The sequence below is a fragment of the Ruminococcus sp. genome (assembly GCF_024684275.1).
Genome location: NZ_JAIKXF010000091.1, coordinates 57,672 through 115,342 on the forward strand (window position 1 = coordinate 57,672; position 57,671 = coordinate 115,342).

Here is a 57,671-nt window from a genome sequence, read left to right on the forward strand (position 1 = left end):
TATCAGCGCAGTGTGAAGTCCTGACCATTTCACAGCCGAATATGCTCTTGCAGAGCTGCGCTAAGTTCTTGCCGCTGATACTTTCTTTAAGCTCGATTATCCAGCCCAGCGTGTTTCCGCCGCCAAGCTCCTCAAAGGGCTGAGGCTCACCTGCAAGCTCCAGCTTATCTGTGAGCTTTTGCAGTATAACACCGTTTGTACCGCCTGCTGCTATATCAAGATTGGTGTGCATACACACAGCACCTATCTCATACTTTATAAGCTTGTAAACAGGATCGGTGCAGGAAATTTTCTTTCTTGGCTCAAATATCACAGGGTGATGCGAGATAATAAGGTCTGCATACTTTGAATTAGCCTCATTTACTGCATCATCGCTAATATCCAGTGAGAGAAGTATCCTGCTGCACTCATCGGAAGACGTTTCCACAAGGTACCCTGAGTTATCCCATTTCTCCTGTGCTGCAAATGGGTACCGCTCATCAAGAAAGACTAATAAATCACTGATCTTTTCGGTCCCTATGCCATTTGCAGCCTTTTCAGCCAGTGCGGCATAGTGCTGTGCCTCTGCTTTTCTCCCTGCCTTGCTAAGATTTTCAGCGACCTTTTCAAGGCGCTCAGCCTCTCGCTTCAGATATTTTCCGGCGGTCTCGTCGTTTTCATCAAAGTATCCGCATATGGACATCGCTTCGGTAAGCTTGCAGTCAAAGGAACTGTACTCGGCGCAGATGATAACGTACATCTTATCGCCGTCCTCAACGACATATTCATTTGTAATAAACAAATTCAGCTCTGTCAGTCTTTTCCGCAAAATCTCAGGCTTTGTCATCGGCTGGAGTATCCACTGTATATTCTCGTTTTCCTCGCTGCCCACTTCTATGCGCTCGATTATTGCGGCGATGGTCTCTCCGCCCATACCGGCAATAACTATATCGGTAACGCCCTTCAGGTCAACGTTATCAAGTCCGTCAGAGAGAACAAGCTCCACCTTATCCTGTATGCCGTATTTTTCAACGGTACTTCTTGCAGCGTCAAGTGGTCCCTCTTTCACGTCAGAAGCGATGACCTTGCTGCATTTTCCGCTGTTTATAAGCTCCGCGGCGAGATAAGCGTGGTCAGTACCCACATCACAGGCAATGCCCTCTCCGCTTACCAGCTCAGCTACTTTTTTCAGTCTGTTATCAAGCATCATTGTACCTCATTATACTCAAAAATAGCGCACTGACTTGCAGTACGCATAAACAAAACCAAGCACAGCCGTTTCCGACTGTGCTTTCGGTCTCATTAATTATGCCTCGTTCATCTTGGCAAAGCACTCGCTGCAATATACAGCTCTACCTTCCTTTGGCTCAAAAGGAACCTTTGCTTCGCCGCCGCATGAAGCGCAAACTGCTGTGTACATCGTGCGCTCAGCCTTGCCTGCGTTCTTTCTTGCATCACGACATGATTTGCATCTCTGGGGCTCGTTCACGAAGCCTTTCTCTGCATAAAATTCCTGTTCGCCTGCGGAGAAAATGAACTCGTTTCCGCACTCCTTGCAAACTAATGTCTTGTCTTCGTACATAGTACAATACCTCGCTTAAATATTTTCGACCACGGTTGGATTTACACCCACATCTTTGTAAAACAACGCTCTTCTGGGTTGAGCTACACGGTCATATTTCAATTTGTATCATGCATGAGCGCACGTATTTTTCTTCTTGCGCGCTGCATGGCGTTATCCACAGATTTTTCTGTCATCTCCAGCTTTTCAGCGGCATCTCTGTAGCTCATGCCCTGTACGCAAAGTGTAAGCACATTGAGCTCTGTAAGAGAAAGCACCGAACAGATGTCCTTCCACAACTCGGAAAAAAATTCTTTATAAAAATAAATGCTTTCGGGAGTTTCCTCATCAGACAGCACATCGGCTGCATCCTCGTCGTCTATCCTTTCGGCAAATGAGAAATCCCTGACTGATTTTTTAGACACAGTTCTCATACGATTGACGATACAAACCTCGGCGAAGGTAGAGAACTTGACGCCTTTTTTCGGATTGAAGGCTTCAATAGCCTTTAAAAGGCTTATCATGCCCTCCTGGTACAGGTCATCACTGTCGGTCTCTGAGTTTGCATAAATTTCCGATTTAATAAAAATAAGCTTAGAAAAGCGCGAGATGAGTACAGCTGAAGCTGATTTATCTGTCTTACCGAGCACAGCCAGCTCTTCATCTGTTTTGCTGTTCAATTCATTCAAATTGAAATCCGATTCAAGCAAGATATCCACCCAACAATCTGCATTTCCCATACAAGTCGAAGCTATCCCTGTCCCTCGGGAATAAACCCGAGGGAGACAGGAAATAACTGTTATTGATTATTCTGATTCCTTAGCAGCCTCTTCCTCAGCAGCCTTTAAGAGCTCTGCCATATCAAAGTTGAAATTAGCGCTCTTATTGCCCTGAGCAGGCTTGTTCTGCTGGTTCTGAGCTGCGTTCTGAACATTGTTGTTCTGTGCAGGCTTGTTGTTATTGTTATTGTTGTTGTTATTGAAGCTGTTATTGTTATTATTATTGTTGTTGTTATTGTTATTCTTATTGAAGTTGCCTACGCCTGCGAACGGATCAGGAGTCTTGATCTCGGCTGCTGTCTTAGCGTAAGTATCAGCGTCAGCCTTTGGAGCCTTTGAAGGTGTGAATTCAGCCTTTGGAGGATCCATCTTCTTGACTGAAGGCTCATTCTTGTGAACATCGATAGTCTTGCGAGCCTCACCGATAATGTTCTGAGCGTCGTTCATTCTGCCTGAGCACTGGTTTGTAAGATTATTGAGAACAGAAGCAATATCTGTGAACTTGCTGTTGATGCTCTCAATCTCTGTAAGGAGCATTTCACGAACTGTCTTGGACATTTCGTTTACCTTATCAGCGTGAGCGTTAGCCTCATTTACAGTATTGCGAGCCTGATCGTTAGCCTCCTTGATACAGTTCTCAGCAGCACGGTTAGCGTTAGCAACAGCCTTTTCAGCCTCTGCATTAGCCTCCTTAACTACCTGAGCAGCCTTGTCATTAGCTTCCTTAGTTACCTTAGCAGCGTTATCGTTAGCCTCCTTAGTAACGAGAGCAGCCTTTTCGTCAGCCTCCTTAGTTACCTGAGCAGCCTTGTCGTTAGCTTCCTTAGTAACAGCCTCAGCCTCCTGCTTAGCCTTGTTCTGGATCTGAACAACGTTCTTCTGAGCCTCTGTAAAGAGTGCGCCCATATCAAATGTAGGAGCAGCGTTCTCCTTGAGATCAGCGATCTCGTCGTTGAGCTTTGAGATCTCTGTATTCTTGTCGTTTACTTCACGAGTCTTAGCCTCAAGCTTAGCATTGATGTCAGCGATCTGCTTTGTCTTTGCAGCAAGCTCTTCTGTGATCTTAGCGATCTCCTGCTTAGCCTTTGCAAGCTCAGCGTCAGCAGCTCCGCCTGCGGCAGGTGCAGCAGCGCCCTGAACAGCCTTCTGCTCAGCAGCTCTGAGTCTGTTTCTGAGATCCTCGATCTCCTTCTTGGCAGCTTCAAGAGCAGCAGTAGTCTGTGCGTTAGCCTGCGGATTAGCAGCGCCCTGTGCAGCCTTCTGCTCAGCATTCTTGAGCTGTTCTTTAAGTGCGTCTATTTCCTTCTTAGCAGCCTCTAAAGCAGCAGTAGCCTGTGCATTTCCTGCACCGCCGCCCTGTGCCTTGAGCTGATTTATAGTTTTCTGGAGCTCTTCATTTTCCTTCTTTGCAGCTCTGAGAGCATTGTTGGAGGTATTGAGCTTCTCCTGAAGGTTCTCAACTTGATTTTTATACTTAGTTATCTCCTCAGGATCAGCAGATGAACTGCTTTCCTTAGACGCTTTAAGCTCGTCCTCAAGGGCAACTATCTTAGAATTAAGCTCATCGAGGTATGTAATAACGTCCTCTTTGATAAATCCCTTCTGACCGATCTTGGTTTCTCTTAATACGGTTGGTGTTGGTTCGCTCATGGTACTCTCCATTCCCCTCGATCGTTACCGAGGTAAAAAATTAAGGAATAAGAACCCATACTCAGTTTCTGTGAAGGAACATTTGGTGATATTGCATATAAAAAAGCCTTCACAGTCCATGAATACAGGTTCTGATGATTTTGCCTTAACTAAATTATAACATATTAATTATATTATTTCAACTATTGAAATGTAGAAAATTTGGATTGATTTTAGTGCAAATTACTATAAAATTGCCTTGAAATATACTACGCGTTAAATTTACAGTCAATTCCTTTAGCTTAATACGTTATATTAATGTAAATAGTTACAGTTTGTAAATACAAATGCTATACGAAATATGTATTTGTGCAATTTTATAAAAGTAAAAAAGCCCGAGGAAAAACCTCGGGCTCAGAGCATATCCATGCTCAAACAAAAAGCGGCTCATGTGAGCCGCTCATTATACTTTAATTAGTTGCCAAGCATCTTGAAGATGTCATCAAGATCGTAATCCTGATTTGAAGCAGCTGGCTTTGCAGGAGCACTTGGTGCGCCGAAGCCAAGACCGTCAATGAGAGGATTGTCGATAGGTATTATATCCTCCTCAGGATTCTCGATTGCTGCGCCCTCAACTGCTGCATCATTAGCAGCGTCCATATCGTCGAAGCCGGCAGCGATAACTGTGATAGTCATCTCGTCCTGCATATCTTCCTTGAATGCTGTACCGAAGATGAACTCAACACCGTCAGCAGCTGTATCTGTGATCATCTTTGTAGCTGCATCAACATCGGAAGAAAGAATATCCTCTGACATTGCGATATTGATAAGGAGTCTCTTAGCACCCGAGATAGATGTTTCGAGAAGCGGGCTGGAGATAACTGCATTTGCAGCGTCTCTTGCCTTGTCCTTGCCTGTACCGTGGCCGATAGCCATGTGAGCGTAACCTGCGTTTCTCATAATTGTTGAAACGTCTGCAAAGTCGAGGTTTATGTAGCCCTCTTCTACGATAAGATCAGAAATGCTCTTTACACCTGTCTTGAGCACATCATCTGAAAGTGCAAATGACTGGAGCATTGTAAGCGGCTTATCAAGACCAACGAGAAGTCTCTCATTAGGGATAACGATAAGAGAATCAACATACTTTCTGAGTTCTGCGATACCTCTTTCAGCCTGTGCCATTTTCTGCTCTCTCTCGAAGAGGAAAGGCTTTGTAACAACAGCAACTGTAAGAATATCCATTTCCTTAGCGATCTTTGCAACAACAGGAGCAGCACCTGTTCCTGTACCGCCGCCCATACCGGCAGTGATAAAGATCATATCAGCACCCTTGAGATGTGTTTCAATCTCGTCGCGGTTCTCCTCAGCACTGCGCTGACCGATCTCAGGCTTGTTTCCTGCGCCTCTGCCCTTTGTAAGCTTAGCGCCGATCGGTATCCTTGTAGTAGCCTTAGACTTGTTAAGTGCCTTAGCATCTGTGTTTATAGCGATATATTCTATATTATTGACACCCGAATCCACCATGCAGTTTACAGCGTTTCCGCCGCCGCCGCCAACACCAATGACCTTAATATTAACATCGGGTTCGAGTGTTTCCTCATAATTGAAATCTGACATTTGAACTCCTCCTACTATTTATTATCCTTAATTTATCAAATATATATATTAGCCTATAAATACACTTTATATTTTAGCATAATGGCATGATTTTTTCAAGTCCTAATAAAACATTTTTTATTTTCAGCGAAATAAACAATAACGGGCAGTAAATTTATATCATTTTTTACACCCTTTAAAGAGGTTTACCACTGTCCGCCGGAATTATTGTCATAATTTACCGTATCTCCGCTATTATCAGACCACTGTGTGCTCTGGTCAGTCCAGCTGTTATCGGCAGTTCCCTGCCCGCTGTCACCGCTCCACTGGCTATTGTCTGTCCACTGGTTATCCTGCTGATAGCTGTTATCGCTCCACTGACTTCCGTCGTCATAGCCGCTGTAGTCCGTCCACTGCTGTGCGGCAGTTGTAGGCTCGGTAGTACCGCGGTTATTATTGAAATCGTTGAGCACTTCCTCCTGCTTTGGATCGTGCTCACTCTTTATAACAGGGTAGCCGTATTCATCGGTCATCGGCTGTGTCGTTGGTTCTTCAGCTCCCGGGACCGCAACAGGTCCGTCGCTCGTTCTGAAGCTGCACTGCTTGGTGCCGATCATGGTAAGATAGCCCTTTTTGCCCTTGACTGTCTCGTCCTGCATTACGGTCTCGGCAAGGTTAAGCTTATATTCTACATCGTTCCAGTTGCCCATTTTGAATATCATGCCGTTCTTGTAATTCACAATGATAGCGTGTTCGTCGCTCATATCAACAGTCATGATACTGTCATCATTCTTTGCAGCCATAGTTGATATAAGCTCATGGAAAGCATCATTCTTGTGCTCGTTTTCCGAAGCAGCAGGCTTACCCGGATTATGATCCGCAGGATCAAAGCCGTATATGATAGGAAGTCCTTCGGTTATGAAGCCGTTATCCGCAAGTATCTTACCCTTTTTGCTGACGAGAAGCGTACCGTCGCCATAGTTCACATTAAAAGCAGGTATACACTTTGTCACTGTGATATCAAGCGATGACGGAAAGTCTCTGTCAACCTTTGCAGTCTCAACATAAAGAAGGCTATCAAGTATCATCTGCTCGCTTTTTTCGCAGTCAAGCCTCAGCAGATTGTCTCCCTTGTTTATGCCGGAAGCCGCCACTATCTCTTCAGCGGAGTACATATCCGACTGACCTGCCACACGTATTTCATTAATATTGAATAAGAACGTATAGCTTATGGTAATGCCGGCAGTAAGCACCAACAGAAGCACCACAAGACCGTAAACGTTCATCATTCGTTTGCGTCGTCTGATACGCTTGCGGCTGTTTTGTCTTTCGACATTTGTTTTTTCGACGTCTTTCATATTTTCTCCTGATTCCTTCCGCCTCAGACGCGGCGCATATCTCCGCCGAGAAGTCCTACGGCTTCTTCCATTTTTTCATAGCCTCTGTCAATGTGGCAGATACGGCTTATCTCCGAGCGCCCCTCTGCACAGAGAGCCGCAATGACCATAGCTGCACCGCCCCGCAGGTCGGTAGCCTCAGTATTTGCCCCGTTAAGTCCTTCCCTGCCCTTTATGACAGCGACCTTGCCCAGCACCTGTATATCCGCACCCATTTTTACAAGAGCGTCGGTATGACGATAGCGGCAGTCGAAGATATTCTCCTCGAAAACACTGGTGCCGTCGGCAACACAAAGCGCAGCCATTAACACAGCCTGAGCGTCAGTCGGGAACCCCGGGTGAGGCATTGTCCTTATCCTGTCTCTGACGGCTCTCAGACGCGAACCGCTGCGAAGGTATATTTTGTTTTCAGATGTATAAATACTGCACCCCGTCTGCTCCAGCACCGATAAAAACGGCTCTGTTTCGGGAACGCAGGCATTTGTAAGTATCAGCTCGCCCTTAGCCGCCGCCACCATTGAAAGGTAGGTCGCACAGACTATCCTGTCGGGCATTATTGTATATTCACAGCCGTGAAGCTGTTGTTTTCCGTTAATTATGATACGGCTTTCACCGTCGCCTGCTATATCCGCACCGCAGCTTCGCAGGAAACCGCACAGATCGCATATCTCAGGTTCGCGAGCCGCATTGTTTATGACTGTCTCACCATCTGCCGTAACCGCACAGAGTATGATATTTTCAGTTGCACCCACTGAAGGGAATGCAAGGGAGATCTTAGCGCCCTTTGCTCTGCCTGAGGAAGCCTTGCAGATGATACTTCCGCCGTTTTCACGTATCTCCACTCCCATTTTCCTGAGAGCAGCAAGGTGCATATCTATGGGACGCGGTCCCAGCTCGCAGCCCCCCGGTACACTGACAGTACACTCACCTGCCCTGCCCAGCATAGCACCCATGAATATGATAGATGAGCGCATTTCGCGCATAAGCTCCTCGGATATCTCTGTACTTGCAACAGTCTCTGAGTTTATGACTGCGGTATTGCCCTCAAACCTGCATTTACAGCCCACACAGTTCAATATCCTTGCGGCTGCATAAACGTCGGTAAGCTTGGGACAGCTGTGCAGCGTACAATCGCCGCAGCACAGGAGCGCCGCCGCCATTATTGGCAGGGAGCTGTTTTTGCTGCCCTGTAAGGCAAGCTCACCGCAAAGGCGTCTGCCGCCTGTAATAACAAATTTCTGCATCATACCACCTCACAGCATTTTTATGTATTGTATGCTGTAAGAGGTTTTTCTGTTACTTCTGTGATATATTATGCTTTATGAGAAATCTGTCAAATGTCTCAGACATCTCATCAGGAATAACGGCATACATAAAGTGTCCCTTGTCGGATAGGTGCACCTCTCCGCTGCATTTCTCAGCGTATTCAGTTCCCGCCTGCCGCCATGAGATATTTTTGGCAAGGGTTTTCATGTCGCTTATGAAAAAACAGCATGGACATTTCAAAATGCCAGTACTCTGCGCTTTACGCGCATTTTCTGTCATCTGGATCCCTTCGTCGGCATACTCGCCGTGCGCGATGTTTTTATAAAACAATTCACGGTATATCTTCTTTTCATCATCGGTAAGCTCACTGCCGCTGAGAAGTCCCGATACATTTTCAAGCCTGTTTTTCAGCAGCTTCGTTATAAATCCGCCTTTTGCTACCTTTTCCATGAGCTTAGCCTGTTTTTTCACCATACCGCAGCGCTTTTCCTCACCGACTTCTTCAGCCTGCTTAACAGCCATATCAGGTATGCCCATATCCATACTGAGCACGGCTTTCACCTCATCGGGATATGTATTCGCCCAGTATACAGCCTCAAATCCTGAGTAAGAATGCGCAGCAAGCACGTATGGCGGTTCAAGACCTGCCTTACGCAGTGCTTCTCTGTCCTCAGAAACGAGATTTTCAATAGTGCGCGGAGTTTTTGCACTGCCGCTGAAACCATAGCCTGCCTTCTCAATAACCGCAATGCGGTATTTCGCTGACATTCTTCTATATATCGGCTTATACTCAAGCACTGGACAGGTTACGCCGTTGCCTGCCATAAATACTATGGTAACTTCGCCACCGCCCTCTGTATAGACATTTAGAGCGGTATCGCCGACCTTTACTTTGTTTTCGTAGTTCATTTTTTTCTCTTTTCAATAAGCTTATCAATTACTGCCAATATTCTCTCATTTGTATCTGTAAGGTGGAGCTTTGCCGCACTTGCGGACATTTCCTTTACCTTTGCCGAGTCATTGTATAGCTTTTCTATCTCGGCTATCATTTTCTCGTTGGTAACATCCTTCTGCTCGATAACTACAGCAGATCCTGCATTTCCGAGCACCATAGCATTATGATACTGGTGATTTCCTGCAACGATAGGAGACGGAATAAGTATTGAAGCCTTTCCTGCGGCTTCAAGCTCAGCAAGGGTAGAAGCTCCCGAGCGGCAGATAACAAGGTCAGCCGCCGCAAGACATACGTCCATATCGTTTATGTACTCGGTTATACGCAGACGGTCGCTTTTCAGCGGTATACCAGCGGCTTTCATAGCCTGATGGAAGGTCTCCTTCCCCATGCCGCCGTAGCCGTGAATGTGGTTTATAGCCAGCTTTTTGCCTGTGTGCCACTTGATGACCTCGGTCATGGTATCGTTGATACAGCCTGCACCGAGACTTCCGCCGAATGAGAGTATTGTAAAGCTGTCGTCGAAGCCCAGCTTCTTTCTTGCCTCATCGCGGCTCATGGTATTGATATTGCTTCTTACGGGGAGCCCCGTAACGCTGTACTCGAACTTGCTACTGTCCATGAATTTCAGAGCTTCCTCAACGGTCAGCATAACGTAGTCAACCTCTTTCGAGAGGAGCTTGTTTGTCACGCCCGGGTAGGCATTCTGTTCATGGATAGCAGTAGGGATACCCATTCTTGCTGCCTTGCGGATAACGGGACCTGCCGCATAGCCGCCTGTGCCGATAGCTATATCGGGCTTGAAGCCCTCGATTATCTGCTTTGCCCTCTTTCCGGAGGTCACAAGATAGGCAAGTGCCTTAGCATTCCTGCCGATATTTTCAAGGGATATTTTTCTCTGAAAGCCTGCCACCTTGATAGTTTCAAGCTTATAGCCTGCCTTCGGTACAAGCTTTGACTCCATACCCTTTGGAGTACCTGCAAACAGGAACTCTGCATCGGGATATTTGCTTTTTATTATATCAGCAATGGCAAGACCTGGATTTATATGACCGCCTGTGCCTCCGCAGGCAATTAGAACTCTCATGCTTATGCTCCTTTCGGCTCAGCCTTTGGACTGGTCTGTGCCGGTTTCTTAGTCTTTTTCTGCTTAGGCTTTTCATCGGGATAATATCTGTGCTGAGATATATTCAGCATGATACCCATTTCAGCCAGCTGCATTATAAGTGCCGTACCTCCGTAGCTGAAAAACGGAAGGCTGATACCTGTATTCGGTATGAGATTGCTTACAACAGCAAGGTTGAGGACAGTCTGTATGCCTATCTGAGTAGTGATACCAACTGCAATGAGCATACCAAAGCGGTCCTTGCAGCGGACTGCGATAGAATAGCCTTCAACTATAAGAAGGAAGAATACGATTATTATCGCAAGAGCGCCTGCGAAGCCAAGCTCCTCGCAGACAATTGGGAAAACAAAGTCGTTCTTTGTCTCGGGGAGGTAGAGATACTTCTGACGGGAGTTGCCCAGTCCGAGACCGAAAAGTCCGCCCGAGCCAATAGCGATAAGTGAGTTTGCAGTCTGCCATGTATCGCCCAGCTTATCAGCAAATGGGTTCTGCCATGACTTTATACGAACAGCAACATAGCTTCCCGGGACCTGTGCCTGCCATGAGATATAGGCAATCGCCAGTCCAAGAACTGCTGCACCGAGACCAATGAAGTATTTCTTGTTTACTCCGCCGCAGAGTATCAAAGCTACGGCGATAGTGCTGATAAGAATGATACCCGAGATGTGCTTCTCAAGACCTATGAGCAGCACATACAAGCCCAGGATCACCGAATACTTGATGATACCGGTCTTGAAGGTATTCATCTTCTTACCGTCGCGCTCCATGCTGTAGGCAAAGAATATGATGAGTGCCAGCTTCGCCACCTCAGACGGCTGAAGATTGAGAGGACCAATATCTATCCAGCGCCGTGCGCCCATTGAACCGCCCTCATCGTTACCTATAAAAAGAACGGCTATCAGCAGTGCTGCGCCGATTATATACATAAGACTTGCGATATTGAGCTTTTTAAGTATCGGAAGCTTCAGGTTCTTGAAGTTATGATAGTCCATTTTCATAAAAAAAAGCATAGCGACAAAGCCGATAATGGCATTTTTCGCTTGTTTTTTTGCATAAAACAGACCGTCGCCGCCGTGCTCGCTGTATGCCCACGCATAGCTTGCCGAGGACATCATTACGATACCCACTACAAGCAGTATCATAACATAAGCGAAGAACGAAAGGCTCAGGTCTCCCCGCTTGCCGCCCGAAAATGGATTATACTTGGCAAAGCGGCTTTTTGTCTGTGAATTGCTTGACGCCATTTTTTCTCCTTAAATATATGGGATTCAGAAAACTAACAGTGTAATTATGCCCAGAACTCCGAAAATAATGCCGCAGAGCGAGAAAGTTATCACTATTTTGTACTCGCTGAAGCCGCTCATCTCAAAGTGGTGGTGGATAGGTGTCATCTTGAAGATACGCTTGCCCTCTCCGTACTTCTTCTTTGTGTACTTGAAATAGCTGACCTGTATAACAACAGAAAGCGCCTCGATGATGTACACGAGAGCAACAAGAAGAAGCAGCAGGTGCTTGTGAAGTATAAGTCCTATGCCTGTTACGGCTGCACCGAGAAACATCGAACCGGTATCACCCATGAAGCACTTTGCCGGATTGAGATTCCAGAGCAGGAAACCAAGACAGCCGCCTGCAAGTGCCATAGTGAAGCAGGTCATCTCGTTCTGTTTAAGGATAGAGCAGCATACGGTGAATATCAGCATAGCTACAAATGTCACCGAGCCGCAGAGTCCGTCTACTCCGTCTGTGAGGTTTACCGCGTTTGTAAGGTAAATTATCACAGGTATCATCAATATATAATAGAATATTCCCAGTGAGGGGCTTTTCCAGAAGCCCAGGTCGATACTTGCAGCACCGTCACCGAAGAAGTGTACCGCAGCAAGAAAGCCCACGGATACAACTAACTGTAAGGCTATTTTCTGCCATGCTGTAAGTCCGTCGTTGTTCTTTCTGGCAACCTTTGTATAGTCATCGATAAAGCCGATAACGCCGAATGCTGCGGAGAAAAGCAATACCGCCAGCAGCAGATAAAACGGCTTGAAGCTCGCCTTATCCGTTGTGTCAACTCCTGTTTTCCACCTGTATATCCAATATCCTGCAATAGAAGTTATCACAGTTGAGATTATGAACATGAATCCGCCCATTGTGGGAGTTCCCTGTTTTTTCTCATGCCACTTAGGGCCGTCAACGGTCTTTATGGGCTGACCGAATTTTATCTTATGCAAGAAGGGTACAAGGAATATACCCGAAACTCCTGCAATAACGAATGATAAAAGTGCAGTTACAAGATTTATGATCCAGAAAGACATTTAAAATAACAACTCCAGTTTTATTTATTGAGGAGCTTCAGACCTTCAGCGACTATCTCACGCTCGTCGAAGTGTATGTGCTCCATGCCTGCAAGTATCTGATAATCCTCATGCCCCTTGCCGGCAAGTACTATTATATCACCTTTCTCAGCAATTTTCAAGGCATGAAAAATCGCTTCTTTTCTGTCAACTACAACATCATAGTTCACATCTGAACCTTCAAGCCCTGCAAGAATATCCTTGATGATAGCCTCAGGCTCCTCATTTCGGGGATTATCCGATGTAACAATGAGCTTATCGGCATATTTTGCAGCAGCTCTTGCCATTTTCGGGCGCTTAGCCGCGTCGCGGTTACCTCCGCAGCCGAAAAGGCAGATAAGGTCGTTTTCCGTGTATTCCCTGACGCTTCTGAGAATATTTTCAAGAGCATCGGGAGTATGTGCATAGTCGCAGATAACAGTAAAGTCACGGCCTGTAGGTATTACCTCACAGCGTCCCTTTACTCCATTATATTCCTCAACAGCAGGGATAATATTCTCAATAGTGAGACCTGCTTCGAGACAGGCAGCAATTGCCGCCGTAATATTCGATACATTGAAAAGTCCCGGCATTCTCGTCTTTACAAGATGAGACTTATCACCGTTGCAGAACCAGAAGCTTGAACCAGTGGACTTTATTTTTATTCCGTCGGCATAAAAATCCGCATTTTCTCTGACGCTGAATCCCAATCTCTTGCAGTTCACCTCGCCGAACAGCCTTCTGCCGTAGTCGTCGTCCGCATTGATAACAGCGCAGTCACATATGTCAAAGAGCATTTTCTTTGCCTGATAGTACTCCTCCATATCCTTGTGGTAATCAAGATGATCCTGCGTAAGATTAGTGAACACAGCCACATCAAAGTATGACGAGCCTATCCTGTACTGACACAGACCGAAGGAGGAGACCTCCATGACAACATACTCACATCCCGCATCTGCCATTTTTGCCAGCAGCCCCATGAAATCATACGCCATCGGAGTTGTGTTGTCGGTGTGGAGTATCTCATCTCCTATTTCGTTCTGTATCGTACCTACGAGCCCCGTTTTATGCCCGTTCCTCATAAGGATATGCTTTATTACATTAGTGATAGTAGTTTTTCCGTTAGTTCCCGTAACACCTATCATTTTCAGTCTGCGCTCAGGATGGCCGAACCATGCAGAACAAATCTGACCGTAGAGCTTTCTGGAGTTTTCAGTGATTATCTGTCTGTCTCCGAGCCCGAGATCGCGCTCACACACTACAGCTGCTGCGCCTTTTTCCAGCATTTCCGCTGCCGCTGTGTGTCCGTCGAAGCTGCCGCCCTTTACGCATACAAAGAGGCTTCCCTCGGTGACCTTGCGTGTATCGTCCGTGACAGAGCTTATCTCGGTATCGCCTATAGCAGTAACGGCGTTGTTTTCGATAAGATCGCGTAATTTCATTATGTCTGCCTCCTGTTCTTTTTTTGTTAAATATTAATTATTTCTATCTGTTTCAACGTATATGCATTGAAAAATATGACTTTTGGGAGCATATATAGAGAGTATTTTTAGTCGCTGATCTCATTGACCATAAATTCAAGCTCTATTGTAGTACCTCTCGGCACCTGTTTTCCCTCCTGAATGGACTGACTGTTTACCGTAGCGCCGTCACGCTCGACAGAAGCGCCCTTTGTGGTATAGTTCAGACCGCTGTCGTTGATTATCTGATTTGCAACGCTGGGTGAGCAGCCGTAGAGATAAGGCACTGTTACAAGAGTATCAGCGTAACTCACCTTTTCAGTGTAAAGGTAAACACAGCCGTCCTTAGCGATAGCCTTACCCGTCATCGGAGACTGATCAACTACCTCGATACCGTTGCCTATCTTTTCGTACTTAACGCCCATGCCGTCAAGAGTCTTTATAGCGTCATCAATGCTTGCGCCCTTGAGGAGCGGGACCTTTACATCGAGATTTTTGAGCTCCTGCTCGTTATACTCAGGGCTCTTGCCAAGATAAGGCAGGACCTCTGTGAGAATATCTCGTGCAGTAGGCACAGCGCACTTGCTTCCGTAATATCCGTCATTGGACTTGTCAGGCATATCTGCCAGTACAAAGAGTATCAGCTCGGGATCATCCGCAGGTGTAAAGCACACATATGAAGCACCGTATTCCTGTAGAGTAGCGTCCTCCTGCTCCTTTATCTCCTCGTAACGTGAGGTCTCGCTGAGTCGCTGAGATGTACCTGATTTACCGCCGATAGCGTAGCCCTTGATATTAACATTGCCTGCGCCGTTGCCGACAACAACGTTATAAAGAGCATTTCTCATCTTAGCCGAGGTATCCTCGGAAATTACCTGTCTTCTTACGGTGCGCTCGTTTTTGAGAACGATATTGCCGTCGCTGTCCACAACCTTATCAACTACATAAGGCTTTAGCAGATAACCGCCGTTTATAGATGCACAGCAGGCTGTTATCATTTCCATAGGAGTAATAGTCTCGCACTGTCCGAAAGAGCTAACTGCAAGATCGACAGGCGACATTTTATCCGCCTGGATATTGTTTCCGCCTACCTCAACAGGCAGATCAATACCTGTAGGCTCTCTGAAACCGAATGCGTCAAAGTAATAGCAAAATTTCTCCTTGCCCAGCTTTGCACCTATATCCATGAATGCAGGGTTACAGGAGTTTGTAAGAGCCTCCTGGAAGGTCTGCATTCCGTGACCGGGAGCAAGCTTCCAGCAGTCGATGTTAGCCTTATGACCTTCAAATTTCTTGAAGCCCTCGCAGTAGAAGCTGTCATGCTCAATATCTATTACATTTTCCTCAATAGCCGCAGAGCTTGTTATGACCTTGTATACAGAACCGGGCTCATAGGTCTCGGTTATGCACTTATTCTTCCACATACGCTCTCTGGCTTCGGTATAATAATCGTCAAAATCCTTTTTCGTTGGTTCGACGATATTCTTTTCAGCGAATATCTTATCGTATATAGTCTGATCCGTTACCGTAAAGGGATCATTGAGGTCAAAGGACGGATATGTAGCCATACCGTAGATAGCGCCTGTTTTAGGATTCATAAGAATAGCGCAGGCACGGTTCTTGACGTAATGCGTCCTTACCATTTCCTCTAAGTTCTTTTCCAGTATATACTGTATCTCTCTGTCGATAGTCAGGTATACGTCGTTGCCCTCCTTAGGCTCAAAGGTCTTGGAATACCTGTAAGGGAGAGCGTTTCCATTTGAATCAACAGCAGAAATGGTCCTGCCGTCAACTCCCGAGAGATACTCGTCATATGATGACTCAACACCATATGATATATTTCCGTTAGTAAAGCCGATAACAGAAGCGGCAAGGTCCTTCTGAGGATAATAGCGCTTTGTATCCTCCTCGTTTCTGACCGAAACGAAGCCCCACTCGTTGAAATAATCATCTATCTCGTCAGCAACAGGCTTTTCCACCTGTTCTTTAAGCACTATATACTGGGTGTCCTGATCGATAGCCTTTATTACCTCATCAACAGATATGCCAAGCTTTGTCGCCAGAAAGCTTACTGCTTCGTGCTTGAATTCCTCGATGGAAGACGGAAGCTGGTTCTTGTCAACCCCATTCTCATCAAGAACCGGAGTATACACACCGTTGGCTATATCTATCTTACGTTTTTCTATAAGCTTTCCAAGACTTTCAAGGTCCTCCTTGAAGCTCTTAGGGTCAATGAAAATCTTATAAACGGTAGCACTTTTGGCAAAAGCGATACCATTTGTATCATAAATCGAGCCTCTGTGGGCTGATATGCTTACCGAGCCAAAATGCTGATCGTTAGCCATATTCTGATACTTTTTATTGTCGAGAACTGATATTTTGAAAAAATTGCCTGCTACAGCCGCAAAAAGCACACTGAAGGCGGCAGTCATTACTATCTTTGATCTGAACCTCATTGCATTTGAGGGATTTGTATTTATCACCGAGAAACTTCCTTTCCGTGACAATCTATAGCAAACGGTAAAACATTCGGCGTTTGCTGTTTGCCGTCCGCACTCAGCAAGCTTTAGTTTGCAGATGCGTAAGGCACTTTAAATCATTAATATATTGAACGTCAGTTTATTGATGTCATTATTTATATAAATAAAAAGGGCAGGGTTGTAATGTGCCCCGCCTCTGAACATCTTATTTATCTTTTCAGGATGTCCTTTTGTTTTGATACGACGAAGGATTTATCGCTATTCAAGCGTGGACATACCGTCCCCGAGCTCTATCGCCCGGAGCCCGGGAACTGCATATCCGATATTCCGATCACCCGCTGTATCTCCGTGTTCTACATATAACCTCGGCATTTATATATTTTTTCGTCGCCGATAGTATTCATTAATTATGCGGGCAGCCCTTTTGTTATATATATATTGGTACTACCCTCTGAAATATTCCACGCATTCATCAAAAAAGGACTTAATTTTCGCCATAATTCCTTTTTCCTGCTCTGGAATAGTAACGACATCACCTGTCTGAATCTGGATATATTTTATCTGTGTGGAATCTATCTTTTCCATTCCAAGCGACTTGGCATATTCTTCTATGCTCTTAGCCGACATTTTCCCGTCAAGTTCAGACTGGAGTCTTACGTTTTCGGCTGCTACGCTATCAAGCTTCTCCTGAAGAGCTGACACCTTGTTGTATGCCGTATTTCTCTTATCAAGAGAGTAGATAACCGAGCCCAGCAGTGCGGCAGCCAGCAATGATACACAAATTATCTTGAATACCGAACCAGTTCTTGCCTCGGTCTTTCTCATCTGTATCTCGGGCTTCTGCTCAGAGTCGTTATGCATAGCATCACCTGCTTCGGTCATCTCGTCCGAATCGGCATCGTCATAGCTTTCATCCATATAATAGCGTACAGTGTTTTCAGCCATTGCTTTCCGCACTCCTTTCTATTATTCTGAGCTTTGCGCTTCTGCTTCTGTTGTTTCTTTCGAGTTCCTTTTCTTTAGCCTCTAATGGCTTTCTGTTTACAAGTTTCCCCTGCGGCTTATGTCCGCATACACACTGGGGAAAATCCGGTGGACAAATACAGCCTTTGCACCATTCCGCAAATTTTTTCTTTACTATTCTGTCTTCAAGGGAATGGAAGGTAATAACCGCAAGGCGTCCGCCTGCCCTCAGACTGTGGAATGCGTCATCGAGCCCCTTTTCAAGGTGCTCAAATTCTCCGTTGACTGCTATTCTTATTGCCTGAAAGGTCTTTTTGCATGGGTTTTTTTCTCGTCTCGCCTTCTGTGGAACGCTTTCTCTTATTATGTCAGCCAGCTGCAACGTAGTCTTTATCGGCGAGCTTTCTCTTGCACGGATTATATTTGAGGCAATTTTCCGGGAGAATTTTTCTTCCCCGTACTCAAATATTATCCTTGCCAGTTCCTGCTCGGAATAAGTATTGACAACATCGGCAGCGCTCATTCCCTCCTTACTCATTCGCATATCGAGCGGAGCATCGGAGTGATACGAGAAGCCTCTGCTTCCCTCATCGAGCTGAAAAGACGAAACACCCAGATCCATAAGGATACCGTCGGCATAGTCTATATCAAGTTCATCGAGGACCGCTCTTATCTCTGAATAGTTCCTGTGAACCACCATAGCATTTTTGTAGACCGACAAGCGCTCAGTTGCTATTGCAACAGCGTCGGGATCTCTGTCAAGAGCGATCAGCCTTCCATTTTCATTCAAATGAGAGGCTATTGCAGAGGAGTGACCTGCACCGCCCGCAGTACCGTCAACATAGATACCGTCGGGACGAATGTTCAGTCCTTCAATACATTCCTCAAGCATTACAGGTATATGGGTAAATTCCATCAAACAAAACTCTCCTTATTTCCGACAAGCATCGGTAACAAAGATAAAAACATCTGTATCACAGAACAAGATCTGACAGAACGTCGTTGATCTCTTCCTGAGAGATACTGCTGTTGAATTCTTCCCACTTTGACTTATTCCATATTTCAGCTCTGTGATTAGCACCGATAACCACGACTTCGTCGGTTATGCCTGCGTGATCTCTGAGCTGCTGTGTGATAAAGATACGTCCCTGTTTGTCAGGGTTCTGCTTATCAGCGCCGGCAAGAAGCTTACGTCTGATGTCAGCACCGTTCTTACCAGGTATGGAATTGAGCTTTTCGCAGTATTCCTGGAATGCTTCCGGCGAGTAAACGGCGATATAGGAGTCATCATGTCCCTGACAGAGGTAGAATTCAGCTCCAAGTACTTCGCGGAGCTTAGTCGGGAAACTCATACGGCCCTTCTGATCTATACTTGGGTAATAGGTACCGCATAACAGATCTGCCATAGAATTTCGCCTCACTTTCTCTCTGACCTTAGGATTGATTCACCCTAATTTGGAAAATTTCACATCCAATCACCTTTTTTCACCCTAAACATATTTTACCATTATTCAGAGTGAAAATCAATATGGAGTTTGTGACAATATTATCCCAAAAAAATCGGCGTTTTTTGTGGATTTTGTTTAATCATTAACCATTGGTCAGAAAGAAACGAAACAAACGTTTTTATCTTTGTTAAAATATTTTTAGTTTTTTCACCTTTCTTCACCTTTCAGGATCAAAATCAGGTTTTTTTCACCTCTCGGCTCCACCTTTTTTCACCCAAAAGGAGAAATAAGCCTTCGGATATAATGAGACTGTGCCTCACTATCCAAAGACTTATTCCTTTTGTTCCATGTAATTTTGGCTTTAAGCCAGATCAATCATATGTATATGTCAGATTGAATTTCGATGATTTAAGTCCCATCATCAACGAGAAGGGATAGCCCTTTGCGGTGGTCTGTCCGTCAATGTTTACAGAGACTACATAACCTGTCTCTTCTGAGTAAACAGGCTGTATCCAGTTTGCGGGATCGTCCGAAAGAGTGATCTTGTAAGCTGTTTCAAGCTTTTTCTTCACCGTTTCGGCAGTCATATATGTAACCGTTCCCCAGTGCGGGTCATAAGCGGCGTCATAGTCGCTCGGAACGCTTCTGAGGTACGGACGATCCTCATAGAATACGTCGCTGCAATTTGCAGAGCAGCCGCCGCTTGAAGCGGAGAATACTGTCAGTGCATAATCGCCGTCGTAGTAAAGAGCCTCACCGAGTACATCATTGCAGGCGTCGATGACTACCTGCGGAGGATCAGGCTTGCCTCTCAGGTCCTTTGAATCGTCGCCGTTATACTTTAGATAAGTATATACTGCAACTGCCTGAGCCTTGATAGCTTCGTAAGCGAAGCTTCCGCCCACCTCTCGGTTGACTATCTCAGATACGACCTTGAGAGTATCGCCTGCCGGCTCATGAGCAATGGTAAGCTCCTCCTCATCGGTCATTCCTGTATTCATAAGGTATGTTCCCGGGTAATAATGGAACAGTATATCCTGATATGTCCAGCCGGCGCAGCTTGCATAGAAGTTTGCACCATTCTGGCTCATACCGACTCCGTGTCCCCAGCCGTATGTCACAAACGCAAATTCACCGGGTTTGGCTTCAACGCTCTGACCTTCCTGAGACGGCGGAATGTCACCTACTGCTGCACCCGATGTTTTAAGATCGACGGCTGTAGGCTCCTTGCTGCGGCTTTTAGCCGCATTCTTTGATAATGTAGGCGTTGCTTTTTTCAACGCGCTCTTTTTCTTGGCAATTGTTTCCTCAAGAGCCTTGCGCTCTTCTTCGGAAAGCCCTGCATATGGATCAACAGCTTCGCCCACCTTCGCCATTTCAGGCGTTGCGAGCTCATAGCTTATAAGAGTGAGGCTGGAATCATAGTCGCATATATCAGCTTTCTCCCAATCCTCAGGCATTTTTGGCTCTTCCTCTGCGTTTTCCGAAGCCAGCTCAGAGGCTGTCTCGGTTTCCGCAGCTGTTTCACTTTCAGTTGCAGCAGTTTCCGCAGCCGCAGTTTCCTCGGCTGAAGAAGAGCTGTCCGCAGTTTTCATGCTAACAGACGCCGAGAGCACAAGTACTCCCGAAGCCACAGCTGCCGCTCGTTTAAGCATTGTCTGTACCTTCATAACGCTCTCCTTTATATCAAAATATAAGAGTTCGCTTACTGCTGAGCCTGTTCCTCAGCTGCCTTTTCGGCTTCTTTAGCTTTCTGAGCCTGTAACCAGGACTCTGTACGCTGGATAGAATTGGTATCCCCTGCGACCTCGCCTTCCCTCAGGCGTCTGCCCACAACGAGGAAACGTGAATTATCCACGTCCGAATAGCAGGTAGACAGGGTAACGAGTTTATCGCCGTACTTTACATCGACTCCTGTATCATACAGCCAGCGGCTTTTGCAGTTGTCGATATAGAAATTGAAATCCTCCTCAGAGCTCAGGTCTTCCATATTCCAGTAGCGGAAGTCTGTAGCGTCATAGGTTCCGCTGGTAACAAGAACAGCAAAAATAACGTAATCGTAATCCTTGTAATTTGAGCTCAGGTGGATAAAAGGATTCTTCCAGTAGAAATCGGAATTCAGACGGTACTCTCTTGTGCAGCCCAGCATTTCGCCGTTCCACCATGCATGACCGTATATTACCTGATTCTCTGACTGTTCGCTTTCAACAGCGCCGAAATTATCGCGGTAATCGAGGAACATCGAACCTCTCTCGTCATACTTTCTGTAAAGATCGTTGTCGAGGTAGTATGAGTTCGCCATATATTCCTTTCCGCCGTAAAAAGCCATATCAGGAGTAACATCTCCCGGATCCCTGACTATAGGATAGTCGATCTGAAGACCGTCCACCTTTATCCAGCCTACTACATCCCTATTGACATGAGTGAGAGAATTCGCTCTGTCCGTCATGCCGAGTTGTGACGGCACATAGCCGTACTTATCAGCAAGATCATCGGGAAGTGCCTTTGTAGTTGCCTCCTCAGCTATAGTAGTCTCGACTATGTCGCTGTATATCGGGACATCTTTCTTGTCCTTGCTTATGACCACAGCGTAGATGCCAAGTCCTACAGCCGCTGCACAGGCAGCACAGGCTGAAATTATTTTTACAGGTTTGTTCATTGTTTATTCTTCGCCTCCGCAGGTCCGTATGGCTCAAAAGGAGCATTCGGATCATATCTTGCATCCGAATGGTTCTCATAATAGAGATTAGGCCATTTAATATTTGGATTGCGCACACTGTCCTGAGTACCCGCAATGGGATCCTCGCCCTCGCGCACACGTCTTGCCATTATGATGATACGGCCTCTTTCCTCATCTGCAAGAGTAGTGTTGCAGGTAGAAAGAGTAAGCAGCTGATCGCCGTACTTAACGTCCACATTGTTCAGGCGGATCGTTCTTCTCTTAGCCTCGTTTACGAAGTCGTAGAATTCCTCTTCGCTGTTGAAGTCAAGGTTGTTCCAGCAATCAAACTTTGTATCCGATTCGTCCTCTGCGTCAAGAATAAAGAATGCGAATATCTTATACTTGTAGTTTTCGTAATTTGATCTGAGGTTTATAACGGGGTGTAATCCGTAATAATCCTCTCTCCAGTTATAATACTTCAGGCAGCCAAACATCTGGTCGTCGTACATATTATGACCGTAGATGATAAGGTTATCCGAGTTTTCGCACTTTAAATAGCCGTCCTCGCCGACCTCATCAAAATGGTTCCTGTAATCAAGGAAAAGCTCGCCTGCTATGTTATCGGACAGGTCGAACTTCTTGTTCAGATACTTGAAATTGTCCTCTGCCTGCATGACAGGGTTATTTATCGGGGTATTGGGGATAGTGATGACGCCGACGATATCATGGTTCTGCTCCCAGAGCTTGCGTGCGCCGGGCAGCATATCGAGATATCTTATGCGGTCATCTATGGGCTGCTCCTCCTTAGGAGCCTCCTGATCTCCGTATACCTCATAAAGTTCCATAAGGTTCTTTGTCTTGTGCTTACTTGACCACAGGTCATAGTAGTAGTCACCTACTATGTAGCCGCAGACAGCTATCGCAACGACAGAACCGAGGAAAACGATCTTTCTTATGCGCTCGCCGAGCCTGTCCCCCTTCTTCGGGAACAGGTCCAGCAGGCGCTGTTTAAATGTTTTTTTCTTCTTCTTTTTGGAAGGCTTTTTCTTCTTCCCCGAGGTCGTCTCCGCAGCCGCCCGAATAATTGGCTCAGGAGCTTTGTCCTCACGCACACGGTGTATGGGGCGAATCGGCTCTTCCGCTTGTTTTGTTTCGGCAGCATGACCGATCGGAGTAAAGACCATAGTTTCCTCGTCCTTTTCCTCCGTCACACTTTCAGTCTCTGCCTCTTGTGCATACGCGTTGTTTATTTCTGCTCCGCAAGCCTCAGTCTCTGCCTCCGCCTCGGTAAAGTCCTCCGTATATCCCGTGATATCACTGCTGACCTCTGTGAAGTCCTCAGCTACTTCCTCCGCCAGCTCCTGGAGTTCCTCATGTGCGGGAGTTTCCAGTGCAGGGAGTATATCAGAGATATCGGGAGAAGCGTTTGCCTTAGCATTAGCTTCAGCCTCTGCCTGCTGTGCAGCTAATCTTTCTGCGTCTGCCTTTTCTCTTGCTATTGCCTTGTCGAGCTCATCAAGTATATCCGCCGCAGTTGCATTGTGTTTTTCCTTAACTCTTGCAATGCGGTCAGCTATGCTCTCAGAGCGCTCGCTGTCTGATTTATTTTCATAAGTCATCGGAGCGACTTCCGCTTCACTGCGGATAGACCTTCTGATAGCCTTTATCTTCTCAGCTCTGCGCTGAGCTTCTGAGCTGCCGTCGGTTATTTTTTCGCTCATCAGTCTTTACTCGCCTCCATCAGTATTTTTTTTATGGTGCCAAACGCATAAGCAGCCGCACATCGTCTGATGTTATCTCTGCTCATATCGCTCAGTCTCCAAAGTTCCGGCAGCCGTACAAACTGACTGCCGCAGATATCGAAACCGATATACACCGTTCCCACAGGAGTTTCCGCAGTTCCGCCCGATGGACCTGCGATACCCGTAACGGAAACGCACACATCTGCTCCCGAGCGTATTTTTAGTCCCTTGACCATGCTCAGTGCTGTTTCCTCGCTCACTACGCCGAACTCTTGTATGACCTCGGCGGGAACACCCAGAAACTCTGTCTTTATCCGCTGAGAATATGTGCATATCCCAAGCTCAAAGACCGCAGACGCGCCCGATACTGATGTTATAAGCTCCGAAAGTAGTCCTCCCGTACAGCTCTCTGCTGTAGCAATAGTCAAACCCTTTCGTTCTAATAATTTTACAACATTTTCAACGGTCTTGTCAAGTTTTTCGGTGTCACATTCAGAAAATTTACTGCTTACCACTAAATACTCACGCTTTCTTTAGTCAACATTTCACAAAAATCCGGTGATTAATTTGTAAAATACTTAAAAAATCAATCTCCAAAATTAAATGTCTTCATCTCGGTATTTTCAACAGCCTTCTGTATAAGAGGTTCAAAGTCAAAGCTTGCCTGTGCCTTTTCGATGTCAGAAAGCTGAGGTCTTACCTTAGGGTGACGGGGGGTGAAAACGGTACAGCAATCCTCATAGGGCTGTACTGATATATCAAATGTATCTATTTTACGTGCAATTTCGATTATCTCAGTCTTATCCATGCCTACACAGGGACGGAACACAGGGATACGGCATACTGCATCTGTGCAGACCATAGCCGCCATTGTCTGGCTTGCCACCTGTCCCACGCTCTCGCCTGTGATAAGAGCAAGACAGTTGTCCTTAGCGGCGATGCGCTGAGCTATCTCCATCATCAGTCTTCTCATTATAATAGTAAAGAACTCCTCGGGGCAGTGGTCTTTGATAGCCTCCTGAAGCTCGGTAAACGGCACACAGTAGAATGCGATACCGCCGCAGTAGTCAGTGAGCTTCCGGCAGAGCTCCTCTACCTTTAGCTGAGCACGGTCTGAGGTATACGGAGGGCTTACGTAGTGTATAGCTGCGATGTGGATACCGCGCTTTGCCATCATATAGCCTGCAACGGGGCTGTCGATACCGCCCGAAAGAAGAAGCATGGCTTTGCCGCTGCTTCCCACAGGAAGTCCGCCTGCTCCCTTGATATTCTCTGCGTGAACAAAAGCGTTCTCGTCGCGTATCTCAACTGTGACAGTAACTTCCGGATTTTTAACATCAACGGACAGATTCGGGAACTTCTCCAGCAGTTTGCCACCCAGCTCCATGCAAATCTCAGGAGACTTCATGGGAAACGCCTTGTCAGAGCGCTTTGCATTTACCTTGAAGGTCTTTGCACAGCTGAGTACATCTTCAAGATACTCATAACTCTTATTGCAGATGTCATCGAAATCCTTTTCGCATACGCAGGCACGGCAGTAAGCAGCGATACCGAATATCTTGCCGACTCTGTCAGCTGCCTCGTTGAGGTCGATGTCATCATCAAGAGGAGTTATGTATGTTGTGGACTGAGCGCTGGTCAGCTGAAAATGGCCAAGCGGCTTCAGTCTGCGCTTTATATTCTTTATAAGCATATCCTCAAAAGTCTTTTTGTTGAGACCTTTAAGTGCCATTTCACCGTATTTTACAAGTATTAACTCTTTCATTCTTATTCTCCTGTACTATTATAATGGTATTAACCTCTTACCTTTTCCATGCCCTCACGGAGAGCCTCGCAGAACATATCGAGCTCAGCTTCTGTAGTCTCCGCGGTCATGCTGATGCGAAGTGCGCTGTCCGCGCGCTTGTCACGTATGCCGAACTGTCCGAGAACACCGCTCTGCTGTCCCTTTGAACAAGCCGAGCCGCTGGAAACATATATCCCTTTGCTTTCAAGGAAGTGGAGCATTATCTCCGAGCGCTTGCCTGCTGCCGAGATATTCACCACATAAGGCGAGCCGTCCTCGGGAGAGTTTACTACAGCTTCTCCGATACTGCTAAGCTTGCCAAGCAGGTACTTTTTTAATGCGTCTGCCTTTTCATAACGCTCAGTGATAGTGGGGACAAGCTTTTTCACAGCCGCTCCGAAAGCCGCTATCATGGGAACGCTCTCAGTACCCGAACGTATGCCCTTTTCCTGCTTGCCGCCTGTGATGACCGGAAGCACACGGACTCCCTTTTTTATATAAAGTGCGCCAACGCCCTTGCCGCCGTGTATCTTATGACCGCTGAGGGATATAAGGTCAGCGCACAAAGCGCTCGCTTTTACAGGCAGCTTCATGTAAGCCTGTACACAGTCCGTATGAGTTATTATATTGGGATAGCGGCGCTTTACAGCTGAAAATGTCTCCTTGACGGGAAGTATATATCCTGTCTCATTGTTGACATACATCATGCTGATGAGGCAGGTACTGTCATCGCAGGCATTCACAAAGTCCGCCGCATAATAGCGCCCGTCCTCACGCGGAGAAATGCGCACTACCTCAAAGCCTTTTTTCTCAAGGTCAGCGGCAGTTTCCTCAACAGAGGCGTGTTCTACAGCCGAAATAACTATTTTCTTAGCTTTTCTCCCGTAAGCCGCAGAAGCTCCGCGGAGAGCAAGATTGTTGCTTTCGGTAGCTCCAGAGGTAAAGTAAATACAGTCCTTCTCAGTGCCGATACTGTCAGCAATCGCTTTTCTTGCGCTGTCCACTATGAGCTGCGCATTGAGGCCTGCCCTGTGCAGGGACGAGGGATTCCCATAATTTTCGGTCATGGCTGACACCGCCGCCTCAACCGCTTCTGCGCATGGCTTTGTAGTCGCCGCATTATCAAGGTAAACTTCCATTTTATGTTCCCTTCATTCATTTATAGTAGCATTCTTTTTATTATAGCATACTTTATAAAATAAAGCAAGTTTTTCACACTATCAAACCGAGTTTGTTAGTTGAGAGTTGAGAGCTGAGAGTTGAAAGTTGAAAGTTGCGGAGTCGCCTGCGGCGACATTAATTAAATAAGGTGAGCGGAGCGAACACATTAACTCTCAACTCTTCACTCTCCACCCTCAACTTTTAAAGCGTCGGCTCGCCGCGAAAATATATTCGATTTTTGTTGCTTTTTTTATGACAATATGATATAATCAATATGTATATCTAATTTTACGGAGGAAAACACTGTGAAAAAGAGCTGCGGTAATATACGCTCTTACAAGGAAAAATACCTTTCTGCGTTCCTCATAGGCTTTGTCACGCTGCTGCTGACTACCCTGCCAATGATTTTCACCGAGCGCGGATACTTCATATATTTCGGCGATTACAACGCCCAACAGATACCATTTTACAGCCTTGCAAACAACGCTGTCCGCAGCGGCAGCTTCGGTTGGAACTGGTTCACCGACTTAGGCTCAGACTTTATGACGTCCTATTCGTTCTACCTGTTCGGAAGCCCGTTTTTCTGGCTCAGCACCATACTTCCGAGAGGACTGGTCATCTACTCAATGCCTTTCCTGCTGGCTGTGAAGCACGGCTTCGCTTCGCTGACAGCATACATTTATATACGCCGATTCGTCCGCGGCAAGAACGCTGCTCTTACGGGAGCTCTGCTCTATGCCTTTTCGGGATTTCAGGTGTACAACATATTCTTCAATCATTTTCAGGACGTCACCGCCTTCTTCCCTCTCATGCTCATTGCTATGGAGGAGAACATAAACTGCCGCCGCAAGGGCATTTTCGCTCTGACAACTGCACTTATGGCTTGCGTGAACTACTACTTCTTCGCAGGTCAGGCGGTATTTCTTGTGCTTTACTACCTGTTCCGTATGAGATGCAGGGATTTCCATACATCATGGAAGCAGTTCTTCGGACTTGTTTTTGAAGCAGTCATCGGATCACTTATGGCAGCATTTATCCTGCTCCCATCAGCTATGGCTCTCATGGGGAACTACAGGATAAGCGAACACGCCTACGGCGCGGATATGGTGGCATACTACGACAAAACTCTTATCCCGAGGATAATACAATGCTTCTTTATGCCGTCAGATCCCCCTGCATACCCAAATCTTCTCAGCTCAGACTACGAAAAATGGGCTTCTATCGGCGGTTATCTGCCCCTCTTCTCAATGGTCGGAGTCCTCTCCTTCATGCGAATGCACAAAAAGCACTGGGCTGCAAGGCTCCTCGTCTGCTGCGGTATATTCGCATTTATTCCAGTACTCAACAGCCTTTTTCAGGCAGCTAACTCATACTACTACGCACGGTGGTTCTATATGCCAATACTTATTATGGCTATGATGACCGCTCATACTCTTGACGACGAAAACTGCAACGGCAAATTCGGACTGCGCTTCTGCGCTGTCATGGTGGCTGCTCTTGCAGTCATGGGAGCTTTCCCTGCAAAACCAGAGGACGGCAAAAAAGCAAAGCTCTTCACTATGGCAGACGATGTGCTGTACTTCTACCTTACCATAGGTGTGGCAGTAGTTTTTCTCATATGCACGTTTTTCATACTCCGCCGAAAGGAAAAAGGCACTCTCAGAACAAAGATAATGGTAGCTGCTACAGCTGCCGCCTCTGTTATCTGTATCCTGACCACCTCTCTTTACGGAGCAAATACCATCGGAAGTTCACGTGAATATATAAGCTCAGCTATCGAGGGCGGCGGCGGTGTATACGAAAAGGTCACAGAGGATAATTTCTTCCGCATAGATATTTCCGAAAACTGCGACAACTATCCCATGATATGGGGGCTGCCCTCAATGAGAGCCTTCCAGAGCGTTGTCTGCACCTCTATCATGGATTTCTACAGCTTTATTGGCATACAGCGCGATGTAGCATCCAGACCTGACCTGAGCAGCTATCCCCTCCGCGGATTGTTCTCGGTAAAATACTACTACAAGGAAAAGACAGAAGGCTGCAGCTATAAGGAGCTTCTTTCCGAAAGCATGAAAAGCACCGCTGTTTCAGCTTCATCGTCAAAGGCTTCCGCAAACGGCGATGAGGACACCAGCAGGGTGATAATACCTGACGAGCTGCCAAGCTTCAAGTATATCGGCGAAAACAAACACTTCGAGATATATGAGAACGAGCTGTATATCCCTATGGGCTTCGGCTACGACAATTACGTGAGAAAAGCCGACGCCGACAGCAAGTCAAAGCTCCAGCGCCAGAATTTGCTCATGAAAGCACTTGTGCTGAGTGACAAGCAGGCAGAGAAATACAGCGATATACTCACCGAATACGAAATGAATGATTCCTCTGCTCTGTCGCGGAGCACCTACACTGTATTCTGCAAGGAAAAGCGTATGTGCTGTTCAAAGAGCTTCACCTTTGATTCCCGCGGCTTCACCTCAGTCATCGACCTCAGCAAGCCCCAGCTGGTATTTTTCAGCGTCCCCTACAGTGAGGGCTGGACAGCAGAGGTAAACGGCGTTCCTGCCGATGTAGAGCGTGTTGATGAAGGTTTCATGGCTGTAAGAGCTGATACAGGCGAGAATACTATCGTTTTCCGCTACGAAACACCATATCTCCGCATCGGTATCATAATAAGCCTCTGCTCTGCGGCTGTTCTTGTTATATATGTGCTTTTATTCAGACGCAGACGCAGCGGTCTCAGCGATATGAAGCATTACTACGATTATACATCATGTGAAAAGATACAGGCAGCGCAGGAATACTGCGACAGCCTCTTCAAAAAGGAGAGAAAATAATGCATTTACAGGAAAAAACACTTACAAGCGACGTAAAATATGAGGGACCTATATTCACTATAACTCATGACACAGCAGAGCTTGAAAACGGCAAGACCGCTGTACGCGACGTTCTTCACCACCACGGCGGAGTATGTGTTATCCCCATAACCGACAATAACGAGATATTCCTTGTCAAGCAGTTCCGCTATCCATTTCAGACGGTCACAAGAGAGGTCCCCGCAGGCAAGCTTGAAAAGGGCGAAGACCACGCCGTATGCGGCAGACGTGAGCTTCTTGAGGAAACAGGCTATACCTGCTCGGAATACGTATATCTTGGTGAAATGCTCCCGACTCCTGCTTATAACAGCGAGGTAACTTATATGTACCTTGCAAAGGGACTTACATTCAGCAGTCAGAACCTTGACCCAGACGAGTTCCTCGATGTCGAGCGCATCCCCCTTTCCGAGGCTGTAAAGCAGGTAATGGACGGCACTATCCGCGACGGCAAAACACAGGTAACTATCCTCAAAGCCGCACGTATCCTCGGAATATAAAAAGACCTGCCATGCGGCAGGTCTTGATAGATGTCCGTTCTCAGTTCTCAGCCTCATCAGAAGAATTATCTGATTCCTCAGCTTCCATGACAGCAAGCTGTCTCTCATAAGCCTCAAGGATAGACTCCTCAAAAAGCTTTCTTGCAGAGGGTGAGATCGGGTGAACGATATCACGGAAAACTCCGTTTTCGTCCTTGCGGCTTGGCATTGCCACGAAAAGTCTCTCATCGCCCTGTACGACCTTGATATCGTGCACTGCAAGCATATCGTCGAGAGTAAGAGAAACTACTGCGCGCAGTCTTCCCTCGGACATAATCTTTCTGATCTTAACATCTGTAATTTCCATAAGATATTCTCCTTGTTTGTATTTTTCCTTATGTACGATATAAATGTCAGCATTAAACGTCAATAAAGTTTACTGTTATAACAATAAACTCAAACAGTAAGTAAACCTATAAACTATTATAACTGTTTTTTTGTAAAATTGCAAGCTGTTTTACAGATTTAAGACGAAAAATTTATTATGATTCTGTGTATATGCGGTGAAATCCGCATATCCTATCCTCAGCGTTGATAATCGGCAGCTCTGTTGCTACCGTCAGTATATTCATTTATTTAAGAAAGGTGATCATTTTGAATATCAATATCTTAAACGGCAAAAAGCACATTCACTTCATCGGCATAGGCGGTTCGGGTATGTACCCCCTCGCTCAGATACTTCACTCTCAGGGTTATTACCTTACAGGCTCTGACAACAACGAGACAGAAACTCTTGACGCAGTAAGAAAAATGGGGATACCCGTATTCATCGGTCAGAGAGCCGAGAATATCGAGGGTGCAGATCTGATCGTACACACCGCCGCTATAATGGCTGACAACCCTGAGCTTGTTGCCGCAAGAGCAAGCGGAGTCCCCGTACTTGAACGAGCAGACCTTCTCGGTATCGTAACAAGCTGGTACGACAACGCTATCTGCGTTTCGGGTACTCACGGCAAGACATCCACGACATCAATGATCACTCAGATACTTTTCACCGCAGGCGTTGACCTCTCAGCATATATAGGCGGAAAGCTGCCCTGCATAGGCGGAAGCGGCGTGGCAGGCAAAAGCGATATCATGGTATGCGAATCCTGCGAATTCGAGGATCACTTCCTCAAATTCTTCCCCGATATATCCGTTATACTCAACATCGACGCAGATCACCTTGATTACTTCGGAACTCTTGAAAATATCATCAAATCCTTCCATAAATTCAATGAAAACACCTCAAAGTGCATTATCATAAACGGCTCTGACGCAAATTCAATGAAGTCCTTAGAGGGCATAAGCGGCAAGGAAATAATAACCTTCGGCAGAGACAGCTCCTGCGACTACTATCCTGAGAACGTAAAGCACGAAAACGGTCTCCTTACCACCTATGACGCTATGTACAAGGGCGAAAAGCTGGGCACTGTGACTCTCCACGTTGCAGGAATACACAATGTGCTCAATTCTCTTGCCGCTGTAGCTGCTGCCCGTTACGTTGGTGTGGACTTTAAGTTCATTCAGAAGGGACTGGAGGATTTCCGCGGAGCTAAGCGCCGCTTCGAGAAGCTGGGCTTTGAGAAGGGCATAACCGTCGTTGACGATTACGCTCATCACCCCACAGAGCTTGAAGCTACCCTCAATGCCGCTATGGAGATGAACTTCAGCCATGTATGGGCGATATTCCAGCCATTTACCTTCTCCCGTACAAAACTCCTGCTGGACGACTTCGCAAGGGTATTACAGATACCCGACCACGCAGTTCTCACCGATATAATGGGAAGCCGCGAGAAGAACACCTACGGTATCTTCACTCGTCACCTTGCGGAGAAAATACCGGGCTGCATATGGTTCCCACAGGACGAATCCGCAGAATGGACGGACGAGCGTAAGTACGCTAATTTTGAGCAGATATGCGACTATGTCTGTGAACACGTGCAGGAGGGCGACCTCGTTATCACTCTCGGCTGCGGCGATGCCTACAAAATAGCAAAAATGATACTGAAAAAGCTTTCGGAGGAGAAATAATATGCTTAAAGATAAGGAAATAGCTGTTTTCAACTATATAAAATCCCGTCTCAGCGACGGTATGTCCCCCTCTGTAAGAGAGATAATGGACGCTATGGGCTTCAAGTCCACGTCCACAGCTCACAGATACATAGAAACTCTTGTCCGTGAAGGACTTATCGAGAAAACAGGCAACCTCAACCGCACTCTGCGCCTGCCAAACAGCGGCACTATCTCTGTCCCAGTTATGGGCACAGTCACCGCAGGTCAGCCTATCACAGCTGTTGAGGACATCACAGGCTATATAGGCTTTGAAGCTCCCGGCGTTGACCCTCAGGAGCTCTTTGCCCTGAAAATACGGGGCGAAAGCATGATAGACGCAGGTATCCTCGACGGTGATATAGTCATCGTCAAACGCGTGAACTACGCTGAAAACGGCGATATAGTCGTTGCCTTCATAGACCGTGAGGAGGCTACCGTAAAGCGCTTCTTCAAGGAAAAGGGACACTACCGCCTTCAGCCCGAGAATACCACTATGGAGCCTATCATCGTGGACGAGGTGGAGGTCCTCGGCAAGGTAATAGGCTTGAAACGGTACTACTGATAAAGCCTATGAACTCTGTTTCTTATGAAAATATATGCTCTGATAATTATTTTCTTAGCCGTTTCAGGATTGCTTTACCATGTCTCCCATGAGCTTTTCCACATCATAGCCGGTCAGAAGGCAGGTCTTAAACTTGTAAGCGTACAATGGTTCAGCTATCACGGCGGAACCAAAGTCACCTTTGAAAACGAGGAAAAAATAAGCGATGAGAATAACAAGAATATCCCGAAAGCATGGATATATATGTCTCTTGCAGGCATCATCGGAACAACGCTGACAGCGTATATCCTTGTTTTCGTTTATCTGCTGCTTCCCAGCGGATATGTAAGACTATTCTTATGGATAATGTCCGCCATATTTCTTGTAAGCGACTCTGGATACTCGGTACTGTGCTCTTTCTTTGGAAACGGAGACCTGTACCTTGTAAAAAAAGCAATGGGAAGAAAAAAATATGTATTAAATATCGCTTCGATTTTGCTCTTTATTGTCAATATATGTATTTTTATTATTGTATCCCGTAAATAAAAATTTTTTCAAAAAACCACTTCCCTTTTTGCAAAAAATAGTGTATAATGTAAATTGGTTTAAAATACACCACGGAAAGGACGATGCAAATGCTTAATGAAGTAAAAGTGATCATCTGCGGTAAGGAGTACAAGATCAAGACCGCAGAAGCTCCTAACTATGTTTTCGCTCTTGCAAGAGCACTTGAAACCAAGATCAATGAGATCACCGCAGCAAGCGGTTCTTCACCCTATGCTGCTTCCATAATGGTGTCGATGGCTCTCCTCGACGACCTCAACAAGGCTAATCAGCGCCTTGACAATATCCGCGACCAGACTAAGGAGTACGTTGACGAAGCTGGCAGAACACGCATTGAGCGCGACGCTGCCCAGAAGGAGATAGAGGTGCTCAAATCCAAGATAATACAGCTTGAGAATATGGTCAAGCTCAAGCAGCTCAGCGACAGCATTTAATGAAGCAGCCCGAAATACTGGCACCCGCAGGCAGCATGGAAACTCTCCGTGCAGCTCTCCGCGCAGGCGCGAATGCCGTATATATCGGCGGAAAGCGCTTCTCAGCACGAAGCAGTGCTGCTAATTTCTCCCTTGATGAGATAGAAGAAGCTGCGAGACTATGCCATAAGTACGGCGCAAAGCTTGACCTTGCTGTGAATACTATTGTATCCGACGGCGAGGCTGCTGATTTCTGCGAATATATAAAGGCTGCCGCAAAATGCGGTGTTGACGCCTTTATCGTGCAGGACTGGGGCTGTGCGGCTCTCATTCGACGCTGTGTTCCCGACGCAGTGCTCCACGGCTCTACGCAGATGTCCGTACATACCGCAGCAGGCGCTGAAATGCTCAGAAAGCTGGGCTATGCAAGAGTTGTTCCTGCCCGTGAGCTTGACAGGGAAACTATTTCCCGTATCTGCAATGTTGGCATAGAGACCGAGATATTCGTTCATGGTGCCCTTTGTATGTCTGTTTCGGGACAGTGCTATATGTCGGCTATGATAGGCTCGCGCTCCGCAAACCGCGGCGGCTGCGGACAGGCTTGCAGGCTGCCATTTTCTGCCGCAGGTAACAAGGATAAGGCGGCATTATCGCTGAAGGATCTTTCACTTCTCCCCTATGCCCGTGAACTTGCGGAAATAGGCGTGGATTCCTTCAAAATAGAAGGACGCATGAAGCGCCCCGAATATGTGGCTTCCGCAGTACATGAGCTGAAAGCTGCTCTTGACGGTGAAGCTCCCGATATGAAGCTGCTCCGCGGCGTATTCTCACGGGGAGGCTTTACCGATGGCTATTTCACAGGAAAAAGGCAGGATATGTTCGGAGTCCGTGAAAAGGACGATGTTATCTCAGCCCATGAGCTTATCCCGAAAATACATGAGCTCTATCGTTTTGAACGCAAGGCTTATACTGCTGATTTCCACGCTGTCATAAAAGAGGGACAGCCAGTGATCATAACTGCTGTATGCAGCGATATTTCAGCATCTGCTCAGGGCGATGTCCCCGAAAGAGCACTGAATCGTCCTACAGATACGGATATGCTTACGAAACAGCTCTCAAAGCTGGGCGATACGGTTTTCAGCTTCGGCAAGCTTACTGCCGAGATTGACGAGGGACTTATTGTTCCGGCAGGAAAGCTCAACGAGCTTCGCAGAACAGCTGTCGAACAGCTTACAGACCTCATAATAAATAAAAATACTCCAAAATATACTATTTCCGACTATGTGCCCCGCTCAACAGCCATAGTGCCTCCTGAAAGGACTAAGCTTCCCCTCAGGACCTACTGCCGGACAGCCGAACAGGTATCGGCGGCAGCTGAGCTTTCTGAGTACGTAATAGTACAGGAGAGCATCATCAGTGAGGAAATGCTCGGCGGCGTGGACAGTGACAAAGTAATTATCGCTCCGCCCCGATTCATAGCCAATGAGGACAAGCTTGCAGAGAGGCTGAAAAAGCTGAAAGCTATGGGGATAGACAGGCTTTACTGCCACACTCCCGACTGCATAGCTATCGGCAGGGAGCTTGGTTTTAAGCTCCACGGCTGCTTTACTCTCAACGCATACAATTCCTACAGTGTGAAAATGCTTAATATCCTCGGACTTGAGGACTGCGTTTTCTCAGTGGAGGCTACTCTTGAACAGATAGCAGACCTTGCCCCCGATATGCCGTTGGGAGCTGTTGTTTACGGCAGACTTCCCCTTATGCTCACAAGGAACTGCCCCATAAAGAATGAAACCGGCTGCGGCAAATGCATCAAAAAGCTCATTGACCGCACAGGCAGAGAGCTTCCGGTGGTCTGTACCGCCGACTATGCGGAGATACTCAACGCAGACAGACTTTGTATGACTGACAGGCTCGACGAGATGAAGAATATAGCCTTTGGTGTGGTCTATCTCTCGTACGAGACCGCCGATGAGGTGCGCTCTGCACTCAGCGGACGCAAGCCGCAGGGAAACATCACCCGCGGACTTTACTACAGAGGTATACAATAATGAAACTTACCTTCAAAAAGCTTGATCCAAAAGCGGTTATCCCCTCACGCGCTACTAAGGGCAGCGCAGGTCTCGACCTTTGTGCCTGCCTTGATGCTCCCGTAACTATCGAAGCAGGAGAAATAAAAATGATCCCCCTCGGTATCACCGCAGAGCCCGACCGTGAGGACATCGCGCTTCTCATCTATCCGCGCTCGGGACTTTCGTCGAAATACGGCGTTTCTCTTGCAAACTGCGTTGGAGTCGTGGACAGCGATTACCGCGGCGCATGGTTCGTGCCGCTTATAAACCACGGCAAAGAACCCTTTACTGTGGAGCACGGTATGCGCATCGCTCAGCTTATCCCTACAAGTATCTTAATGCCCGAAATCGAGGTCAGCGACCAGCTCTCGGAAACAGAGCGCGGCGCAGGCGGCTTCGGTTCATCAGGCATTTGAATATGAATAACAAAAGATTGGAGATATAATTATGAAAAAGACACTCTACTTTCTGCTTCTTCTCATCTGTGCCTGCGTTCTCGGCGGTGTTCTCGGCAATGTAGCATCAGGCTCATTCGCATGGCTTGGCTATTCAAGAAGCTTCGCCTTCAACCTTGACAAGTTCATTGATACCGATATCCTTGTGCTGACCTTCGGTATTTCCATGAGCATCAGCGTTGCACAGGTAATTTTCATCGCTATAGCTATCTATGCTTACATAAAGACTGCACCAAAGGTCGTTCCTGACAAATAATAGCTGATCATCGTCCTTTTTGACAGTTTTTCATCACCTTGCCGCGTTTAAGTTACCGTATTACACTAAAAAGGCGGATATGGGAAATTTCTTGTAAAATTAACTTGTACATATTTCCTGTTGGTGATATAATTATCTTATGTGCCCTCGCAGATACGCAAATCAAAGATCTGCTCCCTGCGTATCGGGCAATTATACCACATAGCTCCGCTAATGTGATATAATACAACTTGAATGAATAGAAATATAGCAAGATTTAAGGAGCTGCAAAATGTTTACAAAAGATATTGGCATTGATCTCGGTACTGCTAATACCCTTGTATATATGAGGGGAAAGGGTATAATAATAAGAGAGCCCTCAGTAGTTGCCGTGAATACCAGAACGGATAAATGCCGCTATGTCGGTAAGGAAGCCAAGGACGTCATCGGACGCACCCCAGGCTCTATCGTTGCCGTAAGACCGCTTAAAGACGGCGTTATCGCCGATTTTGACATCGCCACGACCATGCTTCAGGAATTCATAAGAAAGGCTCTCAAGGGTACTTTTTTCACAAAGGCAAATGTCATCATATGTATCCCCTCGGGCGTTACTGCCGTTGAAAGACGCGCTGTCCGCGAATCCTGCAAAAAAGCAGGCGCAAACAACGTGCTCATCATTGAGGAGCCTATGGCTGCCGCTATCGGTGCAGGTCTCCCCACTAACGAGCCGGCAGGAAGCATGATAGTTGATATCGGCGGCGGCACCAGCGAGGTAGCCGTTATTTCAATGGGCGGCATCGTTGCTTCACGGTCGGTAAGATGCGCAGGCGACGAATTCGATGCGGCTATCATCAACTATATCAAGAAGAAGTACAACCTCCTCATAGGTGAACGCACCGCAGAAAATATCAAGCTTGATATAGGCTCTGCTTTCCCAAGCGAGAAGGAGGAGTCTCAGGAGATAAAGGGAAGAAATCTTCTCAATGGTCTGCCGGAGAATATAACAGTTACCTCTGCGGAGATACGTGACGCTCTCGTTGAGCCTCTTTCAAGAGTTATCGACGCTATCAAGTCAACTCTTGAGGAAACTCCGCCTGAACTTTCCGCAGATATAATCGACCACGGTATCACCCTTGCAGGCGGCGGCGCACTGCTCCGCGGTCTTGACAAACTCATAAACCGCGAAACAGGTATGCCTGTATATATCGCAGAATACCCCCTTGACTGCGTTGCCGAGGGTACGGGCAAGATACTTGAAAATATCAGCGATTATCAGGACGCTCTCACCGAAAACGTCAAGTACTATTAAGGAGAGGCTCCATGCGTGATTTTTTGAAAAGCACCAGATTCAAGGTCATGGTCGGTTTTCTCGCCTTTCTTGTGGGCATGATGGTTTATGCCGTCACAAGGGGCGGTTATTCCGTTTCGGGAGCTTCCTTCATCAACACACTGACCAAGCCCTTCCGCGCTGCTTCAAACAGCATAAGCCGTAAAATGGAGCATACCGTGGATAAGCTCTCAAACGCGGATAAGTATATAGAGGAGAACGAAAGGCTAAAGAAACAGATCGGCGAACTCAATGCTCAGCTGACTGAATATGACGCTATCAAGGCTGAGGTGGAGGAGCTTCGCAAATTCGTTTCCATAAAGGAAGAACACGAGGACTATCTGCTCTCTCAGCCCTGCAAGGTCCTGGGATATGTAACAAATGATCCGTTCAAATCCTTCACTATAGATAAGGGTACTGCGGACGGAATACAGGTAAACTGCCCCGTTGTCACATCAGAGGGACTTGTTGGCATAACTGTTGAAGTGTCTAAGCACGTTTCCACCGTGAGAACTATTCTCTCCCCTGACCTTTCGGTTGCCGCTGTGGCTTCATCATCAAATGCCGATCAGGGCATTATCGAGGGTAATGTGCTGTCATCTGAAAACGGTCAGACCAAGCTCATTCACGTTCCAAAAAAGAACAAGCTCAAGCGCGGCGACCTTATGATAACCGCCGGAAACAGCGGTCTCTTCCCAAAGGATTACCCCATAGGCACTATCTTAGAAATAGGCTTTGATTCAAACGGACTGTCAGTCTGCGCTGATATACAGCCATGTGTGGACGTAAACCGTCTTACCTCTGTCATCGTTATAACCGATTTCAGCGGCAAGAAGGAGGACGAAGAAAATGAGGATTAGATCTACCCGTGAGCAGCATATCCTCCGCTTCAAGACGACCCTGCGCTGGGTACTGTATTATCTGCTCATTTTCGTGAGCTTCATCATCATGACCTCGGGCACTCTTTATAAGCCGATGATACTTGTTCCAATGAGTATAGGTATTGCCGTGAACAATAATATGTACGGCTCGGCTGTTACCGGAGCTGTATGCGGCTTTCTCACTGATATTTGCTGCGGCAAGCTTTTCGGCTACAATGCCGTTGTGCTCACTTTCTTCTGTATATTGGCAAATCTGATATTTGAGCTGTATCTCAAAAATCGTTTCATAAACTATATGCTCATCACCACCGTGGTATCCTACATACAGTGCTGGCTGGACTATAAATTCTACTACCAGATATGGGAGTATGAAAATGTGGGGCGGATATTCGTAAAGGTCTCACTGAGAGTCTGGATTTACACTGTAATATCGGCGGTCTTTGTGTATCTTGTGCTGAAGCTTGTGAACCGCTTCCTCATGCCGAGGGAACACCTTACCATAGAAGAAGCGATAAATACCAATATTCAGTCAGAAAACAGAAGATAAACTTTACGGCCGCACCCTAAAGGTGCGGTCATAATCATAAAGGAGGCAGACTTTTTGAAAGGATTTGCAGAAAATCTGAAATCTATCATAATAATACTTCTGGTAGTGCTTTTAGCCCTGCTGAGTTCCCTGAGACTTATGAAGATACAGGTAGTCGGCGATAAGGATATAGGTACTCCCCAGCTATATGAGCCGGGTACCCTGACATATAAAAAGGGTATCAAGGCGACACGCGGTGAGATAATAGACTATGACGGAAATGTCATCGTTACCAACGATGCACGTACAGACCTTGTGCTCCAGATGGCGTTCTTCCCAACTGACCTGCAGGAGGGCAACAGGGCTCTTCTCGGCATCTACAGAGAGCTTGAAAAGCATGGCTACAAATTCAAGGAAAGCATACCAATATCCTTTACAAAGCCATATATATTTATGTCAAGCGACACAGATGAGCTTATCTCTGACCTCAACCTCAATGTTTATGCTACCGCTGAAAACTGCATAGACAAGCTCATCTCAGACTATGAGATAGACGAGAAATACACCGACGAGGAAAAGCGTATCATCGCAGGTATGCGCTATCAGATGATAGACAAGGACTTCTCTTACAGCAATGACCTGCTCCTCGCAAAGGGCGTTGACGAGCAGACTGTTATCGACATGAAGGAGCTTGGAAACTTCTACCGCGGCATTGAGGCTGTGGACGCTTCCGAGCGAAAAATAGTCCGCGGCGATATACTCCCCCATGAGATAGGTACGGTAGGTCCTATCTACGCCGAGGAATATGACGAACTGAAATCAAAAGGCTACAGCTATAACGATATACTCGGAAAGAGCGGTATCGAAGCTGCTATGGAAACTCCGCTCCGCGGCATCAACGGTGAGGAGCAGATAGCTGTCAAGGACGGAGTTGTCCGTGACGTAAAAACTATCACCGAAGCTACCTCGGGCGAAACTGTCAAGCTCACCGTAAACGGTGCTTATCAGATAAAGCTCCAGAATATACTGGATAATTTCCTGAACAACACCTTCCCTGCCATAAATCCTAATCCCGGCGTACTGAAGGGAAACTGCGGAGCTATATGCGTTCTTGATGCTAAAACAGGCGCTGTAAAGGGCATGGCGACTGCTCCGACCTATAATCTGAAGGACTACGTTGAAAACTATGAGTATTTCCTTGAAGCAAAGGATACTCCCCTTGTAAACCGATGCAGCTACGGTCTCTACAGACCTGGCTCTACCTTCAAGACCATTACTGCTACGGCAGGTCTTAACGAGGGCGTTGTAACAGGCGGTACTCCTCTGGTCTGCAACATGGGATATGATTTCTACGGAACACATTACTCCTGTACGGGACTTCACGGCAATATCACTGTAAGACACGCTATCGAGGTATCATGCAACTCGTATTTCTATGAGCTGTCACGTATGCTCGGTATTGACAAGATAACCGAGTACGCAAAGCTCTACGGTCTCGGCTCGCATACAGGCATCGAAACAGGTGACGCAGAGGGTTATCTCTGTAATCCCGAGACATTTAAGGAGCACGGTCAGGAATGGTACGTCGGATACGTTATACAGGCAGGTATCGGTAACCAGGACTGCGGTATGACTCCCCTGCAAATGGCTGTAGTTGCCAATACTATCGGCAACCGCGGTGTAAGGTATCAGCCTTATCTCGTTGACAGCTATTACAGCTACGGCTCAGGCAGCCTTATCAAGAAGACCGAGCCAACTATCGCCAATAAGATAGAAATAAAGACTCCGGACCTCTATGACTATATAGTAGGCGGTATGATAGACGCTTCGCACAGTATGCCTGCCAGATATTCTCTCAGCAACTTAGGCTTTGATGTGGCTATCAAGACGGGTACTCCTCAGACAGGACGCAACCTCAACGAGCAGAACTCGTTCTTCATCGGCTTTGCTCCTGCAAACGATCCCGAAATAGCCTTTGCAGGTGTTATCGAGAGCGGTGAGTACTCAAAGTATATGATAAGAGACCTTATCCTTGCTTATCAGGAGTGCTACGGACTTGGCGGAGTTAAGCCCACAAAGCAGAAGCTCCCCGATGAATGGCGCCCCGAGCTCACAACAACTGCAACTACCACTACAACAGTCACAACAACAACTGTTACAACTATTACACAGGCATCAGAGGATATATCCACTGTTCCCTATACCGAGCCTTATACAGCGGCTCCGTATGAACCGTGGACTGCTGCTCCTACCGAGCCGTGGACTGAGCCTCCTGTTATACCGACAGAGCCTGCAACTCCGCCGTTTGATCCCAATGCTTACGCTACTGATCCGCCGCAGGAGCCTGTGACATATTGATATAAAGCCGATGTGTTTTTCACATCGGCTTTTTCAGCAATGAAAAAAATGTATATTTTCCGTTTGCCTGTCAATAATATGGTCGGAGGTGTTAGTGTGAAAAAAAACGAACTGACCGACAAGCATTACGGAAAAGGCTCAAGGAGCTTCTATGCTGCTCTTGGCATAAGCGCCGTTATGGTAGCAGCCGCCTGCCTTTTCGCTCATAAACAGGGGGACGCGATACCCGATATCAAGCCCTCTGCAAACAAAGCTCCCATAACGGCTGAGACTCCTGTGGGAAAGCGTGTCACAGGCATACCAAAGGTTACTTCCCCTGCCTACAGCATAACATCGGCGATCGTAACTGCTCCGCCTGTTAAGGAGACTATCCCCGCAGCTGAGATAACTGCTGATGCGCCATTTGAGGTTGCTGAGAGCTTTTTCGAGCAGCCTGCATCGGAAGCTTCTAAGGGAATGGACAATGCCTGTGCTCCGCTGAATGATATTACCAATGTAATAGAGCCTTTCAGCAATGGCGAGCTTGTTAAAAACGCTACAACAGGAACTTGGCAGACTCACAACGGCGCAGATATCGCAGCTGAAGTGGGTACGGACGTCATCGCTGTAGAAAAGGGAGATATATCCTCGGTTTCAAATGATCCCCTGTGGGGAGTGACTGTCGTCCTTGATCACAAAAACGGCTTCATCACAAGATACTGCGGACTCGGAGCTGACCTTGCAGTACAGCAGGGCGATACGATCGAACGCGGAGCTGTGATCGGCGCTGTGGGAGAAACTGCTGATATAGAAAGTGCAGAGGCTCCGCATCTTCATATAGAGATCACTCATAACGGAGCCTTTGTCGATCCTATGACAGTTTTTAAATAATTAATTCTTACAACACTTCCCCACAATTGCGGAAGTGTTTTTTTTACAGAAGCGCCTTTTTCGCGCTGAGATAAATATCAGCTGTACTTTTTTTCCGCGATTGTTGCTATTTCCTAAAAAACATGATATAAGCGCGGAGCCCGCGCCGCCTTTTTCGCGCTGAGATAAATATCTGCCGCACTTTTTTTCCGCGATTGTTGCTATTTCCTAAAAAACATGATATAATATTATATATATATTTTTTTGCGTATCCTATTATTTTGTAAAGGAGACTTAAAATGGCTATTACAGAAGCAGTTGAAAATTACCTTGAAACTATCCTTATCCTATCTCAGAAGCAGCCCGATGTCCACGCCATCGACATCTGCTCGTATCTGGGCTATTCTCGTCCTACGGTATCTATCATTCTTAAAAAAATGAAGGACGAGGGACTTGTTTCTGTTGATGATGACAATCATATAAGACTTACAGACGCCGGCAGACACGTTGCCGAGCGTATTTATGACAGACATAACGTCCTCACCGAGCTGTTCATTCTTCTCGGCGTCAACCGCGATATTGCTTCTGAGGACGCCTGCAAGGTGGAGCACGACATTTCCGACGAGACATTCGCTATGCTTAAATCGCATTACAGAAAGCTCCTTGAAAAAGCAGCCAAGAATAAATAAGTCATCAACGGAGAGAAATAATGGGCAAATATGAAGAATTCAGGGAGAAATATCCCTCCTTTGTGTATAAGGCATATCATGTAAACGAAACTAAAAATACTGTGGAGATAGGCTACGAATTTTCCATTACAGGTCTGGCAGAATTCCGCCCGAGCTGGAGCTTCCGCAAGCCTGAGAGCTTCTCGGTAAAGGGTGACCTCACATTTGAGAGGCTTGCCTTTTCGCTGGGTATGGCTGAGGCTGTAAGCTACTGGAAAGCCACCTGCTCTCCTGAGTTCCTTGTAAAATGCGGTGAACTCAATGAGGAGCAGAAGCTATGGTGGAAAAAGCTGTGGTTCATGGGACTTGGCGAGCTGTTCTATGTAAACGGCATTTCAGCAGAGCAGGACAGCTTCGTGAATATTACAGCTACAGGAAAATATGACAGCTCTCTCAAGGAAACAGTCCGCGAGCCAAGAGGCTGTCTTGTGCCTATAGGCGGCGGAAAGGACTCGGCTCTTACACTGGAAACTCTGGTAAGATCAGGTATGAAGTGCCTTTGCTACTCGATAAACAAGCGCCGCTCTATCACCGAGACCGTCAGAAAAGCTGGTCTTGATGATGATGCTCTCATCATATCACACCGACACTTTGACCGCTCTCTGGTAGACCTCAATAATCAGGGCTTTATAAACGGTCATACGCCATTTTCAGCTATAGTTGCGTTTTCAGCTGAGATAACCGCTTATCTTAACGAGCTGAAATACATCGTTCTCTCTAATGAATCCAGTGCCAACGAAAGCACTGTTGTAGGACAGGAAGTTAATCATCAGTACTCAAAGAGCTTTGAATTCGAGCAGGACTTCCATAACTATGAAGAAAAGTATCTCCGCACGGGACAGTACTATTTCAGCTTTCTGCGCCCTCTTGCAGAGTTCCAGATAGCAAAGATGTTCGTATCTCACCGAAAGTACCTCAGCGTTTTCAGAAGCTGTAATCTGGGCAGCAAGGTATCTCCAGATATATGGTGCGGAGAGTGCCCGAAATGCCTGTTCGTGTGCCTTATCCTCTCCCCGTTCCTTACTATGGCTGAGCTTGTAAAGATATTCGGGAAGGATATGCTCAATGACAAAAATATGATGAAATATTTCGTAGAGCTTATAGGTCAGTCACTGCATAAGCCTTTCGAGTGCGTTGGCAGCATCAGTGAGGTGAATCTGGCTGTATCACTGGCTATACGCAAGCTTGAACAGAACGGCGAGAAGCTGCCGCTGCTTTTCAGTGAATACAAGGACCGCGGTCTTTACTGTCCCGAAACCATAGACGCCCTCAACAGAGAGTGCTGCGGCTCGTTCAACGAGCAGAATCTGCTCCCCGACGAATTCAAGACCTTACTCAGGAAAGAAATGGAGAACCTTTTATGATACCATTCGGCGAATATATCAAGAACTATACAGAAAAAAAATCAGTCTGCATTCTCGGCTTCGGCAGAGAGGGAAAGTCCACATATAAGGCTCTGGAGAAGTTCTGCTCACCCGAAAAAATCGCCATTGCAGACCTTAATGATATTGACCGCAATGCCGATAATATCCCCGAAAATGTGGAGCTTATCTGCGGAAAAGACTATCAGGACTGCCTTGAACGCTTCGATTTAGTGTTCAAAAGCCCGGGTATCGTACTTGAAAAGCCTGCTTCTGAGCTGAAATGCCGGATAACCTGTGAAACTCAGGTATTCTTTGAGTGCTTCCGCGAACAGATAATCGGAATAACAGGCACTAAGGGAAAAAGCACTGTTACCTCACTGATTTACCATGTGCTGAAGGAAAGCGGTCTTGACTGCCATATCGCAGGAAATATAGGCATACCTGTCTTTGACATCGCCGAGGACATGAGAGAGGATACCGTGGTCGTCTGTGAGCTATCCTGCCACCAGCTTGAATATATGACGGTTTCTCCGAAATACGCTGTTTTTCTCAATCTCTACGAGGAGCACCTCGACCACTACGGCACTATGGAAAACTACTATAATGCCAAAAAGAATATCTACCTCCACCAGCAGGAGAACGACGTTCTGCTCATAAACTCGGATATTGCGCCGACAGAACCTATCTCATGGAATACCTATACAGTTTCTGATACAGACTGCGATGCCGACGTTTATGTAAAAAACGGCATGGTACACTGCACTGAGCCATACGTTATCCCCACCGACAAGGTGAAGCTTCTGGGCGTTCACAATCACTATAATATCGCTGTGGCTTACTATATCACCACACTGTTTATTCGTGAGGAGGATTTCACAAAGGCTCTCTGCACATTCTCTCCCCTCGCTCACAGGCTTGAATATGTGGATACAGTACGCGGTATACGCTGGTATGACGATTCTATCTCAACTGCCTGTGCTACGGCTATTTCTGCTATGCAAAGCGTACCAAATGCCGGGACGATACTAATCGGCGGCATGGACAGAGGTATCGACTACGCTCCCCTTGTGGAATTCCTTGGAGGCTTCGATATAAGAGTTATCTGCATGGAGACATCGGGCAAGCGCGTTTACGATATGATACTTGACTGTAACGGCTTTAAGAATAAGGAGCGTGTCCACTACGCTGAACACCTTGACGAAGCTGTAAAGCTGGCTTCGGAGATAACTCCCGAGGGCATGAGCTGTGTTATGTCACCTGCGGCGGCAAGCTACGGTATCTTCAAGAATTTCGAGGAGCGCGGCGACGCATTCAAGAAGCTGGTCGCCGAACTGAGTGCTGAGAAATAAGAGCTAAGAACTTAGAGCTTAGAACTTAGAAATTATTTCGGGCGGATAATATCCGCCCATATTTATGGGACGCCGAAGACGGCGCCACCTGCACATTTTGCTTCAAAAAGGCTTTTATTGCTAAATTTTACGGAAACTCTTGCAATTCACTGCAAGCTATGATATAATATTAACGATGGGGTCTTGAGCCCCGTAAATGAATTCTCAGGAGGAATTATTTTTATGTTAACTTCAGCTACAGAAATGCTCCAGAAAGCAAGAGCAGGCAAATACGCAGTAGGTCAGTTCAATATCAACAACCTTGAGTGGACTAAGGCTATACTCCTTACAGCTCAGGAGTGCAATTCTCCTGTTATCCTCGGTGTTTCTGAGGGCGCAGGCAAGTATATGTGCGGTTTCGAGACTGTTGCAGCTATGGTTGCTGCTATGGACAAGTCTCTCGGTATCACTGTTCCTGTTGCACTTCACCTCGACCACGGCTCATATGAGGCTTGCTACAAGTGCATCAAGGCTGGTTTCACTTCTATCATGTTCGACGGTTCACACTTCCCGATCGCTGAGAACGTTGCTAAGACAACTGAGCTCGTAAACGCTTCTCACAATCTCGGTCTTTCTATCGAGGCTGAGGTAGGCGCTATCGGCGGCGAAGAGGACGGCGTTATCGGTAAGGGCGAGTGCGCTGATCCTGCTGAGTGCAAGCAGATCGCTGATCTCGGCGTTGACTTCCTTGCAGCTGGTATCGGTAATATCCACGGTGTATACCCTGCAAACTGGGAAGGTCTCAGCTTTGAGACTCTCGAGGCTATCAACAAGACTGTTGGCGATATGCCTCTCGTTCTCCACGGCGGTACAGGTATCCCTGACGACATGATCACAAAGGCTATCTCTCTCGGCGTTGCTAAGATCAACGTAAATACAGAGTGCCAGCTCGTATTTGCTGAGGCTACAAGAGGCTACGTTGAGGCTGGTAAGGACAAGCAGGGCAAGGGCTTCGACCCAAGAAAGCTCCTCGCACCGGGCGTTGAGGCTATCAAGGCTAAGGTCAAGGAGAAGATGGAGCTCTTCGGAAGCGTAAACAAGGCTTAATTACAAGGGGAAATCACTATGGCATGGGGCAGATTTGAACAGAATTTTGTTTATAACTATGACATAAATGCTTGCCTCGACGCTGTTATGCGAACAGGCGCTCAGCGCAAGCTAAAGGTCAAGTCCGCAGACAGAAATGCCTACAGAGTGGTATTCAGTACAGGAATGTCACTTACCACATGGGGTGAAAAGGTCCACGTTGCACTGGGAGTTCTCCCTGATGGAAAAACGGGAATAAATATTGCAAGCGTTTCCAATCTTGGCACAGAAATTACTGCAAAATCAAGAAACGAGAAGAACGTTTATGAATTTGTAAATACCCTTAATACTTTCCTTCCCCAAAGATAATGAAAATTGCCCGAGGATCAGTTCCTCGGGCTTTTTATTTTGTCACAGAAGTCCTCAAGCTTGGAAATATGCGGCGCGAGGGCTTCTTTATATTCAATTGAGCACAAACCGAGACTGCCGCAGCATACTATATCAAGATGACCGTAGAAATGCTCGATAGTACCGATAATACGCTGACACTCACCCATGCTCGGACCTGTGCGCAGAGCTATGGCATAGCCTTTTTTACCGCCGCTGAGGCTGGCATGGGGTTCATGGGTATTGCACCAGGGAGTACATCTGTCGATGAAGGCTTTGAACTGCCCGGGAATATCAGCCCAATAGGACGGCGAAATACAGACAATAATGTCAGCTGCCTCAAACTCTGCCATAATTCGGTCAATATCGTCGCTCTGAACACATTCCGCAGTAGAATGACAGCTCCGACAGCCCTTACAGAAACTGAAATTATAATCGTCGATGCATACAGATTTCGCTGAAAGGCGCTCCGATACGATATGGACTATCTCCGCAGTAGCACCATTTTTCACGGGAGAGCAATTAATGACAAGTGCATTCATATCAAAACCTCCAATGTAAATAATAAGTCTGATTATAGCATAATTCAGACTGTCTGTCAAGCCTTATATCAGAGGGTGACGGCGAAAATCATAGGAGGTCTCAAAGCTGTCCCAATCCTCTCGGCAGAGTGCGGTATTCTCGCTTGTCAAAGCCTCGATCTCAGCGGTATCTTCAGGAAAATCAGGCACAGGCAGCCTTGCAAGATCACCTGGATTCATATTCATTGTAGGGTTGAGAACTCGTGCAAATTCCGCAGCAGCCTTGCTGTTTAAAAGTCCAAGAAGCAGTTTAAGCTGCCGCTCATTATCCGGAAATGCACTTGTTCCGGCAACATTGAACATGAAATTTTCATTGAAATACCGAACTGAAAGGGCTCCGCTGGTTATCTGAGACCAGCTGACAGATGGGCGGAAATTATAGGCAAGTCCCTGCGGTCTGGAGCGTAGTTTCCCATTTTCGTCTCGGAAATCCTTTATCTCAGAGCCTTCATTTTCCCAATTGATGACAAATTCACGGTTGCCGTACCATTTTCGATACTCACCGCCCTTATTCAGCAGATACCATTTTTCTTTTTGACTTCCCGAAAATGCGATCTTATCTGATGAAACTTCAAACCACCGCCGCAGGAATCGGTCATTATCTCCCGTGATTACTCCCTCACGGACCGGTACCAGCTCGCCGAGGGTAATATAGTCAAAAGCTCGGAACATAGCCTTTCCGAGCCAATATGCTGCCGGAGCCGAGGGAATAGTGCAGAAATCCTCGGCTGAGGCTTCAAAGCGATAGGAGCTCTTCTCATCACTCAGAGCCTCCTTCACCTTTTGAAGCTGATATTCCATGTCTCCCTTAAAATCCGTAAGTCTAAGATATATTCCGTTCTCGCCGTGATGTCCCTGCTGCATGGTGAAGGAACAAAGCGGTACTGTTGCGTCTTCAAATGCCGAATACTCAAAATGTATCATTGTTTGCAGCGTACAATCACTGTAGATACGTCGGCGGAGCTTTTCATAGGATTGAAGAAAAAGCCACGTAGTCGGCGTAAGGAAGCCAAAATAACCATTTCCTTCTATCATATCCATACATCTCGCTACAAAAACGGAAAAAAGATCAGCACTGTAATCCGCAAAATTCTTCTGCACAAAAGCCGATAATTCGGCGTTCATCGCCGCTTTCCCAAGATATGGCGGATTAGTTGCAATAATGGTGTACTTTTTCCTGAGAAGCTGAGCGATTATTGCTGCCTTTTTACTTCCTAAGCTCAGCTCATCACCACTCAGGAGTGAGCCTGCGGTATTGCTTATTCCCGAAAAATCATAGACCTGCGGCTTAACAAAAGCGCCGTACTTTGCTGCTTTCAGCCGAAGAACGGTCTCAGCCACAGCACAGGCGCGCTCGTCAAGTTCCAGCCCGTAAAGATTATGGCTGAGTATCTTCTCAGCCGCAATATTATCCGAATATCCGAGACAACGGTAAAGCTCCATAAGCATATCAAAAGCGTACAGCATCACATTTCCGCTGCCCATACAGGGATCAATAATTGTTATATCTTCGGGAGAGATTTGCTGTTTTTTTGCCTTTACGTCGCTGAATTCCAGCTCTCCATTATCAATTGCGAAGCCATGCTCATGCAGATATCTGCCGAGGGTATTCTGAAGCATATACTTCACTACCCACTCGGGTGTAAAAAGCTGCGTTGCCGCCGCAATTTTGTCCGAACTCAGCCGCTTGCTGTGCTTCAAGCCTACTGCTATCTCGCTTCTATAGGGCTCGTTGAAGTATTGGTGGAGCCTTCCCAATATATCAGGCTCGTCCCATATTTTCTGCGGAAGCCCTCGGAGCGCCCCTGCCGTTCCACCGTCTGCTAAAAGCAGCGGCGGAACGGGCAGCTCGCCATACAGACTGAATATACCACCATATTTTTCAGCGAGCTGCCTGCACTTTTCCGCGAAAAGTGCACAGGGGCGCTCCGAGGGCGCAGAACAGAGCTGGACAAATGCCTCTCTGTCCACATAAGCAACTGCACATAATCTCATAAAGCCTGAATATACTGACCGCTCATCGCTCTGAGCCAGCAACAATTCACGCTGTTTTGCAGCGAATTTTTTTAGCTGTGAATTCTCCAAATCTTCACCCCACAATTTCCAAAGGCGGACCATAAAGTCCGCCTTTTTCATTTAATTATTAAAGTGATGCAAGCTTAGCATACTGAGCCTTGAGTGCAGGATATATCTCTCTGTAGAGCTGATAGTACTTCTCATACTCGGGAACGTTTTCAGCCTGTGGTGCCTGAACCTTATCGGTCTTGATTATAGCTCCGCAAGCCTCTGATACGCTGCTGTAAATGCCGGCACCTACGCTTGCAAGAATAGCCACGCCAAGTGCAGGACCTTCCTTAGATGCAACCGTCTTAACATTGCAGTTGTAAAGATCAGCCAGCATACTTCTCCAGAGCGGTGATGAACCGCCGCCGCCGCAAGCCATCATGTCGCTTACGTTTACGTTCATCTCGCGGAACACCTCAACGCAGTCGCGCAGTGAATAGGTTACGCCCTCCATAACAGCACGGAGCATATCCTTTCTTGTGTGGATAGCTGAAAGTCCAAAGAACACGCCTCTTGCGTCAGGATCAAGATGAGGAGTTCTCTCGCCCATGAGGTATGGGAGATAAAGAAGTCTGTTTGCGCCTACAGGAACTGTCTCAGCCTGCTTGTCCATGAGGTAGTACTCATCAACACCCATGAGCTTTGCAGTCTCCTTTTCTGTCATGCAGAAGTTATCTCTGAACCACTTCAGTGAGAGACCTGCGCCCTGTGTAACGCCCATAACGTGCCATGTATTTGGAACTGCCGCACAGCAGGTATGAACTCTGCCCTTCTTATCGATCGATATATTTGAAGTATGAGCGAATACAACTCCAGATGTACCGATAGTTGTGAAAGCCTTTCCGTCCTCGACAACGCCTGTACCGACAGCTGCTGCTGCATTGTCGCCTGCGCCGCCTACTACTATCGTACCCTCGCATAGTCCAAGTGCCTCAGCCATTTTCTTTGTAAGCGTGCCTGTTACCTCGCAGCTCTCATACACCTTGCCCAGCCAGCTCTTGTCTATCTCAAAGGCGCTGAGAAGCTCATCAGACCACTTGCGGTTAGGTACGTCAAGGAGCTGCATACCAGAAGCATCTGAAACCTCTGTAGCATACTCGCCTGTAAGGATAAGTCTGAGGTAGTCCTTAGGAAGAAGGATATGAGCAACCTTTGAATAAACCTCAGGCTCGTTGTTCTTTACCCAGAGTATCTTAGCAGCTGTCCAGCCTGTAAGAGCCGGGTTTGCTGTAATTTCAACAAGCTTATCTCTGCCTACGATGCGGTTCATTTCCTCTACCTCAGCGGCAGTTCTCTGATCGCACCAGATTATAGAACGGCGAAGCACATTGTTCTCCTTGTCAAGCATTACCAGACCGTGCATCTGACCCGAGATACCGATACCCTTCACGTCCTCTTTCTTAACGCCGCTCTTAGCCATAACAGCCTTGATAGTCTCGACCATTGCATTTGCCCAGTCAGCAGGCTCCTGCTCTGCATAGCCGTTCTTTGGCTGATACATAGGATATTCGATAGTCTTTGAAGCGATAACGCTACCCTTTTCGTCAAAAAGAACTGTCTTAGTACCGCTTGTACCACAGTCTACACCTATTAAATATGCCATAATTTACAACTCCTTTTGAATATTTTGCAGGCTATCTTACCTGAATTGTTATTCTGTAATTTTATAATATCTTAAATAAGCAATTTTTGCAAGACGTTTTTTGCTCATTTTTTTACATACTGCGCTTCTTTTGCGGACTTATGCATATACTTAAATGAAAACGCCGTGAACTGTCAGTATTCAGATGACCGCTCACAGCGTCCTTATATTGTTCTTAGTTAAGAAGGTCAACGGACAAACGTCTTGAATCAACGTCATAGTAGTCCTCGAGCTCTGCTACATAATAGCGGAACACTACCTTGTTCTCCGCAGTTACTACCTCAACGGTAGGCTCTGCGTCCTCTTTTTCCTTGTCCTCTTCTGCAACGACCATTTCAGAGGACGAAAGCAGCATAACATCGCCGCTTTGAGATATTCCAAGATCAGCAAGCTGAGCATCTGTAAGGCTGTTCAGCATTACTGTATGGTTCTTTGCAACATTGAAGTATGTTATTCCGGTAGGCGGATCAACATTCAAGTTATTATAAAGCTTGAGTGCCTTTGGCTTGATCTCGTTAAAGTATATCCTCTCGCCGGGCTCTGTTCCGTTCTTCTCCACAACAAGAGGTGAAGGATTAGCAATATAGTATCTTCCGTTCGGATCCTTGCCTATGCCGAAGAAGTCAAGCTGCTCCTGATTAAGATTATCCAGCGGAACAGGATCAACATCTGAAGCGGTAAGTCCTAAAGCGAACTTACGGCTTGCGGAAAGATTTGTGAGCATGAGCTTATTATCGTAGGTATATCCAAGCTTTTTAAGCTCTGCGTCGGTAACAGTGACCTCTATCTCGTCGGATATTGAGTTGAGGTGATCGGTTATCTCCTGTCTTTGCTGTGTTTCCCATTTTATCTCTACCTTGCTCTGAACAGGGCGCTCTATATATACAACGTGCTCCTGATTTTTAAGGGTAAATGTAGCAAAGGTATTCTTGATATCGGCATAATTAGGCTCAACATAAACAGCTGTGCTGCCCTTTGAGGTATCCTCGGTATTCACCACCCTGTAGCGGTATGTACCCGACGGTGATACACCTGTTTCAACGACCTGCTCCTTTACAGCGGCTACGAAGAAAGATGTGAACAGGAAGTAGCCGAGAGCTCCGAATATATAAAGCAGAAGGATTATAGTTGCAAGAGCAGTCTTAACTCCTTCACCTGCGCCCGAGAGCAAAAGTATGATTATTCCCACGACAATTATGGGGATTATAAGCCCCCACTCGCCAAAGTACAGCAGTACCACGGGAAGCATGGCAGGCAGTATGATGAAGCTGGCTATTCGAGTCAGTATCTGATGACGGGTATAAAGCATGATTATCAGTGCCGCAAGAGATACTCCCGAAACCGCAAGGCAGGTGGAAACACGGTCATTGATGTGCATATCGTAGAATATTGAAAAATAGCAGAGCCTGCATACAAACAGCATATAGACTACGCTGAGCAGGGCAACTACTCGCTTTGTCCAGACATTTGCAAAAAATTTACTCATTGTTGCCTCCGAAATTTGATCTATATATAAAATGTGCCATAGTCGCACACAGTATATTATATCATTTTCATTCCGATTTTACAAGGTTTTTTTGAAATTTTTTCCGAAAAAACTTATGCTTTACAAAACTCCGCAAAAATTGTATAATTATATGGCAGAGCAAAATCTGAAAGGATAGGTAAAATGGCAGTAAAACTCCCGAAACTAAACAAAACACAGGTACTGTTCCTGATATTTACAATAGCGATAATGTGTACTATCTTCTGTCTTTCTCATCAGGACGCGGAAAGGTCCTCTGATACAAGCAGTTTTCTCACAAAGGTCGCCGTAAAGATACTCTACAGCAATTATGACAGCGAGCCACCGGAAGTTCAAAAGGAATTATGGAGCAAGGCATCGTTTATAGTAAGAAAGCTGGCTCATTTCAGCATTTATGCCTCATTAGGCTTCTGTGCGTCGGTAACAGCAGGCAGACGCAGGCTTTTTTCCGCAAAAAGTCTTGGAGTTATCGGCTTTGGCTTTATTTATGCCATGTCCGACGAATTTCACCAGCACTTTATCCCCGGGCGTTCCTGCGAATTACGCGATATGATGATAGATACAGGCGGAGTCACCGTGGGTATGTGTATATCACTGATATTCATGGGGATAATTGCGCTATTTGTCCGTAAGCGCCGCAAAAACAAGGAGTAATAATGTTTTTTTCGGCTAATGCAATAAATCTGAAAAATCCCCTGAGAAGCTAAGCTTCTCAGGGGATTTATTACATACCTTACTGCATTCCGCCTCTTACATAGAAGTTATCCTGAATTATCAGAGCACAGCCGCCGAGGAAATTGTTCTTTCCGTCTAATCTGCTGAGTACTACTCTGTCAGCGATCTCTTCGCTTACAAGGCGTATCATCTCACGCTTGCAGTAGTCAAACTGCTTCTCGTTGAGCTTGAAATTGTGAAGAACTATCTTCTTTGCAAAATGGCTGATAGCCAGATTGTTGATAAGCACTGTGTACTTGGCGATAATATCGTCAACAACGTTCTTTACAGCCTCCTCACCTCTCATAAGAGCCATGAATACGTTATCTGTGTTGATAGCGTTCTTGTCGCCCTCTGTGAGCTCATAGAGAACAGGTGTCTTGTCCTTGGAATATATCTCATAGAAAGCATTGAGCATAGCTGTTCTGGAAAGCTCAGCCTTTACGGAGCCGTTAGGATAGCCCTCATAGGACTTTCCGTTAGGACAAACAATATATCTCTCAATAGTTGAGGTATAGGATACATAATCGGCAGAAAGCTCGTTCTTGTTGATGATTGCGAGATTGACCTGGTTGCCGTTATGAATGAATGCCTGATTGGTCTGATAGCCGTTGAGAGTTCTGAAATCATTGCTTGCAAGCGCCATAAGTCCGATAGCATTGCCGCAGTGTATCTCAAAGTTAAGGCCGCCCGACAGCTTATCTATGAAGTTTGTAAAATCGAGAACTCCGTCCTTATAGAATATCTTGAGCTTGCCCCACATGGAAGGCACAACACCAACGCCCAGTCCAAGTATCTTATCCTTGGTAAGTGCGCTGTTTTCAACCATTTCGTTGCTGGTCTTGATAATATAATTGATAATATCCTTGCTGGTGGTCCTGTCATCTATGACCATGCTTGCCTTGTCAAGGACCTCGGAATTAAGGTTTGTAAGGCCTATGCTTACTTCCTTTTCATCAACTGTTGCACCAAGAGCAAAACGGCTGTTTACGTTGATGTCGATGAGAATTTTTCTTCTGCCTTTCTGGAGCTTTTCTGTGTTTACAGGAGCTTCGCCTATCTCAACGAGCACACCCTCCTCTATCATTTCATTGGTTATGATAGTTACGGCAGCTCTGGTTATTTCGAGAGCGCTTGCCACATCAACACGTGATATGGGACCTGACTCTCTGATGACTCTGAGAATCTGCATCCTGTTTCTTCTTTTCAGGTCGAGTTTACTGATTCCTCTTTTTTCCATACAACAACAACTCCATTTCTTCAAAATTCAGTGTTTGGAACGAAGTCCACTATGTACAAACTGCATATCCCCGCAGGCCTTTTGAGCAGTCATTTTCGTTATAACTGCCCGTATAATTTTTTCTTTTTATTGTAAAGTCAATCTCTTTTAACGTAATTATATTATAACACACTATTATTAAATTTCAAACATTTTAGGGCAAAATTTTATAAAATCAGCGTTTTGGCCAAAGTACTTATAGTATTTTTGTTAAATATTCCGTAGCTTTAACTACAAGTGGTAAAGTAACAACAGAGAGTATAGTTCCGGCCGTAAAAATCTCAGAAGCATACACTGAATTTCGTCCGTATCTTATACTGAGGAGAGTACACATTGCCGCAGGAGGAGCTGCCGAAGCAATGAGGATCGTCATGCGTACCTTTTCTTCTATGCCGCCGAGCAGCACAAGCGGAACCGCTATCAGTACAGGGATCATCAGCAGCTTTAGCAGGCAGACATAGTATATCCTGTAGTTTTTCAGCATTTTCGGGATATTTGTGCCTGCAATGGTAACTCCGGATACTATCATCGCCATAGGAGTATTCAGCTCCTTGATAAAGCCGAGGGAATCTGCCAGTGCCGAGGGGAGCTTGATTTGCAGGAAAAATGTGATAAGTCCGAGGACTATCGCTATTATCGTAGGCGAATAGAACACCTTTATCACCTGCTTGAAGTCCTTTTGTCCTGAAATAAGGATAACTCCGTGAGTCCACACTACAAGATTGAACACAGTTATAAAGGCTGTCAGGTAGAATACTCCCTCCTCGTGGTAGATAGCGTCCACAAGGGGGATACCCATGAAGCCGCAGTTTGAATACACCGCCGAAAAGCGCTCTATCTCCGTTTCTCTGCCCTGCTTTCCGCGGACAAGTCCGTATGAAAGCAGTATCACCGCACCAAGCGCTGCCGCGGATATAACAAATGTAAGCAGCAGGTTTTTCACGAGCTCTGCGCGGTATTCCGTCTGATATGACATAAAGATCACAGCAGGGTTGACTACCTGCAATACGAATTTTGACAGGTCTTTATTTGAAGCCTCACTTATGAGCCTCGTCTTTGCACAGATAACACCTACTCCGATTAGTATGAGCATTATCACTGTCTTATACAATATGGTTGAAGCCATCATCACTCCATCTTTCTATACATTATCTCTTAATCAACTTCTGAACAGTAACCAAATTATTTTACCATATATTGCGGAAATAGTCAATAAAAAATCCGAAGCACATTTGCTCCGGATTTTTATTGATATTAGCCAAGACTTTCTGCGCTCATAGGAGCTATCTTCCAGCCCTCACCCTTTACGCTGACGACGCAGACCGTGACCTTTTCGTACTTGTAATCGCCGTCCTCGTCCTTGTGCTTTGTCCTGAATTTTACCTCTCTGCCCTTTGTTACCTTTATATCCGCGTCCTCCGCGCCGTACTTCAAGGATATACGCTCAAAATACGCCTCGGTATTCCTGAGCTGTGACTTTGTCAGCTTTTTCTCACTAATTATCTTGTCGAACTTTGGCGCTGACGCCTTTCCCTCCAGGTCGTCTATCATATCCTCGATCATTTCGTTGTAGGCATCGACCTTGTCATCGTACTTTTTATTATCTTTAAGTGCCTTTATCGCTTCGTCCGGCAAGGTCATTGAATAGAAGGTCTTTCCGCCCTTTTTGCTTGAAGCAGCCTTTACATAGTTTCTGACAGTTCTCTTAGTACCAGAGCCTGATATATTTATACCCAGTATCAAACCAAATATAAAGAATATCAAAAATATTATCAGCACAAGCACTCGCTTTGCGCCGTTATTTTCAGTCTTTTCAGGTGCTGCACAGCCGCATTTCTTAAACATAGGCACCTTTTTTCCGCAATTCTTACAGTATGGCATTATATGACCTCCGAATCAAATACAATAAATCTATTTTAACACACAAAATCCCATAAGTCAACAAAAAGTCCGAAGCATTTCTGCTTCGGACCGAAATGATCAAAGTATATGCAGCAGCTGCTGTGAGCTTTTCTTTATGCAGAGCTTATTTTGACAGTATGCGTCAAAACGTGCACTTATCACTCAAAGATATCTTCAAGGCTGAATTCGCCGCCTTCATCACCTGAGAGACTTGAGCTGATGCCAAGTATGCTGCGGATAAGCTTTGATGATGCTGTAATATTGTCTGCCTCAGCAGGAATGACCTTCCAGCCTTCGCCTCTTACCTTGACAATACAGATAATATCCTTATCGTGCTGAACGTCGCCGTCCTCGTCCTTCCTTCTTGTTCTGATCTTGACCTCATAGCCCTGTGTTACCTTAATATCGTCGTCATCTGCATCAAACATCTCACAGATGCTCTCGAAATAGTCCTCAGCCTTGTTGAGCTGTGACTTCTTCATCTTTTCCTTGCGTGAGATCTTATCGAACTTTGGAACTGTAGCCTTTCCGTCAAGGTCGTCTATGATGTCCTCAATGTTGTCGTTGAAGTCATCGACCATATCGTCGAAATCATCTTCATCTTTAAGCTCCTTGATAGCCTCCTTTGGAAGCATAAGTGAATAGAAGGTCTTGCCGCCCCTCTTGCTGTAGGTATTGTTCACATACTTCTTAGCTGTGCCCCTTACACCGCCGCCCAGTGAGCAGACCGCAAGGATAAGGCAGAGAAGGAGCAGAGCGCAGGCACCTGCTGCTATATATACAAGGTTCTTATTCTTTTTAACATTCTCGGGCAGCTTTTCATTGATGCTGTTTGTAATGCCCTCAACTTTCTTAGCAATATCAGCACCGCTGAGCTGCTTGAAGCCATTGCTTGCCTGCTTTGCTGCATCCTCAGTCTTCTGCTGAGCCTCCTGTGCAGCCTCTACAGCATCGCTTCTCACCTCATTTACTACCTCAGAAGCTTTCTGTTCAGCCTTTTCAACTTCTTCAGCAGCATTTTCGCCGACCTTCTCAACAGCATTTGCCGCCTCTTCCTTAACTGTTTCAGCCGCCTGAACTGCCTCTTCCTTTACAG

General features: G+C 46.3%; 51 protein-coding genes (2 of these 51 cut by a window edge). 20 read left to right on the forward strand and 31 right to left on the reverse strand.

Features of this window, described 5'->3' with window-relative positions; all coding sequences use genetic code 11:
- The 22 genes from K5677_RS10160 to K5677_RS10265 form a co-directional block, all read right to left on the reverse strand.
- Positions 1 to 1,186 carry the 5' portion of a Nif3-like dinuclear metal center hexameric protein gene (locus K5677_RS10160; RefSeq protein WP_296727569.1) on the reverse strand. 272 nt of this gene lie to the left of the window's left edge, so the window shows 1,186 of its 1,458 coding nt (coding positions 1-1,186); it begins with the start codon at positions 1,184 to 1,186; its stop codon lies beyond the left edge, outside the window.
- A gap of 99 nt (positions 1,187 to 1,285) precedes the next feature.
- Entirely contained in the window at positions 1,286 to 1,561 is a 276-nt protein-coding gene (locus K5677_RS10165; RefSeq protein WP_296727571.1) for a zinc-ribbon domain containing protein, read from the reverse strand.
- A gap of 98 nt (positions 1,562 to 1,659) precedes the next feature.
- Positions 1,660 to 2,229, reverse strand: a complete 570-nt coding sequence (locus K5677_RS10170) for a sigma-70 family RNA polymerase sigma factor (protein ID WP_296727573.1) — start codon at positions 2,227 to 2,229, stop codon at positions 1,660 to 1,662.
- A gap of 117 nt (positions 2,230 to 2,346) precedes the next feature.
- Positions 2,347 to 3,969, reverse strand: coding sequence for a hypothetical protein (locus K5677_RS10175; protein ID WP_296727576.1), 1,623 nt, complete (start codon positions 3,967 to 3,969; stop codon positions 2,347 to 2,349).
- A 453-nt stretch (positions 3,970 to 4,422) separates the two neighbouring features.
- Complete coding sequence (gene ftsZ / locus K5677_RS10180) at positions 4,423 to 5,565, reverse strand: cell division protein FtsZ (RefSeq protein ID WP_296727578.1); 1,143 nt, start codon at positions 5,563 to 5,565, stop codon at positions 4,423 to 4,425.
- A 185-nt stretch (positions 5,566 to 5,750) separates the two neighbouring features.
- Positions 5,751 to 6,902 (reverse strand): FtsQ-type POTRA domain-containing protein, encoded by a 1,152-nt coding sequence (locus tag K5677_RS10185; RefSeq protein ID WP_296727579.1) that lies wholly within the window; start codon positions 6,900 to 6,902, stop codon positions 5,751 to 5,753.
- A 23-nt stretch (positions 6,903 to 6,925) separates the two neighbouring features.
- The gene (gene murA / locus K5677_RS10190; RefSeq protein WP_296727696.1) at positions 6,926 to 8,185 is read right to left on the reverse strand and encodes a UDP-N-acetylglucosamine 1-carboxyvinyltransferase; all 1,260 of its coding nucleotides are present in this window, start codon (positions 8,183 to 8,185) and stop codon (positions 6,926 to 6,928) included.
- A 52-nt stretch (positions 8,186 to 8,237) separates the two neighbouring features.
- On the reverse strand, positions 8,238 to 9,116 hold the full coding sequence (locus K5677_RS10195; protein WP_296727581.1) for an alpha/beta hydrolase: 879 nt from the start codon (positions 9,114 to 9,116) through the stop codon (positions 8,238 to 8,240).
- Positions 9,113 to 10,246, reverse strand: a complete 1,134-nt coding sequence (gene murG, locus K5677_RS10200; protein ID WP_296727582.1) for an undecaprenyldiphospho-muramoylpentapeptide beta-N-acetylglucosaminyltransferase — start codon at positions 10,244 to 10,246, stop codon at positions 9,113 to 9,115. The genes K5677_RS10195 and murG overlap by 4 nt, the downstream gene beginning before the upstream one ends.
- Before the next feature lie 2 nt (positions 10,247 to 10,248).
- Positions 10,249 to 11,529 carry a putative peptidoglycan glycosyltransferase FtsW gene (locus tag K5677_RS10205; protein WP_296727584.1) on the reverse strand — a complete coding sequence of 427 codons (1,281 nt, stop codon included), beginning with the start codon at positions 11,527 to 11,529 and terminating at the stop codon, positions 10,249 to 10,251.
- Between the two features lie 24 nt (positions 11,530 to 11,553).
- On the reverse strand, positions 11,554 to 12,591 hold the full coding sequence (gene mraY, locus K5677_RS10210; RefSeq protein WP_296727587.1) for a phospho-N-acetylmuramoyl-pentapeptide-transferase: 1,038 nt from the start codon (positions 12,589 to 12,591) through the stop codon (positions 11,554 to 11,556).
- Between the two features lie 20 nt (positions 12,592 to 12,611).
- On the reverse strand, positions 12,612 to 14,051 hold the full coding sequence (locus K5677_RS10215; RefSeq protein ID WP_296727589.1) for a UDP-N-acetylmuramoyl-L-alanyl-D-glutamate--2,6-diaminopimelate ligase: 1,440 nt from the start codon (positions 14,049 to 14,051) through the stop codon (positions 12,612 to 12,614).
- 107 nt (positions 14,052 to 14,158) lie between these two features.
- A complete protein-coding gene (locus K5677_RS10220; protein ID WP_296727592.1) occupies positions 14,159 to 16,552 on the reverse strand; it encodes a penicillin-binding transpeptidase domain-containing protein in 2,394 nt (797 codons plus the stop codon).
- A gap of 441 nt (positions 16,553 to 16,993) precedes the next feature.
- Positions 16,994 to 17,494, reverse strand: a complete 501-nt coding sequence (locus tag K5677_RS10225; protein ID WP_296727595.1) for a hypothetical protein — start codon at positions 17,492 to 17,494, stop codon at positions 16,994 to 16,996.
- Complete coding sequence (gene rsmH / locus K5677_RS10230; protein WP_296727698.1) at positions 17,487 to 18,428, reverse strand: 16S rRNA (cytosine(1402)-N(4))-methyltransferase RsmH; 942 nt, start codon at positions 18,426 to 18,428, stop codon at positions 17,487 to 17,489. The genes K5677_RS10225 and rsmH overlap by 8 nt, the downstream gene beginning before the upstream one ends.
- A gap of 58 nt (positions 18,429 to 18,486) precedes the next feature.
- Positions 18,487 to 18,918: a division/cell wall cluster transcriptional repressor MraZ gene (locus K5677_RS10235; RefSeq protein WP_296727598.1), complete on the reverse strand. Its 432-nt coding sequence runs from the start codon at positions 18,916 to 18,918 to the stop codon at positions 18,487 to 18,489.
- 413 nt (positions 18,919 to 19,331) lie between these two features.
- Positions 19,332 to 20,630, reverse strand: a complete 1,299-nt coding sequence (locus K5677_RS10240; protein WP_296727600.1) for a SpoIID/LytB domain-containing protein — start codon at positions 20,628 to 20,630, stop codon at positions 19,332 to 19,334.
- A gap of 35 nt (positions 20,631 to 20,665) precedes the next feature.
- Entirely contained in the window at positions 20,666 to 21,619 is a 954-nt protein-coding gene (locus K5677_RS10245; protein WP_296727602.1) for a class B sortase, read from the reverse strand.
- Positions 21,616 to 23,343 carry a class B sortase gene (locus tag K5677_RS10250; RefSeq protein WP_296727605.1) on the reverse strand — a complete coding sequence of 576 codons (1,728 nt, stop codon included), beginning with the start codon at positions 23,341 to 23,343 and terminating at the stop codon, positions 21,616 to 21,618. Before K5677_RS10250 ends, K5677_RS10245 begins: the two co-directional genes overlap by 4 nt.
- A complete protein-coding gene (locus K5677_RS10255; RefSeq protein ID WP_296727607.1) occupies positions 23,343 to 23,879 on the reverse strand; it encodes a CinA family protein in 537 nt (178 codons plus the stop codon). Before K5677_RS10255 ends, K5677_RS10250 begins: the two co-directional genes overlap by 1 nt.
- A gap of 71 nt (positions 23,880 to 23,950) precedes the next feature.
- The gene (thiI, locus tag K5677_RS10260) at positions 23,951 to 25,129 is read right to left on the reverse strand and encodes a tRNA uracil 4-sulfurtransferase ThiI (protein WP_296727609.1); all 1,179 of its coding nucleotides are present in this window, start codon (positions 25,127 to 25,129) and stop codon (positions 23,951 to 23,953) included.
- Between the two features lie 29 nt (positions 25,130 to 25,158).
- Positions 25,159 to 26,289 (reverse strand): cysteine desulfurase family protein, encoded by a 1,131-nt coding sequence (locus K5677_RS10265; protein ID WP_296727610.1) that lies wholly within the window; start codon positions 26,287 to 26,289, stop codon positions 25,159 to 25,161.
- A 327-nt stretch (positions 26,290 to 26,616) separates the two neighbouring features.
- Between K5677_RS10265 and K5677_RS10270 the strand changes: the two genes are divergently transcribed.
- Positions 26,617 to 29,145 carry a YfhO family protein gene (locus tag K5677_RS10270; protein ID WP_296727612.1) on the forward strand — a complete coding sequence of 843 codons (2,529 nt, stop codon included), beginning with the start codon at positions 26,617 to 26,619 and terminating at the stop codon, positions 29,143 to 29,145.
- Entirely contained in the window at positions 29,145 to 29,681 is a 537-nt protein-coding gene (locus tag K5677_RS10275; protein WP_296727614.1) for an NUDIX hydrolase, read from the forward strand. Before K5677_RS10270 ends, K5677_RS10275 begins: the two co-directional genes overlap by 1 nt.
- Positions 29,682 to 29,721: 40 nt before the next feature.
- Here K5677_RS10275 and spoVG read toward each other — a convergent pair whose 3' ends face one another.
- Positions 29,722 to 30,027, reverse strand: coding sequence for a septation regulator SpoVG (spoVG, locus tag K5677_RS10280; RefSeq protein WP_296727615.1), 306 nt, complete (start codon positions 30,025 to 30,027; stop codon positions 29,722 to 29,724).
- Positions 30,028 to 30,314: 287 nt separating this feature from the next.
- Here spoVG and murC point away from each other — a divergent pair, with 287 nt between their 5' ends.
- The 17 genes from murC to K5677_RS10365 all read left to right on the forward strand — a co-directional run bounded on the left by murC (position 30,315) and on the right by K5677_RS10365 (position 46,850).
- The gene (murC, locus tag K5677_RS10285; RefSeq protein WP_296727617.1) at positions 30,315 to 31,733 is read left to right on the forward strand and encodes a UDP-N-acetylmuramate--L-alanine ligase; all 1,419 of its coding nucleotides are present in this window, start codon (positions 30,315 to 30,317) and stop codon (positions 31,731 to 31,733) included.
- Between the two features lies 1 nt (position 31,734).
- Positions 31,735 to 32,316, forward strand: coding sequence for a transcriptional repressor LexA (lexA, locus tag K5677_RS10290; RefSeq protein ID WP_296727619.1), 582 nt, complete (start codon positions 31,735 to 31,737; stop codon positions 32,314 to 32,316).
- A 24-nt stretch (positions 32,317 to 32,340) separates the two neighbouring features.
- Positions 32,341 to 32,841 (forward strand): hypothetical protein, encoded by a 501-nt coding sequence (locus tag K5677_RS10295; RefSeq protein ID WP_296727621.1) that lies wholly within the window; start codon positions 32,341 to 32,343, stop codon positions 32,839 to 32,841.
- A gap of 89 nt (positions 32,842 to 32,930) precedes the next feature.
- Positions 32,931 to 33,293 carry a cell division protein ZapA gene (locus K5677_RS10300; RefSeq protein WP_296727623.1) on the forward strand — a complete coding sequence of 121 codons (363 nt, stop codon included), beginning with the start codon at positions 32,931 to 32,933 and terminating at the stop codon, positions 33,291 to 33,293.
- The gene (locus tag K5677_RS10305) at positions 33,293 to 35,323 is read left to right on the forward strand and encodes a U32 family peptidase (protein WP_296727625.1); all 2,031 of its coding nucleotides are present in this window, start codon (positions 33,293 to 33,295) and stop codon (positions 35,321 to 35,323) included. The genes K5677_RS10300 and K5677_RS10305 overlap by 1 nt, the downstream gene beginning before the upstream one ends.
- Complete coding sequence (gene dut, locus K5677_RS10310) at positions 35,323 to 35,760, forward strand: dUTP diphosphatase (RefSeq protein ID WP_296727626.1); 438 nt, start codon at positions 35,323 to 35,325, stop codon at positions 35,758 to 35,760. The genes K5677_RS10305 and dut overlap by 1 nt, the downstream gene beginning before the upstream one ends.
- Before the next feature lie 31 nt (positions 35,761 to 35,791).
- Positions 35,792 to 36,055: a DUF4321 domain-containing protein gene (locus tag K5677_RS10315; protein ID WP_296727628.1), complete on the forward strand. Its 264-nt coding sequence runs from the start codon at positions 35,792 to 35,794 to the stop codon at positions 36,053 to 36,055.
- Between the two features lie 271 nt (positions 36,056 to 36,326).
- On the forward strand, positions 36,327 to 37,343 hold the full coding sequence (locus tag K5677_RS10320; protein ID WP_019678277.1) for a rod shape-determining protein: 1,017 nt from the start codon (positions 36,327 to 36,329) through the stop codon (positions 37,341 to 37,343).
- Positions 37,344 to 37,354: 11 nt separating this feature from the next.
- Positions 37,355 to 38,221 carry a rod shape-determining protein MreC gene (gene mreC, locus K5677_RS10325; protein ID WP_296727631.1) on the forward strand — a complete coding sequence of 289 codons (867 nt, stop codon included), beginning with the start codon at positions 37,355 to 37,357 and terminating at the stop codon, positions 38,219 to 38,221.
- On the forward strand, positions 38,211 to 38,789 hold the full coding sequence (gene mreD / locus K5677_RS10330) for a rod shape-determining protein MreD (protein WP_296727634.1): 579 nt from the start codon (positions 38,211 to 38,213) through the stop codon (positions 38,787 to 38,789). The genes mreC and mreD overlap by 11 nt, the downstream gene beginning before the upstream one ends.
- 54 nt (positions 38,790 to 38,843) lie before the next feature.
- Entirely contained in the window at positions 38,844 to 41,126 is a 2,283-nt protein-coding gene (locus tag K5677_RS10335) for a penicillin-binding transpeptidase domain-containing protein (RefSeq protein ID WP_296727636.1), read from the forward strand.
- Between the two features lie 96 nt (positions 41,127 to 41,222).
- Complete coding sequence (locus K5677_RS10340) at positions 41,223 to 41,996, forward strand: M23 family metallopeptidase (RefSeq protein ID WP_296727638.1); 774 nt, start codon at positions 41,223 to 41,225, stop codon at positions 41,994 to 41,996.
- 278 nt (positions 41,997 to 42,274) lie between these two features.
- Positions 42,275 to 42,664 carry a metal-dependent transcriptional regulator gene (locus K5677_RS10345; RefSeq protein ID WP_296727641.1) on the forward strand — a complete coding sequence of 130 codons (390 nt, stop codon included), beginning with the start codon at positions 42,275 to 42,277 and terminating at the stop codon, positions 42,662 to 42,664.
- Between the two features lie 20 nt (positions 42,665 to 42,684).
- On the forward strand, positions 42,685 to 44,067 hold the full coding sequence (locus K5677_RS10350) for a hypothetical protein (RefSeq protein ID WP_296727644.1): 1,383 nt from the start codon (positions 42,685 to 42,687) through the stop codon (positions 44,065 to 44,067).
- On the forward strand, positions 44,064 to 45,416 hold the full coding sequence (murD, locus tag K5677_RS10355) for a UDP-N-acetylmuramoyl-L-alanine--D-glutamate ligase (RefSeq protein ID WP_296727646.1): 1,353 nt from the start codon (positions 44,064 to 44,066) through the stop codon (positions 45,414 to 45,416). Before K5677_RS10350 ends, murD begins: the two co-directional genes overlap by 4 nt.
- A gap of 222 nt (positions 45,417 to 45,638) precedes the next feature.
- Positions 45,639 to 46,502, forward strand: coding sequence for a class II fructose-1,6-bisphosphate aldolase (gene fba / locus K5677_RS10360; protein ID WP_296727649.1), 864 nt, complete (start codon positions 45,639 to 45,641; stop codon positions 46,500 to 46,502).
- Between the two features lie 18 nt (positions 46,503 to 46,520).
- Positions 46,521 to 46,850, forward strand: a complete 330-nt coding sequence (locus K5677_RS10365) for a hypothetical protein (protein ID WP_296727651.1) — start codon at positions 46,521 to 46,523, stop codon at positions 46,848 to 46,850.
- Between the two features lie 17 nt (positions 46,851 to 46,867).
- Here the strand turns inward: K5677_RS10365 and K5677_RS10370 are convergent, their stop codons facing one another.
- The 4 genes from K5677_RS10370 to K5677_RS10385 all read right to left on the reverse strand — a co-directional run bounded on the left by K5677_RS10370 (position 46,868) and on the right by K5677_RS10385 (position 52,641).
- On the reverse strand, positions 46,868 to 47,410 hold the full coding sequence (locus tag K5677_RS10370; protein WP_296727654.1) for a flavodoxin family protein: 543 nt from the start codon (positions 47,408 to 47,410) through the stop codon (positions 46,868 to 46,870).
- A 63-nt stretch (positions 47,411 to 47,473) separates the two neighbouring features.
- The gene (locus K5677_RS10375) at positions 47,474 to 49,534 is read right to left on the reverse strand and encodes an N-6 DNA methylase (protein ID WP_296727657.1); all 2,061 of its coding nucleotides are present in this window, start codon (positions 49,532 to 49,534) and stop codon (positions 47,474 to 47,476) included.
- 58 nt (positions 49,535 to 49,592) lie between these two features.
- On the reverse strand, positions 49,593 to 51,116 hold the full coding sequence (xylB, locus tag K5677_RS10380) for a xylulokinase (RefSeq protein WP_296727658.1): 1,524 nt from the start codon (positions 51,114 to 51,116) through the stop codon (positions 49,593 to 49,595).
- A gap of 214 nt (positions 51,117 to 51,330) precedes the next feature.
- Complete coding sequence (locus K5677_RS10385) at positions 51,331 to 52,641, reverse strand: hypothetical protein (protein WP_296727660.1); 1,311 nt, start codon at positions 52,639 to 52,641, stop codon at positions 51,331 to 51,333.
- A 183-nt stretch (positions 52,642 to 52,824) separates the two neighbouring features.
- Here K5677_RS10385 and K5677_RS10390 point away from each other — a divergent pair, with 183 nt between their 5' ends.
- A complete protein-coding gene (locus K5677_RS10390; protein WP_296727661.1) occupies positions 52,825 to 53,334 on the forward strand; it encodes a VanZ family protein in 510 nt (169 codons plus the stop codon).
- A gap of 79 nt (positions 53,335 to 53,413) precedes the next feature.
- On the opposite strand, the gene K5677_RS10395 is transcribed toward K5677_RS10390, so the two are convergent.
- The 4 genes from K5677_RS10395 to K5677_RS10410 all read right to left on the reverse strand — a co-directional run.
- On the reverse strand, positions 53,414 to 54,634 hold the full coding sequence (locus K5677_RS10395; RefSeq protein WP_028515831.1) for a helix-turn-helix domain-containing protein: 1,221 nt from the start codon (positions 54,632 to 54,634) through the stop codon (positions 53,414 to 53,416).
- 235 nt (positions 54,635 to 54,869) lie between these two features.
- The gene (locus K5677_RS10400) at positions 54,870 to 55,799 is read right to left on the reverse strand and encodes an AEC family transporter (RefSeq protein WP_296727663.1); all 930 of its coding nucleotides are present in this window, start codon (positions 55,797 to 55,799) and stop codon (positions 54,870 to 54,872) included.
- A gap of 128 nt (positions 55,800 to 55,927) precedes the next feature.
- A complete protein-coding gene (locus tag K5677_RS10405) occupies positions 55,928 to 56,554 on the reverse strand; it encodes a hypothetical protein (protein ID WP_296727664.1) in 627 nt (208 codons plus the stop codon).
- A gap of 179 nt (positions 56,555 to 56,733) precedes the next feature.
- Positions 56,734 to 57,671, reverse strand: partial view of a hypothetical protein gene (locus K5677_RS10410; protein WP_296727667.1) — the 3' portion only. Its footprint extends 112 nt past the window's final position; only the last 938 of its 1,050 coding nucleotides appear in the window; its start codon lies off the right edge, out of view; it ends in the stop codon at positions 56,734 to 56,736.

What these genes read in the sequence shown, in the direction of transcription:
- K5677_RS10165 (WP_296727571.1), bottom strand. Translation starts at nt 1,561, where the DNA reads ATGTACGAAGACAAGACATTAGTTTGCAAGGAGTGCGGAAACGAGTTC.
- K5677_RS10175 (WP_296727576.1), bottom strand. Translation starts at nt 3,969, where the DNA reads ATGAGCGAACCAACACCAACCGTATTAAGAGAAACCAAGATCGGTCAG.
- ftsZ (WP_296727578.1), bottom strand. Translation starts at nt 5,565, where the DNA reads ATGTCAGATTTCAATTATGAGGAAACACTCGAACCCGATGTTAATATT.
- K5677_RS10185 (WP_296727579.1), bottom strand. Translation starts at nt 6,902, where the DNA reads ATGAAAGACGTCGAAAAAACAAATGTCGAAAGACAAAACAGCCGCAAG.
- murA (WP_296727696.1), bottom strand. Translation starts at nt 8,185, where the DNA reads ATGCAGAAATTTGTTATTACAGGCGGCAGACGCCTTTGCGGTGAGCTT.
- K5677_RS10195 (WP_296727581.1), bottom strand. Translation starts at nt 9,116, where the DNA reads ATGAACTACGAAAACAAAGTAAAGGTCGGCGATACCGCTCTAAATGTC.
- murG (WP_296727582.1), bottom strand. Translation starts at nt 10,246, where the DNA reads ATGAGAGTTCTAATTGCCTGCGGAGGCACAGGCGGTCATATAAATCCA.
- K5677_RS10205 (WP_296727584.1), bottom strand. Translation starts at nt 11,529, where the DNA reads ATGGCGTCAAGCAATTCACAGACAAAAAGCCGCTTTGCCAAGTATAAT.
- mraY (WP_296727587.1), bottom strand. Translation starts at nt 12,591, where the DNA reads ATGTCTTTCTGGATCATAAATCTTGTAACTGCACTTTTATCATTCGTT.
- K5677_RS10215 (WP_296727589.1), bottom strand. Translation starts at nt 14,051, where the DNA reads ATGAAATTACGCGATCTTATCGAAAACAACGCCGTTACTGCTATAGGC.
- K5677_RS10225 (WP_296727595.1), bottom strand. Translation starts at nt 17,494, where the DNA reads ATGGCTGAAAACACTGTACGCTATTATATGGATGAAAGCTATGACGAT.
- rsmH (WP_296727698.1), bottom strand. Translation starts at nt 18,428, where the DNA reads ATGGAATTTACCCATATACCTGTAATGCTTGAGGAATGTATTGAAGGA.
- K5677_RS10235 (WP_296727598.1), bottom strand. Translation starts at nt 18,918, where the DNA reads ATGGCAGATCTGTTATGCGGTACCTATTACCCAAGTATAGATCAGAAG.
- K5677_RS10240 (WP_296727600.1), bottom strand. Translation starts at nt 20,630, where the DNA reads ATGAAGGTACAGACAATGCTTAAACGAGCGGCAGCTGTGGCTTCGGGA.
- K5677_RS10245 (WP_296727602.1), bottom strand. Translation starts at nt 21,619, where the DNA reads ATGAACAAACCTGTAAAAATAATTTCAGCCTGTGCTGCCTGTGCAGCG.
- K5677_RS10250 (WP_296727605.1), bottom strand. Translation starts at nt 23,343, where the DNA reads ATGAGCGAAAAAATAACCGACGGCAGCTCAGAAGCTCAGCGCAGAGCT.
- thiI (WP_296727609.1), bottom strand. Translation starts at nt 25,129, where the DNA reads ATGAAAGAGTTAATACTTGTAAAATACGGTGAAATGGCACTTAAAGGT.
- K5677_RS10265 (WP_296727610.1), bottom strand. Translation starts at nt 26,289, where the DNA reads ATGGAAGTTTACCTTGATAATGCGGCGACTACAAAGCCATGCGCAGAA.
- K5677_RS10275 (WP_296727614.1), top strand. Translation starts at nt 29,145, where the DNA reads ATGCATTTACAGGAAAAAACACTTACAAGCGACGTAAAATATGAGGGA.
- spoVG (WP_296727615.1), bottom strand. Translation starts at nt 30,027, where the DNA reads ATGGAAATTACAGATGTTAAGATCAGAAAGATTATGTCCGAGGGAAGA.
- lexA (WP_296727619.1), top strand. Translation starts at nt 31,735, where the DNA reads ATGCTTAAAGATAAGGAAATAGCTGTTTTCAACTATATAAAATCCCGT.
- K5677_RS10295 (WP_296727621.1), top strand. Translation starts at nt 32,341, where the DNA reads ATGAAAATATATGCTCTGATAATTATTTTCTTAGCCGTTTCAGGATTG.
- K5677_RS10300 (WP_296727623.1), top strand. Translation starts at nt 32,931, where the DNA reads ATGCTTAATGAAGTAAAAGTGATCATCTGCGGTAAGGAGTACAAGATC.
- K5677_RS10305 (WP_296727625.1), top strand. Translation starts at nt 33,293, where the DNA reads ATGAAGCAGCCCGAAATACTGGCACCCGCAGGCAGCATGGAAACTCTC.
- dut (WP_296727626.1), top strand. Translation starts at nt 35,323, where the DNA reads ATGAAACTTACCTTCAAAAAGCTTGATCCAAAAGCGGTTATCCCCTCA.
- K5677_RS10315 (WP_296727628.1), top strand. Translation starts at nt 35,792, where the DNA reads ATGAAAAAGACACTCTACTTTCTGCTTCTTCTCATCTGTGCCTGCGTT.
- K5677_RS10320 (WP_019678277.1), top strand. Translation starts at nt 36,327, where the DNA reads ATGTTTACAAAAGATATTGGCATTGATCTCGGTACTGCTAATACCCTT.
- mreC (WP_296727631.1), top strand. Translation starts at nt 37,355, where the DNA reads ATGCGTGATTTTTTGAAAAGCACCAGATTCAAGGTCATGGTCGGTTTT.
- mreD (WP_296727634.1), top strand. Translation starts at nt 38,211, where the DNA reads ATGAGGATTAGATCTACCCGTGAGCAGCATATCCTCCGCTTCAAGACG.
- K5677_RS10345 (WP_296727641.1), top strand. Translation starts at nt 42,275, where the DNA reads ATGGCTATTACAGAAGCAGTTGAAAATTACCTTGAAACTATCCTTATC.
- K5677_RS10350 (WP_296727644.1), top strand. Translation starts at nt 42,685, where the DNA reads ATGGGCAAATATGAAGAATTCAGGGAGAAATATCCCTCCTTTGTGTAT.
- murD (WP_296727646.1), top strand. Translation starts at nt 44,064, where the DNA reads ATGATACCATTCGGCGAATATATCAAGAACTATACAGAAAAAAAATCA.
- fba (WP_296727649.1), top strand. Translation starts at nt 45,639, where the DNA reads ATGTTAACTTCAGCTACAGAAATGCTCCAGAAAGCAAGAGCAGGCAAA.
- K5677_RS10365 (WP_296727651.1), top strand. Translation starts at nt 46,521, where the DNA reads ATGGCATGGGGCAGATTTGAACAGAATTTTGTTTATAACTATGACATA.
- K5677_RS10370 (WP_296727654.1), bottom strand. Translation starts at nt 47,410, where the DNA reads ATGAATGCACTTGTCATTAATTGCTCTCCCGTGAAAAATGGTGCTACT.
- xylB (WP_296727658.1), bottom strand. Translation starts at nt 51,116, where the DNA reads ATGGCATATTTAATAGGTGTAGACTGTGGTACAAGCGGTACTAAGACA.
- K5677_RS10385 (WP_296727660.1), bottom strand. Translation starts at nt 52,641, where the DNA reads ATGAGTAAATTTTTTGCAAATGTCTGGACAAAGCGAGTAGTTGCCCTG.
- K5677_RS10390 (WP_296727661.1), top strand. Translation starts at nt 52,825, where the DNA reads ATGGCAGTAAAACTCCCGAAACTAAACAAAACACAGGTACTGTTCCTG.
- K5677_RS10395 (WP_028515831.1), bottom strand. Translation starts at nt 54,634, where the DNA reads ATGGAAAAAAGAGGAATCAGTAAACTCGACCTGAAAAGAAGAAACAGG.
- K5677_RS10400 (WP_296727663.1), bottom strand. Translation starts at nt 55,799, where the DNA reads ATGGCTTCAACCATATTGTATAAGACAGTGATAATGCTCATACTAATC.
- K5677_RS10405 (WP_296727664.1), bottom strand. Translation starts at nt 56,554, where the DNA reads ATGCCATACTGTAAGAATTGCGGAAAAAAGGTGCCTATGTTTAAGAAA.